The organism is Aquirufa sp. ROCK2-A2 (assembly GCF_054558485.1).
In genome coordinates this window covers 403,198-460,868 of sequence record NZ_JBPXKA010000001.1, presented here as the reverse complement: position 1 = coordinate 460,868, position 57,671 = coordinate 403,198, and the positions used below count along the sequence as shown (strand labels likewise).

General features: G+C 36.2%; 59 protein-coding genes (2 of these 59 only partly in view). 25 read left to right on the top strand and 34 right to left on the bottom strand.

Translation table 11 applies throughout. From position 1 onward, the window contains the following. Positions 1–1,412 carry the start of an excinuclease ABC subunit UvrA gene (uvrA, locus tag V7S76_RS02040; protein WP_459508335.1) on the bottom strand. 1,444 nt of this gene lie to the left of the window's left edge, so only the first 1,412 of its 2,856 coding nucleotides appear in the window; the start codon lies at positions 1,410–1,412; its stop codon lies beyond the left edge, outside the window. Between the two features lie 89 nt (positions 1,413–1,501). Between uvrA and V7S76_RS02035 the strand changes: the two genes are divergently transcribed. Together V7S76_RS02035 and V7S76_RS02030 are read left to right on the top strand one after the other, a co-directional pair. Then, positions 1,502–2,101: a hypothetical protein gene (locus V7S76_RS02035; protein WP_459508334.1), complete on the top strand. Its 600-nt coding sequence runs from the start codon at positions 1,502–1,504 to the stop codon at positions 2,099–2,101. A 112-nt stretch (positions 2,102–2,213) separates the two neighbouring features. Then, positions 2,214–3,194 (top strand): ribonucleoside-diphosphate reductase small subunit, encoded by a 981-nt coding sequence (locus V7S76_RS02030; protein WP_459508333.1) that lies wholly within the window; start codon positions 2,214–2,216, stop codon positions 3,192–3,194. Between the two features lie 79 nt (positions 3,195–3,273). On the opposite strand, the gene V7S76_RS02025 is transcribed toward V7S76_RS02030, so the two are convergent. Further along, a complete protein-coding gene (locus tag V7S76_RS02025; protein WP_459508332.1) occupies positions 3,274–3,867 on the bottom strand; it encodes a HupE/UreJ family protein in 594 nt (197 codons plus the stop codon). Positions 3,868–3,939: 72 nt separating this feature from the next. Here V7S76_RS02025 and V7S76_RS02020 point away from each other — a divergent pair, with 72 nt between their 5' ends. Continuing rightward, positions 3,940–5,535 carry a GMC family oxidoreductase gene (locus V7S76_RS02020; RefSeq protein ID WP_459508331.1) on the top strand — a complete coding sequence of 532 codons (1,596 nt, stop codon included), beginning with the start codon at positions 3,940–3,942 and terminating at the stop codon, positions 5,533–5,535. 162 nt (positions 5,536–5,697) lie between these two features. Next, positions 5,698–6,135 carry a nuclear transport factor 2 family protein gene (locus tag V7S76_RS02015; RefSeq protein WP_459508330.1) on the top strand — a complete coding sequence of 146 codons (438 nt, stop codon included), beginning with the start codon at positions 5,698–5,700 and terminating at the stop codon, positions 6,133–6,135. A 216-nt stretch (positions 6,136–6,351) separates the two neighbouring features. Here the strand turns inward: V7S76_RS02015 and V7S76_RS02010 are convergent, their stop codons facing one another. From V7S76_RS02010 to V7S76_RS01925, 18 genes are all read right to left on the bottom strand, one after another. Further along, positions 6,352–7,347 carry a hypothetical protein gene (locus V7S76_RS02010; RefSeq protein WP_459508329.1) on the bottom strand — a complete coding sequence of 332 codons (996 nt, stop codon included), beginning with the start codon at positions 7,345–7,347 and terminating at the stop codon, positions 6,352–6,354. Between the two features lie 6 nt (positions 7,348–7,353). Continuing rightward, positions 7,354–8,358 (bottom strand): fibrobacter succinogenes major paralogous domain-containing protein, encoded by a 1,005-nt coding sequence (locus tag V7S76_RS02005; protein WP_459508328.1) that lies wholly within the window; start codon positions 8,356–8,358, stop codon positions 7,354–7,356. Between the two features lie 68 nt (positions 8,359–8,426). Next, positions 8,427–9,719 carry a hypothetical protein gene (locus V7S76_RS02000; protein WP_459508327.1) on the bottom strand — a complete coding sequence of 431 codons (1,293 nt, stop codon included), beginning with the start codon at positions 9,717–9,719 and terminating at the stop codon, positions 8,427–8,429. A gap of 7 nt (positions 9,720–9,726) precedes the next feature. Further along, positions 9,727–11,154: an OmpA family protein gene (locus V7S76_RS01995; RefSeq protein ID WP_459508326.1), complete on the bottom strand. Its 1,428-nt coding sequence runs from the start codon at positions 11,152–11,154 to the stop codon at positions 9,727–9,729. A 265-nt stretch (positions 11,155–11,419) separates the two neighbouring features. After that, on the bottom strand, positions 11,420–11,935 hold the full coding sequence (locus tag V7S76_RS01990) for an NADH-quinone oxidoreductase subunit J family protein (RefSeq protein WP_459508325.1): 516 nt from the start codon (positions 11,933–11,935) through the stop codon (positions 11,420–11,422). A 7-nt stretch (positions 11,936–11,942) separates the two neighbouring features. Next, positions 11,943–12,461 (bottom strand): NuoI/complex I 23 kDa subunit family protein, encoded by a 519-nt coding sequence (locus V7S76_RS01985; protein ID WP_459508324.1) that lies wholly within the window; start codon positions 12,459–12,461, stop codon positions 11,943–11,945. A 2-nt stretch (positions 12,462–12,463) separates the two neighbouring features. Then, a complete protein-coding gene (gene nuoH, locus V7S76_RS01980) occupies positions 12,464–13,588 on the bottom strand; it encodes an NADH-quinone oxidoreductase subunit NuoH (protein ID WP_459508322.1) in 1,125 nt (374 codons plus the stop codon). Then, positions 13,588–14,616, bottom strand: coding sequence for an NADH-quinone oxidoreductase subunit G (locus tag V7S76_RS01975; RefSeq protein WP_459508321.1), 1,029 nt, complete (start codon positions 14,614–14,616; stop codon positions 13,588–13,590). Before V7S76_RS01975 ends, nuoH begins: the two co-directional genes overlap by 1 nt. A gap of 3 nt (positions 14,617–14,619) precedes the next feature. Continuing rightward, on the bottom strand, positions 14,620–15,816 hold the full coding sequence (locus tag V7S76_RS01970; RefSeq protein ID WP_459508320.1) for a glycosyltransferase family 4 protein: 1,197 nt from the start codon (positions 15,814–15,816) through the stop codon (positions 14,620–14,622). A gap of 18 nt (positions 15,817–15,834) precedes the next feature. Beyond that, complete coding sequence (gene nuoF / locus V7S76_RS01965; protein WP_459508319.1) at positions 15,835–17,175, bottom strand: NADH-quinone oxidoreductase subunit NuoF; 1,341 nt, start codon at positions 17,173–17,175, stop codon at positions 15,835–15,837. A gap of 6 nt (positions 17,176–17,181) precedes the next feature. Further along, entirely contained in the window at positions 17,182–17,676 is a 495-nt protein-coding gene (locus tag V7S76_RS01960; RefSeq protein ID WP_459508318.1) for an NADH-quinone oxidoreductase subunit NuoE family protein, read from the bottom strand. A 14-nt stretch (positions 17,677–17,690) separates the two neighbouring features. Next, the gene (locus V7S76_RS01955; RefSeq protein WP_459508317.1) at positions 17,691–18,926 is read right to left on the bottom strand and encodes an NADH-quinone oxidoreductase subunit D; all 1,236 of its coding nucleotides are present in this window, start codon (positions 18,924–18,926) and stop codon (positions 17,691–17,693) included. 20 nt (positions 18,927–18,946) lie between these two features. Next, positions 18,947–19,456 (bottom strand): NADH-quinone oxidoreductase subunit C, encoded by a 510-nt coding sequence (locus tag V7S76_RS01950; protein WP_459508316.1) that lies wholly within the window; start codon positions 19,454–19,456, stop codon positions 18,947–18,949. A gap of 10 nt (positions 19,457–19,466) precedes the next feature. Continuing rightward, the gene (locus tag V7S76_RS01945) at positions 19,467–20,015 is read right to left on the bottom strand and encodes an NADH-quinone oxidoreductase subunit B (RefSeq protein ID WP_459508315.1); all 549 of its coding nucleotides are present in this window, start codon (positions 20,013–20,015) and stop codon (positions 19,467–19,469) included. A gap of 46 nt (positions 20,016–20,061) precedes the next feature. Next, complete coding sequence (locus V7S76_RS01940) at positions 20,062–20,430, bottom strand: NADH-quinone oxidoreductase subunit A (RefSeq protein ID WP_459508314.1); 369 nt, start codon at positions 20,428–20,430, stop codon at positions 20,062–20,064. Between the two features lie 64 nt (positions 20,431–20,494). After that, positions 20,495–21,832 (bottom strand): Gfo/Idh/MocA family protein, encoded by a 1,338-nt coding sequence (locus tag V7S76_RS01935; protein WP_459508313.1) that lies wholly within the window; start codon positions 21,830–21,832, stop codon positions 20,495–20,497. 21 nt (positions 21,833–21,853) lie between these two features. Beyond that, positions 21,854–22,744 (bottom strand): formylglycine-generating enzyme family protein, encoded by an 891-nt coding sequence (locus tag V7S76_RS01930; RefSeq protein ID WP_459508312.1) that lies wholly within the window; start codon positions 22,742–22,744, stop codon positions 21,854–21,856. After that, positions 22,744–23,736, bottom strand: coding sequence for an FAD:protein FMN transferase (locus V7S76_RS01925; protein ID WP_459508311.1), 993 nt, complete (start codon positions 23,734–23,736; stop codon positions 22,744–22,746). Before V7S76_RS01925 ends, V7S76_RS01930 begins: the two co-directional genes overlap by 1 nt. 102 nt (positions 23,737–23,838) lie before the next feature. Here V7S76_RS01925 and guaB point away from each other — a divergent pair, with 102 nt between their 5' ends. Continuing rightward, positions 23,839–25,308 (top strand): IMP dehydrogenase, encoded by a 1,470-nt coding sequence (gene guaB / locus V7S76_RS01920; RefSeq protein ID WP_459508310.1) that lies wholly within the window; start codon positions 23,839–23,841, stop codon positions 25,306–25,308. Positions 25,309–25,947: 639 nt separating this feature from the next. On the opposite strand, the gene hemE is transcribed toward guaB, so the two are convergent. Beyond that, positions 25,948–26,973 carry a uroporphyrinogen decarboxylase gene (hemE, locus tag V7S76_RS01915; protein WP_459508309.1) on the bottom strand — a complete coding sequence of 342 codons (1,026 nt, stop codon included), beginning with the start codon at positions 26,971–26,973 and terminating at the stop codon, positions 25,948–25,950. Between the two features lie 110 nt (positions 26,974–27,083). Between hemE and yihA the strand changes: the two genes are divergently transcribed. Further along, positions 27,084–27,698 (top strand): ribosome biogenesis GTP-binding protein YihA/YsxC, encoded by a 615-nt coding sequence (yihA, locus tag V7S76_RS01910; RefSeq protein WP_459508308.1) that lies wholly within the window; start codon positions 27,084–27,086, stop codon positions 27,696–27,698. 32 nt (positions 27,699–27,730) lie between these two features. Next, entirely contained in the window at positions 27,731–28,237 is a 507-nt protein-coding gene (locus tag V7S76_RS01905) for a DUF5606 family protein (RefSeq protein WP_459508307.1), read from the top strand. Positions 28,238–28,309: 72 nt separating this feature from the next. Here the strand turns inward: V7S76_RS01905 and V7S76_RS01900 are convergent, their stop codons facing one another. From V7S76_RS01900 to V7S76_RS01855, 10 genes are all read right to left on the bottom strand, one after another. Next, complete coding sequence (locus V7S76_RS01900) at positions 28,310–28,633, bottom strand: c-type cytochrome (protein ID WP_459508306.1); 324 nt, start codon at positions 28,631–28,633, stop codon at positions 28,310–28,312. An 89-nt stretch (positions 28,634–28,722) separates the two neighbouring features. Beyond that, positions 28,723–29,550, bottom strand: coding sequence for an N-acetylmuramic acid 6-phosphate etherase (murQ, locus tag V7S76_RS01895; RefSeq protein WP_459508305.1), 828 nt, complete (start codon positions 29,548–29,550; stop codon positions 28,723–28,725). Beyond that, on the bottom strand, positions 29,547–30,923 hold the full coding sequence (locus V7S76_RS01890; RefSeq protein WP_459508304.1) for a dipeptidase: 1,377 nt from the start codon (positions 30,921–30,923) through the stop codon (positions 29,547–29,549). The genes murQ and V7S76_RS01890 overlap by 4 nt, the downstream gene beginning before the upstream one ends. 45 nt (positions 30,924–30,968) lie before the next feature. Continuing rightward, the gene (plsY, locus tag V7S76_RS01885) at positions 30,969–31,619 is read right to left on the bottom strand and encodes a glycerol-3-phosphate 1-O-acyltransferase PlsY (RefSeq protein ID WP_459508303.1); all 651 of its coding nucleotides are present in this window, start codon (positions 31,617–31,619) and stop codon (positions 30,969–30,971) included. Positions 31,620–31,752: 133 nt separating this feature from the next. Next, the gene (locus V7S76_RS01880) at positions 31,753–34,275 is read right to left on the bottom strand and encodes a DUF5686 and carboxypeptidase-like regulatory domain-containing protein (RefSeq protein WP_459508302.1); all 2,523 of its coding nucleotides are present in this window, start codon (positions 34,273–34,275) and stop codon (positions 31,753–31,755) included. Between the two features lie 60 nt (positions 34,276–34,335). Beyond that, entirely contained in the window at positions 34,336–34,929 is a 594-nt protein-coding gene (gene rdgB / locus V7S76_RS01875; RefSeq protein ID WP_459508301.1) for an RdgB/HAM1 family non-canonical purine NTP pyrophosphatase, read from the bottom strand. A 5-nt stretch (positions 34,930–34,934) separates the two neighbouring features. Further along, a complete protein-coding gene (locus V7S76_RS01870; protein WP_459508300.1) occupies positions 34,935–35,831 on the bottom strand; it encodes an FKBP-type peptidyl-prolyl cis-trans isomerase in 897 nt (298 codons plus the stop codon). A gap of 6 nt (positions 35,832–35,837) precedes the next feature. Continuing rightward, a complete protein-coding gene (locus V7S76_RS01865) occupies positions 35,838–36,701 on the bottom strand; it encodes an FKBP-type peptidyl-prolyl cis-trans isomerase (RefSeq protein WP_459508299.1) in 864 nt (287 codons plus the stop codon). 82 nt (positions 36,702–36,783) lie between these two features. Then, a complete protein-coding gene (locus V7S76_RS01860) occupies positions 36,784–37,647 on the bottom strand; it encodes an FKBP-type peptidyl-prolyl cis-trans isomerase (RefSeq protein ID WP_459508298.1) in 864 nt (287 codons plus the stop codon). A gap of 51 nt (positions 37,648–37,698) precedes the next feature. Further along, complete coding sequence (locus V7S76_RS01855; protein WP_459508297.1) at positions 37,699–38,727, bottom strand: DHH family phosphoesterase; 1,029 nt, start codon at positions 38,725–38,727, stop codon at positions 37,699–37,701. A 70-nt stretch (positions 38,728–38,797) separates the two neighbouring features. Between V7S76_RS01855 and V7S76_RS01850 the strand changes: the two genes are divergently transcribed. Then, on the top strand, positions 38,798–39,217 hold the full coding sequence (locus V7S76_RS01850) for a nucleoside-diphosphate kinase (protein WP_459508296.1): 420 nt from the start codon (positions 38,798–38,800) through the stop codon (positions 39,215–39,217). Between the two features lie 58 nt (positions 39,218–39,275). Here V7S76_RS01850 and V7S76_RS01845 read toward each other — a convergent pair whose 3' ends face one another. After that, entirely contained in the window at positions 39,276–40,937 is a 1,662-nt protein-coding gene (locus tag V7S76_RS01845; protein WP_459508295.1) for an ArnT family glycosyltransferase, read from the bottom strand. Then, the gene (locus tag V7S76_RS01840) at positions 40,934–41,551 is read right to left on the bottom strand and encodes a phosphatase PAP2 family protein (protein ID WP_459508294.1); all 618 of its coding nucleotides are present in this window, start codon (positions 41,549–41,551) and stop codon (positions 40,934–40,936) included. The genes V7S76_RS01845 and V7S76_RS01840 overlap by 4 nt, the downstream gene beginning before the upstream one ends. Positions 41,552–41,651: 100 nt before the next feature. On the opposite strand from V7S76_RS01840, the gene V7S76_RS01835 reads away from it, so the two are divergent. The 17 genes from V7S76_RS01835 to ftsA all read left to right on the top strand — a co-directional run bounded on the left by V7S76_RS01835 (position 41,652) and on the right by ftsA (position 57,209). Next, complete coding sequence (locus V7S76_RS01835; protein WP_459508293.1) at positions 41,652–42,188, top strand: YceD family protein; 537 nt, start codon at positions 41,652–41,654, stop codon at positions 42,186–42,188. Between the two features lie 23 nt (positions 42,189–42,211). Beyond that, the gene (gene rpmF, locus V7S76_RS01830) at positions 42,212–42,406 is read left to right on the top strand and encodes a 50S ribosomal protein L32 (RefSeq protein ID WP_459508292.1); all 195 of its coding nucleotides are present in this window, start codon (positions 42,212–42,214) and stop codon (positions 42,404–42,406) included. A gap of 125 nt (positions 42,407–42,531) precedes the next feature. Then, positions 42,532–43,476, top strand: a complete 945-nt coding sequence (plsX, locus tag V7S76_RS01825; RefSeq protein WP_459508291.1) for a phosphate acyltransferase PlsX — start codon at positions 42,532–42,534, stop codon at positions 43,474–43,476. Positions 43,477–43,495: 19 nt separating this feature from the next. Beyond that, positions 43,496–44,497 (top strand): beta-ketoacyl-ACP synthase III, encoded by a 1,002-nt coding sequence (locus tag V7S76_RS01820; RefSeq protein WP_459508290.1) that lies wholly within the window; start codon positions 43,496–43,498, stop codon positions 44,495–44,497. A 12-nt stretch (positions 44,498–44,509) separates the two neighbouring features. Then, a complete protein-coding gene (gene efp, locus V7S76_RS01815; RefSeq protein WP_459508289.1) occupies positions 44,510–45,073 on the top strand; it encodes an elongation factor P in 564 nt (187 codons plus the stop codon). A 68-nt stretch (positions 45,074–45,141) separates the two neighbouring features. Next, entirely contained in the window at positions 45,142–45,606 is a 465-nt protein-coding gene (gene accB, locus V7S76_RS01810; RefSeq protein WP_459508288.1) for an acetyl-CoA carboxylase biotin carboxyl carrier protein, read from the top strand. Between the two features lie 30 nt (positions 45,607–45,636). Beyond that, positions 45,637–46,980: an acetyl-CoA carboxylase biotin carboxylase subunit gene (accC, locus tag V7S76_RS01805; RefSeq protein ID WP_459508287.1), complete on the top strand. Its 1,344-nt coding sequence runs from the start codon at positions 45,637–45,639 to the stop codon at positions 46,978–46,980. A 226-nt stretch (positions 46,981–47,206) separates the two neighbouring features. Further along, complete coding sequence (gene rplM, locus V7S76_RS01800) at positions 47,207–47,650, top strand: 50S ribosomal protein L13 (RefSeq protein ID WP_459490026.1); 444 nt, start codon at positions 47,207–47,209, stop codon at positions 47,648–47,650. 38 nt (positions 47,651–47,688) lie between these two features. After that, entirely contained in the window at positions 47,689–48,078 is a 390-nt protein-coding gene (gene rpsI, locus V7S76_RS01795) for a 30S ribosomal protein S9 (RefSeq protein WP_459508286.1), read from the top strand. 86 nt (positions 48,079–48,164) lie between these two features. Further along, a complete protein-coding gene (gene rpsB / locus V7S76_RS01790) occupies positions 48,165–48,974 on the top strand; it encodes a 30S ribosomal protein S2 (protein WP_459508285.1) in 810 nt (269 codons plus the stop codon). Between the two features lie 13 nt (positions 48,975–48,987). Next, a complete protein-coding gene (tsf, locus tag V7S76_RS01785; protein WP_459508284.1) occupies positions 48,988–49,821 on the top strand; it encodes a translation elongation factor Ts in 834 nt (277 codons plus the stop codon). A gap of 172 nt (positions 49,822–49,993) precedes the next feature. Further along, entirely contained in the window at positions 49,994–51,328 is a 1,335-nt protein-coding gene (murD, locus tag V7S76_RS01780; protein ID WP_459508283.1) for a UDP-N-acetylmuramoyl-L-alanine--D-glutamate ligase, read from the top strand. Beyond that, positions 51,318–52,502, top strand: coding sequence for an FtsW/RodA/SpoVE family cell cycle protein (locus V7S76_RS01775; RefSeq protein WP_459508282.1), 1,185 nt, complete (start codon positions 51,318–51,320; stop codon positions 52,500–52,502). The genes murD and V7S76_RS01775 overlap by 11 nt, the downstream gene beginning before the upstream one ends. Continuing rightward, positions 52,502–53,605, top strand: coding sequence for an undecaprenyldiphospho-muramoylpentapeptide beta-N-acetylglucosaminyltransferase (murG, locus tag V7S76_RS01770; protein ID WP_459508281.1), 1,104 nt, complete (start codon positions 52,502–52,504; stop codon positions 53,603–53,605). Before V7S76_RS01775 ends, murG begins: the two co-directional genes overlap by 1 nt. Further along, positions 53,602–54,981 (top strand): UDP-N-acetylmuramate--L-alanine ligase, encoded by a 1,380-nt coding sequence (gene murC / locus V7S76_RS01765; RefSeq protein WP_459508280.1) that lies wholly within the window; start codon positions 53,602–53,604, stop codon positions 54,979–54,981. Before murG ends, murC begins: the two co-directional genes overlap by 4 nt. 9 nt (positions 54,982–54,990) lie before the next feature. Then, complete coding sequence (locus tag V7S76_RS01760; protein ID WP_459508279.1) at positions 54,991–55,776, top strand: cell division protein FtsQ/DivIB; 786 nt, start codon at positions 54,991–54,993, stop codon at positions 55,774–55,776. Positions 55,777–55,856: 80 nt separating this feature from the next. Next, positions 55,857–57,209 carry a cell division protein FtsA gene (ftsA, locus tag V7S76_RS01755; protein ID WP_459508278.1) on the top strand — a complete coding sequence of 451 codons (1,353 nt, stop codon included), beginning with the start codon at positions 55,857–55,859 and terminating at the stop codon, positions 57,207–57,209. Between the two features lie 34 nt (positions 57,210–57,243). Here ftsA and lpcA read toward each other — a convergent pair whose 3' ends face one another. Next, positions 57,244–57,671 carry the 3' portion of a D-sedoheptulose 7-phosphate isomerase gene (gene lpcA, locus V7S76_RS01750; RefSeq protein ID WP_459508277.1) on the bottom strand. Its footprint extends 151 nt past the window's final position, so the window shows 428 of its 579 coding nt (coding positions 152–579); its start codon lies beyond the right edge, outside the window — the gene reads right to left on this strand; it ends in the stop codon at positions 57,244–57,246.

Below are 57,671 nucleotides of genomic sequence, written 5' to 3'. Positions count from 1 at the left end.
TCCAATCGATTATTGATTTCAATTAAAATCCTTTTGGCCAAAGCCTGATCATGTGCATCCAATGGTAATTGTTCAAAAAATGATTTCACTTTCGACAAAGGCCAAAGAACCAAATCAATGATGGATGTTCCATTGATTTTCACATAGGCTGCATCTTTTCTCAAACGAGAACCTTTGCATTCGGGGCAATCTGTTTTACCTCTATATCTGGATAATAAAACTCGATACTGTATTTTATAGGTTTCTTTTTCCAAATGATCAAAAAACTGATTCAATCCAGCAAAATACTTATTTCCTTTCCATAATAAATCTTTTTCCGACTGCGTTAAGTCTTTGTATGGTCGATGAATCGGGAAATCAAAATGGACTCCATTTCTTAACAAAGGATGCATCCATTCACTCATGCGCTCACTTCTCCATGGGGCAATTGCTCCTTCATAAACCGACAAATCATGATCTGGGAAAACCAAATTGGGATCTAAACCCAAAACTTTCCCATAACCTTCACAATTTTTACAAGCTCCAAAAGGATTATTGAAAGAAAATAAATTTAAACTAGGCTCCTCAAAAACCATTTCATCCAATTCAAATTTATCAGAAAAAACCTTTCTTTTTTGGCCTTCTATTTCAACCCAACAAACTCCTTCTCCTTCAAAATAAGCCGTTTGAACAGAATCTCCTAATCGGAATAAAGTTTCTTCATCATCTGCCTTCACCACCAAACGATCAATCAAAATAGAAACACTTTCGGATTGATGTTGAAATTTATTTAATTGTTCTTTATTCTCTAATAATTCTTCTAAATCCAATGTTTCTCCTTCAGATATCAATCGGGAATAACCCTTTTGAATCAACAATTGACATTCGTACTCAAAAGTTCGATCATGATGACGTAAAAATGGCGCTAAAATCAAAACTTTTTTTAGATCAAAAGTGACAATCCAATCGACAATACTGGAGACTGAATCTTTTTTCACTTCTACTCCAGAAATCGGAGAATATGTTTTACCAATGCGAGCAAAAAGCAATTTGAGGTAATCGTAAATTTCGGTAGTTGTACCAACCGTTGATCTTGGATTTTTGGTATTAACTTTTTGTTCGATCGCAATCGCTGGTGAAACCCCGCGAATATAATCAACAGCAGGCTTTTCCATTCGACCTAAAAACTGTCGTGCATAGGAATTTAAACTTTCCACATACATCCTTTGACCTTCCGCAAAAAGGGTATCAAATGCCAAAGATGATTTACCTGAACCCGATAAACCAGTGATCACGACCAATTGATTACGAGGAATGGCGACGTCTACATTTTTTAAATTATGCACACGAGCCCCTTTGATAATTATGTGAGTTTTAGGATCTAAATTTTCAAATCCTAAATTTGTGACAGAACTAGAAGCAACATCATTCATAAAACAAAATTATCCTTTAATTTTGTTAATCTTATGAAAGATTTCATAAACCTATTAAAAAAAACAATTATTTTAAAATTAACCCAAAAATGAAAAAACTACTCTTAATTATTGGACTACTAAGTTTTGGAATGCTGCAAGTATCAATGGCACAAGAAGCCGTTGTGATCAAAGAAGAGGGAGCACAAGGAGATTTGGATGTGGAGCGCGATGTAAGTGAATTAAGTTTTAAAGAAAGAGTCCATTTCGGTGGGGGTATTTCTGGACTGAGTTTCGGAAATCCTACAAGTATCGGACTTTCTCCCATGGCTGGATATCAATTAACCAATAATACAGTTGTTGGACTTGGATTGACTTATCAATATTACTCCATCAATTATGGAGGATCAATTGGAAAGTTAACTTCTAATTTATTGGGTGAAAGAATTTTCGCAAGACATTATATTCCAGCACTTTCTGAATTGGTTGGGCAAAGCTATTTAACCGCGCAGGTGGAAAATTATTCGAATCTATCCAACAATAACGGCATCAACTATTCCAATCCAGTTTTAGTTGGTGTAGGAATTGGATCAAAAATTGGCATTAATTTAACATTGATGTATGATTTGAATTACACCTCCGGATACGGCGCTTCGCAATCTCCATATGGCTCAGCATTTGTGGTACAAGTAGGTGGATTTTTCTTTTAAAATCTTGAAACAAAATTCACCAACCTCAGTTTAAACTATTAAATTATTTATTCTATTTTTCAACTTAAATTAGTTTTAAAATTCTTAAATTCGAATCCAATTTTCTAAATACATGTCAAAAGAACTATTATCAGAACCTCTATTAGTTGAAGATCCTAACAGATTCGTTTTATTCCCTATCAAACACGATGATATTTGGCAGTTTTATAAAAAAGCAGAAGCTTCTTTTTGGACTGCAGAAGAAATCGATTTATCACAAGATATCAGCGATTGGAAAAAAATGAATGACGGAGAACGTCATTTTATTTCCCATGTCCTTGCTTTCTTTGCCGCCTCTGATGGAATTGTGAACGAAAATTTGGCTAATAACTTTTTGAGAGAAGTTCAGTATGCAGAAGCAAAATGTTTTTATGGCTTCCAAGTCATGATGGAGAACATCCACTCCGAAACATATTCTTTGTTAATTGATTCATACATTCAAGAACCCAAAGAAAAAGACCGTTTACTTCGTGCCATTGAAACCATCGATTGTGTGAAGAAAAAGGCAGATTGGGCATTGAAATGGATTGACAGTGACAATTTTGTCGAGCGCTTAATCTCTTTTGCGGCGGTTGAAGGGATTTTCTTTTCTGGTTCATTTTGCTCCATCTTTTGGTTGAAGAAAAGAGGATTGATGCCAGGACTTTCTTTCTCCAACGAATTAATTTCTCGTGATGAAGGTTTACACTGCGACTTTGCTTGTTTATTGTATTCCGATCATATCAAAAATAAATTATCACAAGATCGAGTTTATGAGATCATTTTGAACGCGGTTGAAATTGAAAAAGAATTTGTAACCGTTGCGTTACCTGTTTCATTAATAGGAATGAATGCTGAATTGATGTGTCAATACATTGAATTCGTTGCAGACCGTTTATTGGTTTCCTTGAATTGCCAAAAATATTATAATGCAAGCAATCCATTCGATTTCATGGAAATGATTTCCTTGCAAGGAAAAACTAATTTCTTTGAAAAACGTGTAGCTGAATACCAAAAATCAGGTGTTATGTCAGATAAGGAATCCATGGGATTCTCATTGGATGAAGACTTTTAGATAGTTATTAGGTATTAGTTATTAGGTATTAGTTTTTAAATATAAAATACCTAATAACTAATAACTAATACCTAATACGTTATCTCAGCAAAATAAACCGTTCCCAAATCATTGGAATACAAAAACCGATGATGATGCCCGAAATGACCAATACGAGGCTTTTATGACGCATTTTTAATCCATTAACCAAAATGGATGAGCCCAATAAGATCAAAGTTAATACGACTATTTGACCAGCCTCCAATCCAAGATTGAACGACAATAATGGTCCAATCAGCGACTGTTCTCTCCCCAATAAACTTTGCAAGTAATTAGAAAACCCTAATCCATGAATTAGACCAAAAAAGGCAATTCCCGCATATTTTAATATCGATATTTTTTCTTTGGACGGCGCGACCTTTTCGAAATTTAGGTTCGATAAAGCGGAAAATAAAATGGTACATGGAATAAAAAATTCAATCCAATCTTGAGAAAAATCCAATAATTTCAAAGTTGCCAAGGCTAGTGTAATGGAATGCCCTAATGTAAAGGCCGTAACCAATAAAAACGTTTGTTTTAAGTTGGCAAAAGTATAAATACAAACAAAAGAGAGAATAAATAATAAATGATCTACAGCTAAAATATTCAAGATATGCTGAAGGCCTAATGAAAAATAGGTGATAAAATCTTGCATTATAGTGATAAAGTTTAGGTAAAAATATAGAATTTTCTTATCATTATGTGAATATTCATTCCTTATTTACTTATGAAATTTGATTATATCATTGTTGGTGCTGGAACAGCAGGTTGTGTATTAGCGAATCGACTTAGTGAAAACCCAGACCACCAAGTTTTACTCATTGAGGCAGGTATGGATAATCGAGATCCAAGAATTGAGATGCCATCCGCTTATTCAACCATTAATCATTCCTATTTTAATTGGAATTTTTACACGGAACCTCAACGTTTTGCCAATAATAGAAAAATATATCAACCGAGAGGTAAAGCTATTGGAGGAAGCGGAATGATAAATTGCATGGCTTATATTCGAGGAAATAAAGAGGATTACAATCAATGGGCCCGAATAGGATGTGAAGGTTGGGATTATGAAAGTATGCTCCCCTATTTTATTCAATCAGAAAATAATCAAACTTTCAAAAATAAATTCCACGGACAAGGTGGACCCATGACCATTTCACATTCAAAAAATGAAAGTATTTTCGGGAATGCTTTTTTAGCTGCCTGTGTGGAAAGTGGTATTCCTTTGAATGAAGATTTTAATGGTGAAAAACAAAATGGAGCAGGTTTTTTCCAATTCAATATTGACAATGGTGTAAGATGTTCTACCGCAAAATCGTTTATTCACCCAATTCTAAAACGAAAAAATTTACGAATTCTTACTCAATTTAGGGTTTCCAAAATTCAATTGAAAAATGAAAAAGCGATTGGCGTAGAAGGATTTAAAGATGGAAGTAAATCGTTGCAAACGTTTGAAGCCAACAAAGAAATTATCTTATCAGCAGGCGCATTTCAAAGTCCTCAAATATTAATGTTGTCGGGTATAGGAGATAAAAATTACCTCAATGAATTTGGTATTGATTCAGTTCTCGACCTACAGGGGGTAGGCCAAAACCTTTCAGATCACATTTTCGTGAATATGAATACTGAGGCCACTACAAAAGGAATTTCCTATAATACTGCTATCAATAGCCCCAATTTCATGAACTATCTATTCCACAAAAAAGGGCCATTGACTTCTAGTCCCTTGGAAGGATGTGCCTTTGTGGACACATTGAATAATTCTGAAGAACCGGATATTCAATTCCATTTTACTTCCGCTTGGGCACAAGATATTCACAACTTCAATGATCGACCATTAAGTGATGGCTATACGATTTTACCCACATTATTGAAATCGAAAAGCAGAGGTTACGTTGGGCTCCGTAGTGCGAATTTCCAAGATGCACCCATAATTGACCCTAATTATTTATCTGATGAAAAAGGAGAAGATTTAACTACCTTGATTAGAGGAGTCAGAAAAGCTCAGGATGTATTGAATGCCAATGCATTCAACGAATATCGAAAAAGAAAAAATTATCCCGATAAAGATTTACAAACAGATGATGAAATTGCAGCGCACATCAGGGAATCCTTAGAATGCGTATATCATCCAGTAGGTACATGTCAAATGGGGATTGGTAAAGATGCGGTCACCGATCCGAAAAATTTAAAAATATACGGAATAGAGGGATTACGAATAGCCGATGCCTCCATCATGCCTGACTTAACCTCTGGAAACATCAATGCAACGGTTGTGGCAATAGCGGAGAAACTAGCAGATGAGGTAATAGGTAATAGGTAAAAGGTAATAGGTAAAAGGTAATAGGTAAAAGGTAATAGGTAAAATGTAATAGGTAAAAGGTAATAGGTAATAGGTAAAATGGGTAAGCGTTCTTTTCTTTTCTCTTTTCAAAACCGAGTATAAACAAACAAAAATTGTATTTATTAATAAAAATCAAATAACATGAAAAAGATCATTACATCCATCATTATTTGTTTAACTTCTTTTATAGCTATGGCTCAAGAAAAATCAGCTGCTTCCTTGAAAGAGGCAGATTTAAATCGTTTTAAAATCATGATAGCTCAAGACGGGGCGGGATTGGATAAAGTTTTACACAATGATTTGGTGTATGTCCATTCTTCAGGAACCAAGGATAACAAAGCAAGTTATATTAATTCCATCGTTTCTAAGAAAACCATTTACCACAAAATTGATGTGATTGAAATTACACAAAGAATTTATGGAAATGTTGGTATCAACAACGGAATTGTACACGTGGTTAATTTAAAAGATGGCGTAGAGCAACCCGCCAACAAATTAACGTTTACTGATGTTTATGTTTTCGAAAACGGCCGCTGGCAAATGGTTTCTTGGCAATCGACGAAATTGCCGGTGCAATAGGTTAGAAAAGAGAAAAGAGAAATAAAAATTAATAAACCGTGAACTACGTGTTAAACACAAAGATCACGGTTTATTATTTCTAATTTTTGTTGAGCTATTCGGGCCTAAAATCATTTTAATTACAAGCTTAAATAAACTTCTATCCAGAAATCAAACCGCTCACGATAAGCAGACCATTTACATATTAATTTAGGAAGAATTTTAAACGTAATGAATTTAATCTGCAATACATCTACAAGGAAAACCAAGAGCCTTTACATCATTCCTATCAAAATAAAAACCACCCCCGCCTAAGTAATATGCATAGGAGGTTGTCATTTGTGTATTTGTCCAATAGTTACCTGAAATTCCCCATTGCTGATTTAAACCACCAATCTGAGAAGATAAAAAACCTGAATTGACAAGTTTTAAAGGAGAAAAAAATGCTCCATCTTTCCAAACAACAATTTCCTGCATCCATTCATTCATAGTCGGCAAACGCCATTTTCCTCCTAGCTCAATTCGACATGGATCATTAGCAATTAACCAATTAGAGTCTTCTTCTATTTTGGTAATCCATGTTGTGTTGGGAATTCTCGAATAAAAATCTACTTGATAACCTTGCTTTCTGTTAAATTGAAAATACCAACCTGATGAAATAATATTTGCCTCATCAACTGAAACCCCAGGTCTTTCTGCACCTAAATTTTGTGTAATCCACATTTTGGGTTTTCCTGATATGTTAGAAGTATAAATGCCATAGGTTATCTTTTTATTTACAGGAGCAATACCATTTAATGTGTTGTGATTAATAGTTATTGATGTGACTTCTCCATAATTCCCATAATTTAAGCTAGTATTCAATAATGCAACCTGAGCCACCAGTTCAGCACATTTAGCTTGTAAAGCATCTATTTTCGCCTTCAAAGTAGCCAAATCTGAATTCGCAGATGCCATTTGGGTAGTTAGGGATACTATTTGAGTTAATAATGCCTTTAGGTCTGTTTGTATAAGATCTATTTTCTTGTCACTAGTAGCCTGCAAATTGTTCACCTTTAGCACTGCCACTAAAGCTGAATCAGTTGTTTTCTTTAAAGCTGTAATTTGAGCTTTTAAATCATCGTTTTGTTTCTTAACCGAATTGATTAAATCTATTATCTCTCCATCTCTGTTGGTACACGATTGCAAAATTAAAAATATAAAGTAAAAATAAGGGATCAACTTTTTCATCATTGTAATTTAATTTTTAATACATCTTACCGAAAATCCATATTTTTTGGACCAGGCTTTATCATTACCAATAGTAACTTTTTCGCTTGCATAATCCAAGATTTTTGCATGTGCTTTATCCAGTTCATATTCTGTAGTACTCCAAAAAAACACAGAATTACCTAGTCCAGCCGTACGATTATAAATGTATCCATGTGGAAGTGCATTAAAACCACTGCTATTTGTTGCTCCAAAATTTGGTGAATCCCATTGCCCAGTACCTTCTTCTTTAGTTCCAGTTGATTTCAGTTTACCTCCAGCTATATTAGAACCGCCCAAGAATGTTATAAGTTCGTTCCACTCCTCTTCAGTTGGAATATGCCAACCCTTGGGAGCAAGTCCTCTAGAATCCATTACTGCATTCCAATTATAGAGTTTACCATAAGTTGAATCATATGTAGCATCATTATTATAATAGCACCAAGAACCATTTGTTAATTTATCCCATTGGTTAACATTATCGTTTATATTAACATAATTTATTAGGTCTCCATTCTGATATCTAGATACTCTTAAATTTTCAGCCATCCAAACCTGATTACCAATTTTTACAGCATTATACTTATTCCCATCTATGTCCGATAAATACCCATTATTCGAAGAATTTAGGTTGGATATTTGAGCCACCAGCTCAGCACATTTAACTTGTAAAGCATCGATTTTAGCTAATAAGGACCCAATGTCTGCATTCAAGGATGACATTTGGATATTTAATGAAGCTATTTGAGCCAATAGAGCTTTTAAATCTGTTTGAATAAGATCAATTTTTTTGTCTGTCGCTATTTGACTCGAATTTACTTTTAGGATTGCCACCAAAGCTGAATCCGTCGTTTTTTTCAATGCAGTTATTTGTGCCTTCAAATCATCATTTTGCTTTTTTACTGAATTGATTAAATCTATGATTTCACCGTCGCGATTGGTACAGCTTAAAATGCCAATAAATACAAAAAAAGTCAATAATAGGCATTTTTTCATTGGATATTTAATTAAAAATCAGAATAAAAAGTTTTTCAAATCGAAGAGGTAACGTATTGGTAAAAACATTACAACGTTGCAACAAATAACCCAACTGTTGTAGCAACAAAAATTTTATTTCTAATTATCGTTACTTTATTGTATTGATCTACTCCCGATATCGTATACCTCGTCCAGGTCATACCTCTATTATTACTTAAAAATATACCTGATGAACCTGAAACAGCTATGAAAATCTTCTGTGAATCAGAGTAAACACAATCCATTGATTCTGTAGATGGAAATTTATATCTAACGTTATTGGCTTTAATTGCAGAAGATTTACTCACATAAAAATTACCGTTTGAACTAATGAAATATAGACTATCATCGACACATTCTACATCCAAAAATGACGGTTTTGAGGAATCTGTTGAAAGCTCAATTGTCCATGATTCCCCTAGATTACTTGATTTTAATATACCAGCTGTAGTTGAAGAATATATTACGTTGTTACTCTGAGAAAAATTTGAGGGGTCCAATTGAATGCCATCCCATTTGTTTGTCCAAGTTTGATTATCCGACCCTCCACTCTTATAAATCCCACGCAGATATCCGCCCATGGATGCAATAAATCGACCATCACTTAATGGCAAAATAGACCCACTGACACAACCAAAGCCCATTGGTCCAGTTGAAGCAAACGAATCTACATTTTTATTTGACATATAAATCCCTTTATCCATACCTGCAATTACTAACTGACCACCGTTAAAATTCGAAAATGCTCCGCCAGCATGAGTACCTAAACCTAATCTTACAACAGGAAATAAAGTATTCGTTGTAGTAAAACTTGAACCGAGATTGGTAGATTTCAAGACATCTGTTGCCCTTGAAAGATATAAAATTGAACTATCAAGGTTGGGTATAACTCTCCAACAATTTCCATTACTAACTTGTTTCCAAACTAAATTGTCAATTTTAGGCGCAATTCCTGAAATGATAGCAGAGTTTAATAAGGCTATCTGCGCCACCAACTCAGCACATTTGACTTGCAAGGTATCTATTTTTGCTTTTATGCTAGCTATATCGACATTGGCAGCCGTCATCTGAGTACTTAAACTTGAGATTTGCGCTAAAACTGATTTTAAATCTGCCTGAATAGCCTCTAGCTTTTTATCCGTTACCGCTTGTGATATTGTTACTTTCGTGATGGCTACCATGGCAGAATCTGTCGTCTTTTTCAAACTTGTGATTTGAGCTTTCAAGTCATCATTTTGCTTTTTTACGGAATTGATTAAATCAATGATTTCACCATCTCGGTTGGTGCACCCTAATAAGATGACAAATAATAAAAATATACCTACTACTATTTTTTTCATAATTCGTTTATTTTAAAATCTTAATTTCCACTCTTCGGTTTTTGGCTCTGGCATCTTCGCTAATATCGTTTTGTTTTAATTGTTGTTCTCCAAAAGCTAAGGCTGTTATACGTGTTTTAGCTATGCCTTTATCAGCTAAATAATTCGCAACACTTTGAGCCCGTTTTTCTGATAAAATAAAATTGGATTCTTCATTACCCACATCATCTGTATGCCCAGAAATAATAATGCGCATGTCTGGATTTTCCAATAAAATGATCAACAATTCATTCAATTTTGCCATGGAAGAAACCAATAAATCTGCTTTGTTGGTAACAAAATTGATTTCATTGGCTATTTCATTGATTTGCTTTTCAATTTTTTGACTCACCATTGGACATCCATTGTTCATTCGATCCCCTTTTTCATCTGGGCATTTATCTAATTGATTGTTGACCCCATCCGAATCATTATCCAATTGACTTTCTGAACAACCTTGCGAATTGACTTTTTCTCCTTTGGGAGTTTTAGAACATTGATCCATTGAGTTATTAACACCGTCTCCATCTTCATCTAATTGACTTTCTGAGCAACCTTGTAAATTGGCTTTTTCTCCATTAGGGGTTTTAGGACATTTGTCATTCGCATTAAACACACCATCCAAATCTTCATCTAATTGACTTTCCGAACAGCCATCTAAATTAACTTTTTCTCCTTTAGGTGTTTTAGGGCATTTATCCTTCACATTTACAACACCATCCGAATCCTCATCCAGTTGACTTTCCGAACAGCCTTCTAAATTAACAGTCTCCCCTTTGGGTGTATCAGGACATTTATCTGTATCATCTGAAACACCGTCATAGTCAGAATCTTTCGTCCGTTTCCTTTCTATGTAATAGGTTATACCCACTGCATTTTTAAACATCAAATCTTTGGAATTATCCGTGATTTTATTCGACATGTAAAAATCAGGATCATTTAATGTGGTAGAAAATGGTTTGTTAACTGAACTACTCAGAAAAAACGACCATTTTTTATTGATTCGGTAGTCAATTTGTACACCAGCAAAACCACTGAATTCTCTACGGTACCTTTCACCTACCACACAGGCACAAGAATTTTCTAAGGTTTGGTAATTTGAACCTAAATTGAAAAATAGGCTTGTTTTCTTAAGGGTAAAAAACCGAGTTTGAATCCCCAATGTAGCCGAGGAAAGAGCGGAGGATAAACTGCCGACTGAGGGAGAGAGTACAATTTTATTATAAGAAAGTGCGCCAGCTTCTGCATTGGCAAATAAGGTCATTCGATTGCTTAATCCATAACCGTATCCAAAACCCAATTGATTAAATACATAATTGGTCTGAGCGGTTTGCCTTTCAATAATAAAATCTGTCCGACCAGCAAAAATGGAAAAATGATGATCTCCTTTTTGTGCAAAACAAGGTATGGAAATCATAATTAACAAAAGACGTTTGAGCATAATAATCTTCGAACTTTGATTTTGAGGAAGACAAACTTAAAGCCAAAGAATAATCAATACTAAGAATAATATGTTATTCATGTTATTCACACATTTTCAAAATTAAAAAATAGTGCTAAGTGATTTCAGTTATTGATCATATTGAAGTGAAGTGAATAGAACTTGAATCAAAAAACCGTAAACCTCGTGTTTTAAACACAAAGTTTACGGTTTAATTTTAACCAATCAAAAAAGGATTTGCCTAGAAATTCCTTTCGCCTGCTTCTCTTTTACCCAACATTACAGCACCTACCATGGCAACAAAGAACAAAATTGAAACCAATTCAAAAGGTAATAAATATTCAGAATAGAGTACTTTTCCTAAATTTTCAACCATACCATTTTGAGAAGAATACGTTTGAATATTCGGGGTTGGAATACTAGTATTACGATATACGGCAATTAGAATGACCAATAAACTTCCTGCTACAACAGAACCTGCTAACTTAGTCAAAGGCGTTTTCGATTCAGGCTTATTTTTACGCAAATCAAACATCATAATAACGAACAAAAACAATACCATGATGGCTCCAGCATAAACAATGATATTCACCGCCATTAAAAATTGTGCATTTAATAAGACATAATGCCCTGAAATACAGAAAAATGTAAATACCAAATACAAAACACTGTGAATGGGATTTTTAGCCAACACCACCATCAATGCACTTAATAAAGTTAATCCCGAAAGAAAATACCAAATATTAGAAATCTCCATAATTTTATTATTTCCAACCCTCGCGTAAATAGCGCTGATCCATTTTTTCAACTAATTTATCTTTTCCATAAATAACCTCATCTCTGCTGTTAAATACGGGTACCATTTTATCATGACGTAAATAAATGGCTTGCTTCGGACAAGCTTCCTCACATAGACCACAAAAAATACAACGAAGCATATTGATTTCATATACTTTGGCATATTTCTCTTCTCGGTATAACTTTTCCTCCCCAGCTTTTCTTTCTTCCGCAACCATGGAGATGGCCTCCGCCGGACAAGCTACTGCACATAATCCACAGGCTGTACAACGTTCCGCCCCTTCTTCATCTTTTTTCAAAATATGATGACCTCGATAAATCGGGCCTAAATATCTTTGCTGCTCTGGATAACGAATAGTAACCGGCTTTGAAAAAAAGTGCTTTAAGGTTGTCGCCATTCCTCCTACAATCGCAGGAAGATACATACGCTCAGCCAAAGTCATTTCACCTTGTTCTAATACTTTTGTTTTATCGCTTAACTTCATAATTAGGCTAATTTTTTCTTAACTAATAGTTGATCGTAAATAACCAATCCAATAAACAAGATCAAAACTCCTGCAATACCTGTCAAGATAGGTTGATCAATTAAAATACCAAAACCCGTCACAACCACATTAAAGATCGAAATTGGTATCAAACCTGTCCAACCCAATCCCATTAATTGATCATAACGAAAACGTGGAAGCGTCCAACGAACCCACATGAATACAAATACAAAGGCTAATGCTTTTCCAATCAATGCTCCCGCACCTAACAATGTCGCTACGGTGGCACCAAAGTGTTCTGTGATAAAGTCTACTCCCGGATAATCATATCCTCCAAAATATAAGGTTGCCATAACAGCACCTGAAATAAACATATTGATATACTCAGCAAATAAATAAAAACCCAATTTCATGGATGAATATTCCGTATGGTATCCACCAATTAGTTCCGTTTCACATTCCGGCAAATCAAATGGAGTACGATTACATTCAGCAAAAGCACAAATTAAAAAGACAATAAATCCAATAGGTTGATACAAAATATTCCAATGTCCTGCTTGTTGTGCCTCCACAATGGCTTTGGTAGAGAGGGAACCTGTAAACATTAAAATGGCAATAATCGACAAGCCCATAGCTAATTCATACGAAATATTTTGTGAGGCAGCACGAATGGCACCCAACAAAGCAAACTTATTATTAGAAGCCCAGCCTCCAATCAAAATTCCATAAACACCTAAAGAAACAATTCCGAAAACCCATAAAATACCAATGTTCACATCAATACCTTGTAAGTCGAATGTTACACCACCGATGGTCAGCGTATCTCCAAATGGAACTACAGCAGAAGTCATCAAGGCCGTGAACATAGAAATACAAGGCCCAAGAATGAATAACCATTTGTTGGATTTGGAAGGAATAAAATCTTCTTTCATGAACATTTTAACCGCATCGGCCAAAGGCTGTAAAATACCAAAAGGACCTGCGCGATCTGGACCGATACGATCCTGCATAAATGCAGCAATTTTTCTTTCAAAATACGTTGAATAAGCAGCTACACCCAAAGTTATCGCAAATATAATTCCGACAAAAATGGCTTTAGCTACAAATAGAGAATTGAATATTTCCATTATTTTTTCTCGTTTAATAAATTAGCTGAATTCGATAAAAAACTACGATCACGATCATCATCGATCAATTTGTAATCACGAGCAGCCTGTTTAATTGGGAAGGCTGGAGTAATTAAATTAGCTCCATATTTATTGGCTGAAATCACTGAATGGCGCGACACTTGGGTAGGTCCCTCAATGGTCCAATCAGAAGTTTTCTTTTTATCAAAACGACAAGTATTGCAAATGAAATCCGTTACCTCTCCCCAAACATTTTTTCTACCTGTCACACGAATTACCTCTTCACCTTTGTACCAAAGTGTTACTTTGCCTGAGCATTTCTCACACTCGCAATGTGCATCAAATGGTTTCGAGAACCAAACTCTACTTTTGAAACGATACGTTTTATCAGTCAATGCACCTACCGGACAAACATCAATTACATTTCCCGAAAAGTCATTATCAATGGCCTTTTCAATATAGGTACTAATTTCTGCATGGTCACCTCTGTGCATTACACCATGAACACGTCCATCTGTGATTTGATCCGCTGTATAAACGCAACGGTAGCAAAGCACGCAACGATTCATGTTCAATTGAATATTAGGACCTAAATCAGTAGGCTCAAACGTATTTCTTTCTTCATGTGTTCTTGTCGTAGAAACACCATGTTCGAATGAGAAATCTTGTAAATGACACTCGCCAGCTTGATCACAAACTGGACAATCCAATGGATGATTTAATAATAAAAACTCAACGATACCTTTCCGAGTTTCAAGTACTTGCTCACTCACGGTATTTTCAACCACCATTCCATCTTGCACCGATGTAATACATGCGGGCACTAATTTAGGCATTGGTCGAGGATCTTTTTCAGAACCTTGGGTCACTTTCACTAAGCAGGCGCGGCATTTGCCACCTGAACCCTTCAATGGTTCATAATAACACATCGCTGGAGGTGCTATTTCAGGACCAATTTGGCGAGCTGCTTGCATGATGGTGGTACCAGGTTCCACCTCAATTGTGATATTGTCTATGGTAACTTTCATTCTTTATAGATCGAAATTATTATTCAAAAACTCTTCAATTTTTTTATTAATCACAGGACCTAAAATTGTCAAATCATGTTTCAATGATTCATTCTTAATTTTACCTCCTAATTCAATTCTTTTTTCTTTGTTTCCAACCAAATCCAAAATAACTTCTTTGGCCTTTTCTAAATCCAAGTATGGAACAATCAATTCTTTATACTGTTCCATAAAATGAACCACTCCACCTGTTTTATCAAAACAAACAATAGGATTCTTATTCATTCCAGCTTCTAGCATCACCAAAGGATAAGGATCCTCTCGAGAAGACAAAAAGAAAATATCAAAACAAGCAGTTATTTGTTGAGGATGAACCAAGGTATCTAAAATTTTCACTTGTTGCTCAATGCCCATTTTTTCTAAATCATGTTGAAATTGATAAAAAGCATCATTTCTTTCATGTCCAACCCAAACAAAATAAACAGATGGATTTACTTTTAAAACCATCGAAGCTACTTGAATAAAAAGATCAACTCCTTTTCTCCATTCAGCTAATCCACAACCTCCAACAATAACGGCTTCTTGAGGAATATTCAATTCTTCTCTAACTGCTTTTCGGTCAATCGACTCAAACATTAAATTCAGCTTTTCGCAATCTATTAGCGATGGAATAACCGAAATTTTGTTTGCATCTACCTGATGAGCCTCCACCAAATTCTGTTTTACAGATTCTGAGCCAGCCAATAAATGGACAGAATTAGTTAATTGAAAACTTGTTTCGTTCTGATTACTATATTTCAAAATGGAATTTTGCATCTCATGGATGTAAACCAAAAATGGTTTCTTCAAAAATTGAACAAATTCCAGCAACTTACCATTCGCAATCGTATTGGAAAAAACGACATCTGGCTTAAATAATTCTAAAGCAGATTTAACGTCATTTAAGCCCTTTCTAAAGTCTTTTTGATTAGGAGCTAAGACTTTTTTCAACGGTGTTTTCTTTGCTATCTTTTTTAATATAGATTCTCGATTCACCTCTTTCGGCCAATCAATTACTTTTACTACTTTCTCGAATTCAGATCTGAGTTCTCCACCCTCCCCTAACAATAATAAAGACTCACATCCTTGCTTTGCTCGATATTGTAAAATATGCAAAAGTATTCTTTGTGCACCTGCAATATTTGCATCATGACTAACAAAAAGCACTTTCGGTGTTGACATATTTATAATCTCAATCTATTACAAAGTCCAACTCGCACCTGGTCGCATAAATACAGCTCCTTCTTTCTTCGCTTCTTCCGGATGCTCAATATGCCATTCAAATTCATCTCTAAAATGACGAATAGCTGCGGCAACAGGCCAAGAAGCAGCATCACCTAAAGGACAAATGGTATTCCCTTCGATTTTTTTAGCTACATCCACTAGCAAATCAATATCTTCTCTTCTTCCTTGTCCATGCTCAATACGCTTCAATACTTTGTCCATCCATCCAGTACCTTCTCTACAAGGAGAACATTGACCACAAGATTCATGGTGATAAAAACGAGCAAATGTTAAGGTATTATGTACAATACAAGCTGTTTCGTCCATCACCACAAAACCTCCAGAACCTAACATCGTACCAGTGGCAAATCCACCGTCCGACAAAGATTCATAAGTCATCAATCTTTTTTCTCCAGCTGCGGTAGTTAAAATCAATTCCGCTGGCAAAATGGGTACAGATGAACCACCAGCTACAACTGCCTTTAATTTATGACCATCACGAATTCCACCACACCACTCATCTGAATAAATAAAATCTTCTACCGTAATTCCCAATGGTATTTCATAAACTCCTGGCTTACGAATATGTCCAGAAGCTGAAATCAATTTGGTTCCTGTACTTCTACCCACACCAATTGCTGCATAAGCATCACCACCATGGTTGACAATCCAAGATGTAGCGGCAATTGACTCAACGTTATTCACTACAGTTGGACATTGCCACAAACCTTTAACAGCAGGGAATGGAGGTTTATTACGAGGATTACCTCTTTTACCTTCCAAAGATTCCAACAAGGCTGTTTCTTCTCCACAGATATATGCGCCACCACCTGGTTGAACGAAAAGGTCCAAATCATAACCTGAACCTAAAATATTTTTACCCAAATAACCTTTGTCATAGGCTTCTTGGATTGCTTTTTCCAAAATTTGAATCACATACATCAACTCCCCTCTCACATAGATATAGGATGTTTTCGCGCCTAAAGCAAAGCTTGAGACAATCATACCTTCGATCAAGGTATGTGGCGATTTCCACATCAAATAATGATCCTTGAAAGTACCTGGTTCAGATTCATCTGCATTACATACTAGGTAACGAGGTACACCTTCAGGTTTAGCTAAAAATGACCATTTCATACCTACTGGAAAACCAGCGCCACCTCTACCTCTTAATCCTGACTTTTTCACCTCTTCGGTTACTTCATCTGGAGTCATTTTTTTCAAGGCTTTTTCTACCGCTTTGTAACCACCGTTTTTGATAAAAACATCAATGGTTTCAATTCCTGGTACGTCAATATGTTCGGTTAATATTTTCATCCTCGCTTATTTTCCAAGTTCATCAATAATTTGATCGACTTTTTCCTTCGTTAAATTCATGTAATATTTTTCACGGATTTGGAAGACAGGGCCCCATCCGCAGGCGGCTAAACATTCCACTTCTTTGATCGTAAATTTTCCGTCAGAGGTAGTTTCACCAGTTTGAATGCCCAAACGTTTTTTCAAATGATCATACACTTCCACACCACCCATTAAGCAGCAAGGTCCTGTACGACAATATTCAATGACGTGCTCACCTACTGGCTCCAAATGAAACATGGTATAAAAGGTGGCTACCTCATAAACCTCAATAGAAGAAATGGACAACAATGACCCTACATAATCCATTACTTCTGGACTACACCATTTAAACTCAGCTTGAGCTAAATGAAGAATAGGCAATAAGGCCGATTTTTGTTTTCCTTCCGGATAACGAGCAATAATTCGCTTGACCAATTCCAAGGTCTCTGCTGGGAATACTATGTTATTCTTAACTTCCATGTAAGTCTGTAATATTATGTATCTAACTCGCCTGCTATCACATTCATTGATGACATTGTCACAATAGCATCCGATAGATTGGAACCTTTAATCATTTCTGGGAAAGCCTGATAATAAATAAAACCAGGACGTCTAAATTTCAAACGATAAGGTGTTCTACCTCCATCTGAAACCAAATAAAAACCTAACTCACCATTTCCTCCTTCAACTGAATGGTAGACCTCACCTACAGGTGCGTCAATCTCTCCCATCACAATTTTGAAATGGTAAATCAATGCCTCCATGTTTTTGTACACATCTTGCTTGTCTGGCAAATAATAATGAGGTGCATCTGCATGATAAGCACCTTCAGGTAAATTATCCAAAGCTTGCTGGATAATTCGTAAACTTTGCCACATCTCCTCTTCACGTACCAAAAAGCGATCGTATGTATCGCCTTTTGTTCCAACTGGCACATCAAATTCAAAATCTTCATAAGAAGAATAAGGATTCAAGGCACGAACATCATAATCAACTCCAGCAGCTCTCAAATTTGGACCCGTAAATCCATAATTTAATGCACGTTCTGCGGATATTGCGCCTACATTCTGCGTACGATCCATAAAGATTCTGTTACGCATCACAAGGCCTTCAAATTCTTTCAAAGCTTTTGGCAAGCCTTCTAATAAAATTTTGATTTTTTCAATGGCAACTGGTGTAAAATCTCTTTCCATTCCACCAAAACGACCCATATTGGTTGTTAAACGAGCGCCACACAATTCTTCATAAATCTCGTAAATATGCTCTCTCCATTGATAAACATATAAAAAGCCCGTTAATGCACCTGTATCTACTGCAAGAACTGAATTACAAACAATATGATCTGCCAAACGAGCCAATTCCATCATGATAACCCTCATGTATTGAGCGCGTTTAGGAACTTCTATTCCCAAAAGTTTCTCGACTGTCATGTGCCATCCCATATTATTGATAGGGGATGAACAATAATTCATACGATCCGTTAAGGTCGTGATTTGATAAAAAGGTCTTCGCTCCGCAATTTTTTCAAATGCACGGTGGATGTATCCAACTGTTTGTTCAGCATCTACAATGGTTTCCCCATCCATGGTCAGAATATTCTGAAAAATCCCATGGGTAGCTGGGTGAGTGGGACCTAAATTTAACGTGGATAAATCATTCACATAAGGTCCACCTTTTTGCGATTTATCTAATCCTACGTTAGGGTTTGTTACTAAGGCTACTTCAGACATATTAGCTATTTTCAAGTAGTTTATCTACCAAATAATTCATCAATTTTATCATGACGCGTAGCGTCTTCCAACGGATATTCCTTGCGCATTGGGTGATAATCCATATCATCCACGTTCAAAATACGTACTAAATTTGGATGGCCTTCAAATATGATTCCGTAAAAATCAAAAGCCTCTCTTTCCATCCAATTGGCTGTGGCATATAAACCTGTTACCGTTGGAAAATTAGGATTTTCAATGGGTGCATAAGCCTTGATCCATAATCGAACATTGTTTTCCAAACTATGCAAATGATAGATCACTCCTAATTCCTGACCTTTAGCCTCTGGAAAATGTATTCCCGCCAAATCCGTCAAAAATTGAAATTTCAATACCGGATGTTGATATAAAAAATGAAACATCGGAACAATTAAATCTACTGAAGTAGTTAATTGTAAAGTTCCATGCGATTCACCTAATCCATAAATCGAATCTTCTCCAAATTGAGTTTGAAGTGCTTCGATGATTTGTTGATTACTCACTTTTTCCATAATCTATAACTTATTCAATCCCGTAAGAAGCCAATAAAGCTTTATACTCAGGTTCATTTCTACGACGGGTTGATTCTTTCCTTGCTAATTCTTGAATTTGCATAAATCCATCCAAAATTTGTTCTGGACGTGGTGGGCATCCTGGCACATATACATCCACAGGAATGATACGATCAATGCCTTGTAAAACAGAATAGGTATCAAAAATTCCACCAGAACAAGCACAAGCGCCAACTGATATTACCCATCTTGGTTCAGCCATTTGCAAGTAAACTTGTTTCACAACCGGTGCCATTTTTTTAGCGATGGTTCCCATGACCATTAATACGTCCGCTTGACGAGCAGAAAAACTTAATCGTTCTGCACCAAATCGTCCAATGTCATAATGCGAAGCCATTGTCGACATAAACTCAATACCACAACAAGAGGTAGCAAAAGGAAGTGGCCAAAGTGAATTTGCCCTTGCCATTCCTACCAATGAATCTAAGCTGGTAGCAAAAAATCCTTGACCTTCTATTCCTGCTGGCGCTTCCACCATATTGACAGTTGAATTGCTCATATTTATTATTTTCTGAAATCTTTTATATAAAAAAAAGTGGAAGAGTTTATTTCTCCCACTTTAATATTCCTTTTTTAATGACATAGATAAATCCGACCAATAACAAGCCCATAAACACTACCATATCCCAAAACCCTGTCCAAGATAAAGCCTTGAAATTAACTGCCCAAGGATACATAAACACAATTTCTATATCAAAAAGTACAAAAAGTATCGCTACTAAAAAGTACTTGATCGAAATCGGAGTTCTAGCATCTCCTACCGACTCAATTCCACACTCAAAAGAGTCATCTTTCTTTTCAGAATGACGTTTTGGGCCTAATGCATGGGTAACAACCATTGTCAAAACAATGAATGCTAGCGCGGCAGCTAATTGTACAAATATGGGTAAGAAATCTTGAGGCTGGTAATTCATCTTATAAGGCATGAAAAATTAAGCCGCAATTTACTCACTAAAATCTAAATTTGAAGAGTTTTTCTTAAAAATACTTTGTTTTTCCTGGTACCGCTACCGCATATAATCCATTATCGTCTGGTTTCAATGGCATATCAGCATCCCAAGCAAAAGTAGATGGTGCAATACTCAATCCTGAATTGATAGCTTTATCCCATTCAATTACCTGTCCCGAATAAGTAGCCATCCTACCTAAAATAGACGTCATCGTAGAATAAGCGCCATTTTCAGCATCCGCAAATTTGTAATTTCCTGCCGCAACTTCCGCCCATAATTCGTCATGTTCTGTCTGATAGGGGTTATTTTCTAATTTAGCTTTATCATATCCAAATTTTAGATTTCCTTTTTGATCAGACAATTTCGCTGCATCAAATTCCACCTTACCTTTGGTTCCAATAATCAATTCATCAACTTTGGTCCAAGTACCTGGAATGTGACGGCATTGACTATTCAAAATCGTGCCATCTGCATATTCAAATTCAACGATGTGGTGATCAAAAATTTCGCCGTAATTTTTACCTTTTCTTACCTCTCTACCTCCGGTTCCTCTCGCCCGCACTGGATAGCCGTTTTTAGCCCAGTTGATGACATCAATATTATGAATGTGTTGTTCAGTAATATGATCGCCACATATCCAATTGAAATAATACCAGTTTCTTAATTGATATTCCATTTCAGTTTGGCCCGCTGTGCGTGGTTTTACCCATACACCATCATTATTCCACCAACATGAAGCCGAAACGATATCACCAATTTGACCATCTTGAACACGCTTCATTAATTCTCTATAAGAATTTTGATAATGACGTTGTAAACCTACTACGACATTTAATTTTTTCTGTTTAGCAATTTTCGCCGCCGCCAAAACACGTTGTACTCCGGCAGGATCAGTTGCAACAGGCTTTTCCATAAAAATTTGTTTTCCCTGCTTCACTGCCTCCTCAAAATGATAAGGTCTAAATCCGGGAGGAGTAGACAAAATCACTACATCAGCCAATTCCATCGCTTTTTTATAGGCATCAAATCCCACAAATTTATGATCTTCTGGAACATTGACCTTTTGATTAACGGGTGTAGCTTTCAGCGATTTATCTTTTTCTCTTGAATTCATAATGCTTTTATAACATCCATCCAATCGATCCCTGAAAACATCCGCCATCGCGACAAGCTGAATATTTTCTTTGGTAGAAAGTGCTTGTACAATCGCACCTGTACCTCTACCACCGCAACCAATTAAGGCTACCTTGATGGTATCATTCACATTACTTTGAGAAAAACTCACATTAGACAACCACGGCGCAAGAGTGATACCTCCCGTAATAAGCCCTGTTTTTTTAACAAAATCTCTTCTTGTATTTTTCATAATTTATTAAAAGGTTTACATTTATTCATCTAAATATTTGGCAAAAAATGCCCGTACTTCTGCTTCATTTGGCTGCCTCAATGGCCTTACTACGCGAAAACCAACAAACGGAGCATCCGCATTCCACCATTTACTTTTAGGAATTTGTGGATCTCGTCTATTCCAAATCGGATCCGCCGGAATCCGGTATTGAGCAGATAAATCAGTAGCCAAGGTGCTGTAATTACCACCCTTCACGACCGCATCGGCATATTTATCTACAAAAACAGCCTGATTAGGAGGCAAATCAGATTTTTTTTCCTGATAATGATCCAAGACCCATTCGGATACATTTCCTAACATATCATAAATCCCTAAATCATTGGGTTTTTTTTGAGCTACTTTATAATATCGATTGGCTGAATTTTCGGCAAACCAAGCGATTTGATCTAACTTTTGTGGACTTTTACCTGTGCCTTTGACAAAAGCATATTCCCATTCCGCTTCTGTAGGCAAGCGATAAAAAATCTTTGTTTTGGCATATAACCACTTACAATACATCAAAGCAGCAAATTGTTGCATGGAATTGGCAGGAAACCCTCCTACCTTACCCATTCCTAAGGTAAAATCGATATAAGGCGGACTAGGTCTCGTCACGGCATCAGGCCCATCCACCGGAGGTTTGGGTGCGGGATCTCGATCTTCCTCAAAAAATAATTGATATTCATCGTAGGTCACCTCGGTCTTACCAATCCAAAATCCTTCTATAATCTTTTGATTAATCTCGCCTGGGGGAATGGCAATCATATCAAAAGCTACATCTGTTTGTGGTATTTTTTGCTGATAGGAAGCCATTTGTTGGCCTTTACTTTCCAGGAATAATAGCAAGAAACCCAATAAGCAAACAAACCTAACCTGTAGTAATTTTATCATTATAACACGCCTTTATTAAAAACGATATTCAATTTACCTGATTTATTTTCCCAAACCAAAATTTTGACATCTTTAAAATAACTAATTAATTCTTTTAATTTTTCTATTTCCAAAATAGTCGCTGCCGTTGCTATCCAATCTGAAACAGCTCCATTTTCAAGAATGGCTGTGGCTGATTTTCCATGAGTCAAGGCCCAACCGTTATTTGGATTCAATACATGAGAATACTCCACCCCATTTATTTCAACAAATTGATAGGTTTTCCCAGATGTTGCCAAGGATGTATTTTTTATTTTTAAAAAATTGGACGTAATATCCTTACTTTGAGGAATTTCCAAACCAACTTTCCAATCAGTACCATCAGCATCTACTTGTGTACAAACAATTTTCCCTCCTGCATCAACCAATACATAAGGGTATCCCATTTCGATCATTAAATTCAACACACGCTGTGCCACAAAACCTTTTCCAATAGAACCAAAATCAAGCTGACATGCTGAATTCAATAAACGGATCGAACTACTATCAGAAGAAAATTCCACACAATTGCCAGAAATCTTTTGAGCCATTTCTGCCATTTTCAATGAATCAGGCAATATTTTAGACGCCCTCGCTTTCCGCCATTCTTTGACAAGTCGTCCCGAAAAAACATTCAAAGCTCCTCCGCTCATTTGTTTGGCATGTATTGATTCAACTAAAATCGATTTAAAGGCTTCTTTGATAGGGTAAAATTTTCCCGTACCAGCTAATCGATTAATATGACTTACTTCCGAGTACTCCCGATAATCACTTAATTGATTTTCTAAATTTTCTGCCAAATCAAATGCCAATTTTATATGAGCCGATAAACCTGAACTATCTTGGGTAGAAACAATCATGCGAAAGGGGGAACCCATCTTGCCCGTTTCAAAAATATATTTACGATACTGGGCAGATAATGTTCCGCTCAAGAAAATACACAAAATGCACGTCAGAGTATTTTTTTTCAACATAATCGAAAAATTACGATTTTTTTTCCGTAATTTTGTCCGGCAAATAAGGGTATGATTCCCTAACATCAACATTGATACCATTACCCATTCAAATTATTTGCCATGCTAGATTCCACCAAATTCCTTTTTGAAGCTCTAACGTACGATGATGTATTGTTACTTCCAGCTTATTCTGAAGTTTTACCGAGAGAGGTTAGTACGCAATCTCGTTTAACTAAAAACATTACATTAAACATCCCAATCGTTTCAGCAGCCATGGATACGGTTACCGAAGCAGATTTGGCGATCGCTTTAGCACAAGAAGGTGCCATCGGAATTATTCACAAAAACATGAGCATTGAACAACAAGCAGCTCAAGTAAGAAAGGTAAAGCGCTCTGAATCAGGTATGATTATTGATCCTGTAACATTGTTGGTTCATCAGACATTGGGTGATGCACAGAGAATCATGCGTGAATTTAAAATTGGTGGTATTCCGGTGATTGATGCAGATGGTAAATTGGTTGGAATTTTAACTAATAGAGATCTTCGATTTCAAAAACAAACGACTCGGCCTGTCGCTGAAATAATGACCAAGTCGAATCTAATTACTGCGAAAGAAGGAATTAGCATGGAAGAAGCTGAAAGTATTTTACAAGAGCATAAAATCGAAAAACTTCCAATCATTGATAAGAATGGTAAATTAATTGGATTAATTACCTATAAAGATATTCTGAAAAGAAAAAGTCACCCAATGGCATCAAAAGATCCACTTGGTAGATTGAGAGTCGGAGCTGCTGTAGGTGTTACGCCTGATTTATTAGATCGAGTAGCGGCTTTGGTCAAAGTTGGAGTGGATGTAGTTAGTATAGATACAGCACATGGACATTCAAAAGGTGTTATTGATGCATTGAAATCAGTTAAAAAATCCTTTCCTAATCTAGATGTGATTGTTGGAAACATTGCCACCCGTGAAGCAGCAAAGGCCTTGGCCGAGGCAGGTGCTGATGCAGTTAAAGTAGGTGTAGGACCAGGTAGTATTTGTACCACACGTATTATTGCTGGAGTAGGGATGCCACAATTGACAGCAGTCTATGAAGCAGCTAAAGCATTGGAGGGATATGATGTTCCGGTAATTGCAGATGGCGGTATACGTTTCTCTGGAGATATTGCCAAAGCGATTGCAGGTGGTGCGAGCACAGTGATGATTGGTTCCTTATTGGCAGGAACAGATGAGGCTCCTGGAGAAATGATCATTTTAGAAGGCAGAAAATTCAAATCTTATCGTGGAATGGGATCATTGGAAGCGATGGAAGATGGTTCAAAAGATCGTTATTTCCAAGATGCAGAAGATGATATCAAGAAATTAGTTCCGGAGGGAATTGTTGGTCGAGTTCCGTTCAAAGGATCGGTGACCGAAATTATTTACCAAATGGTCGGTGGACTTAAGGCAGGAATGGGCTATTGTGGAGCTGCCAATATAGAGGCTATGCAAGATGCTAAATTTGTGAAAATCACCTCTGCAGGTGTTAAAGAAAGTCACCCACATGATGTGAGTATTTCCAAAGAAGCACCGAATTATAGCGTGAAATAAGTTATTAGTTATCAGTGTTTAGTTATTAGGGATTAGTTTTAATAATGCTATACCCAATAACTAAACACTAATAATGCGAATTAAGGGTTAAAATATTCATTGATACCTCAAAATTCCATATAGCATTGCCATTTATTGGCTAATTCCTTTTCCATGGTATTTCTTTTTTTTAGAAAAAAAGAAACAAAAAAACTTAAATTCTCCCAGTTAATCCAAGACGAATCCGCAAGCGGCACGATTTTCACTGCGCTATCGGCTATTTTCTTTGACCCTGACGCACATCGCTCATGCGCATTGTCAAAGCTCCGCCTACCGCTTCGTTCAAATCTTTCGTCGGATTAACCGTACATCTCGAGATTATTTAATTTCTGAAAAATGTTTTCGTTATTACTAACGAAGGCTGTGCGCGCTTAAAATGAAACATCCTTAATAGTCGGGTTGAATAATCTTTGTGTCTCTTGTATAAAAAACAAATCCCTTCTTTAACTCAAAGGTGCCAATTACCTCCTTCCTTAAAATCTCAACTTCCGATATCGCATTGCCAAAGTATCGAAGTCAAAAGCGGTAAAGGAAGAGATTAATCATTGGAAATTTCAACCCTTAATTCGCATTAATAACTAAACACTAATCAACTATTAACTAAAAAGATTGTACCGTATCAACAAAGCATTGAACCTTATCAGGGTCAATATCAGGATAAACACCATGGCCTAAATTGGCAATGTATCTTTGTTTACCAAATTGCTCCAACATTTTTATTGTTTCCTTTTTTACCGTGGCAAAATCACCATAAAGCGTGCATGGGTCTAAATTCCCTTGCAAAGTTTTATGGGGTCCAACTAATTGTCTAGATTCCTGAATGTCCATGTTCCAATCCAAACCGATAGTAGCACAATTCAATTGAGCCATTTCTGCGCGAGCAAAAAATGCCCCTTTGGCAAATAAGGTTACCGGAACCTCACTAATCGCATCACAAATTTGTTTCAAATAAGGTGTAGAAAATTCACTGTATTGATGCGGCGACAAAATTCCAGCCCATGAATCAAAGATTTGAACCAAATTCGCGCCAGCCAATATTTGCGCTTTTAAATAGGAGATAGTCGAATCCGTAATTTTTTGCAACAATTGATGTGCCAGTTGCGGATCAGCATATAACATTTTCTTTGCTTGTGAAAAGGTTTTTGAGCCCTTTCCTTCGACCATATAACAATAAATAGTAAACGGAGCACCAGCAAAACCAATCAATGGTACTCTACCTGCCAATTCCTTTTTTACAATTTTAATGGCATCAAGTACATATTTTAAATCCTCCTCCGGATTGGCATCTTTCAAAGCATCCAAATCTTTCACAGAACGAATCACGTTTGGAAAAACGGGACCTTTTTGCTCTTCCATTAAATAAGGTAATCCCATGGCTTCAGGTACGACCAATATATCAGAAAAAATGATGGCGGCATCTACACCAAAACGATCAACGGGTTGCAAAGTAACTTCAGCGGCTAATTCCGGATTAGTCGCTAATCCAATAAATGAACCTGCTTTTGCTCTTACTTCCCGATATTCAGGTAAAATACGTCCAGCTTGACGCATCACCCAAACAGGAACCCGATCTACTTCTAAACCTTTCGCTGCACGAAGCAATCGATCATTTTTTAATACTTCCATATTTATTTTAAAGTACAAAAATACCAAAGAAAGCTGAAGCAAACAAAATTTCTATTTCGCCATCTTGCCTAAATATTCCTTATCTTTGCATTTCAAATTACGCCCAAGCTATGCAGGTTAAAAGTGCCAAATTCGTTACAAGCAATACTGATTATATGAAATGTCCTCCTGCTCACATGCCGGAGTTTGCTTTTATCGGAAGATCGAATGTGGGAAAATCATCATTGATCAACTCCATTACCTTCCAAAAAGGATTGGCGAAAACCTCTCAAACACCTGGAAAAACTCAATTAATCAATCACTTTTTGATCAATGATAATTGGTACTTGGTTGATTTACCCGGTTATGGATATGCAAAAGTGTCCAAAGAAAAAAGAAGAGAATTTGAGAAAATGATTTTTGATTATCTTTTCAAAAGAGAAAATTTAACTTGTTTGTTTCTTTTGGTAGATATCCGATTGAAACCCCAAGATGTTGACATTGCATTCATGAATCGAATGGTAGAAGAGCAAGTTCCTTTTTACATTGTATTCACCAAATCCGACAAATTATCTCAAAAACAAATCGATGAAAATGTAGGCTTTTACCAATCCTATCTGTTGGAATCCTGGGAAAGTTTACCCGAAATTTTCATTACATCAGCTGAAAAACACAAAGGTAGAGAAGAAATTTTAGCAAGTATTTCTGAATTAATTCAAACTTCCCCCTTTAAATCAGGTAAATAATAATATTTTTGCATCCGAAACATTAAAATAATATGGAATTATTAAACGAAATCGCCCATATTTCTGGGAAAAGTGGATTATACAGAGTGTTAAAGCCAACAAGAACGGGTGTAATTGTGGAAACCTTGGACGCATTGAAACAACGTTCGGTGGTTAGTGGACAAACAAGAATATCTGTATTAAAAGATATCTCTCTTTATTTAGATGATCACCAAGATAGCACTTTACCATTAGCCGATTTATTCAATTCGATTCATGAAAAATTCAATGGACAATTTTCCATTGAACCTAAAAAAGCTTCAGACGCTGAATTATTTGCCACCATAGCTTTGGTTGTACCCAATTATGATGCAGATAGAGTTTATGCCTCTGACATTAAAAAAATATTAAGTTGGTATTTGATTTTGGTAACGAATACACCTGAAATCTTTCAAACCATTGAACCCGCACCAGTAGAAAAAGCAGAAAAGCCAGCCAAAGAAAAGGCACCGAAAGCGGAAAAAGTTGCGAAAGAAAAAGCACCAAGTAAGAAAAAATAAGAATTGTTTCTATTCAACAAAAAAGCCCTTGATTTCTCAAGGGCTTTTTTTATATCATTAATGCTCAAATGATTACTTCAACGAATTGATAAATTTAGCAATTTTAACAGCATCTGCTTTCGGAACTGTCATAGGTGCCATTGGTGGATAACCTGGCCAGTTAGAAGGCTGAGGTTTTGCCATTAAAGCAACAATTTTATCAACACTGTATTTCTTTTTTGCTACATCTTTATAAGCTGGCCCAACTAAACGAGCATCTACTTTATGACAAGCAAAACAAGTATATTTTTGCATCAAAGGTTTGATATCCTCAGGAAAATCTTCCGCTTTTGCTTGAAATCCAAATGCAAAAACTCCTAATGAAACAGCAGCAATAAGTTTAGATAATTTTTTCATGAATAATTGAATGTTAAAATTTGATACAATTTAAAGCATTTACATCTATTTATCGTCCTTTTCTATCCCTAAATTTAAATTTTTCTTTATTATAATGTCAATTGGTAAGCATCTATTGCCCCTCGAACACTTCCATGCTTCTCTAATAAATCAGCTGCCTGCTCATCTGATACACCAATTTCCTCCTTCACCATACGAATGGCACGCAATACTAATTTATGATTACTAAGTTGCATATCCACCATTTTATTTCCTCGAACACGACCTAATTGAATCATAACGCTCGTGGATATCATATTTAAAACCAACTTTTGAGCAGTACCAGATTTCATCCGAGTACTACCTGTAACAAATTCAGGTCCAACGACCACTTCTATGGGATATTGAGCTTCTTGGGCAACTAAACTCCCCTCATTACAAACAATACAACCCGTTAAAATTCCATGTTCATTGGCAATATTTAAACCACCAATCACATATGGAGTTCGACCTGAAGCTGCTATTCCCACCACCGAATCTAATTCATTAATGTCAAATGCTTTCAAATCCAACCAAGCCTGTTCAATATCATCTTCTGCATTTTCAACTGCTTTACGAATGGCGCCGTCACCTCCTGCAATAATACCAATGACCCAATCAAATGGAACACCATACGTTGGTGGACATTCAGAGGCATCCAAAATACCCAATCGACCACTGGTGCCAGCTCCGATGTAAAAAAGTCTTCCTCCCTTTTTCATTCGTTCAACAATTTGTTCCACCAATTTGGCAATGGAAGGAATAACCTTTTCAACAGCCAAGGCAACCGTCTTGTCTTCATTATTGATATTTGTCAATAATTCTTGAACAGATTGATTCTCAAGTCCTTCATATTTGGAACTAGATTCTGTCGCTAATAAAGTTAAATTTTCGCTCATTCGGCTTGTGACAATTTTTTAAAATTGTGAAAGAAAAAGGGAATTGTATCAATTCCTTTATAAAAATTAAATAGACCAAAATGCTCATTGGGCGAATGAATGGCATCAGAATCCAATCCAAATCCCATTAAAATCGATTTTATACCTAACTCCTTTTCAAACAATGCCACAATTGGAATACTTCCTCCACCCCTGGTTGGAATAGGTTCTTTTCCAAACGTTTCAGCCATGGCTTCGCTGGCAGCTTGAAACGCAATACTATCCGTTGGCATTAGATAGGCTTCTCCACCATGATGTGGGGTAACAGAAACCTTTACACCTTTCGGCGCAATGGATAAAAAATGATCAGTAAATAGTTGGGTTATTTTTTCGGAAGATTGATTGGGCACCAATCTCATGGAAATTTTCGCATGAGCAAGCGAAGGCAATACGGTTTTTGCGCCTTCCCCGATATAACCTCCCCAAATCCCATTGACGTCTAAGGTAGGACGAATGGAAGCTCGCTCGATGGTGGAAAAGCCTTTTTCTCCATAAACGGATTGAATACCTAAATCATTTTGATAGGCTTCCAAATCAAAGGGTGTTTGAGCCATGGCAGCACGATCAGCAGGACTAACATCAAGAACATCATCATAAAAACCGGGAATGTTAATCTGATTGAATTCATCATGCAAAGACGAAATCATATCACAAAGGATATTGATGGGATTTGCAACAGCTCCACCATACACTCCTGAATGTAAATCTCGATTTGGTCCTTGAACGGTAACTTCCAAATAACTTAAACCACGCAATCCAACATCAATGGAAGGAACATCATTGGCCACAATCGCGGTATCTGAAATCAAGATAACGTCAGCTTGTAATAAATCTTTGTGATTGGCTACAAATGTAGATAAGTTATTTGACCCGATTTCTTCTTCTCCTTCAATCATGAATTTAACATTGCAAGTCAGGTTATTGGTGGCCAACATGGCTTCAAAAGCCTTGATATGCATAAACATTTGTCCCTTGTCATCACAAGCACCTCGTGCATAAATAATGTCATCCTTAATGACGGGTTCAAAAGGAGGACTATGCCACAAATCCAAAGGATCGGCAGGTTGAACATCATAGTGTCCGTAGACCAAGATCGTCGGGGCATTTGGGTCAATTAATTTTTCACCATACACTATGGGAAAACCTGCTGTTTCTTCTAATCGAACATGGTCAGCACCAGCTTTGGATAAATTAGCAGCTACCCATTCAGCTGTTTGACGAACAGAATGTGCGTAGGTAGGATCTGCAGAAATGGAAGGAATTCTTAGTAAATCTAACAGTTCAGATAAAAATCTTTCCTTGTTGGATTGGATATAAGATTTAGTTTGATTCATGATTGCGTAATGTTGAAATTTTACGCACAAATATAAGATTTTTAACTAGGATTTTGACCCTTTTGGAATAAGGTACATCCGATTTTCTGTTCCATCTATGATCCGAGAAATATTTTTTCTGTGGGTAAAAAACACCAAAAAAGAAACAAAAAAACCAAAGTAGATCAATAGTGGAATCTCATCTCCAAATGCGCTAAAAACCATTAAAAATGGAAAAGAGAGGGAAGCAATCATTGAACCCAAAGAAACATAATGGGAAAAATGAAAAACGACCAAGAAAATTATAATGCTAACAAAAGCCGCTTGTGGGTGCAGAGCTAGGACCATACCCAATAAAGTGGCAACACCTTTACCTCCTTTGAAATCACAGAAAACAGGAAGTAAATGACCAATGATAGCTAAAAATCCAAAAAGAATTTTCAACGTAACACACATTTGCCAATCTACATAATGGAAATGATATAAAACTGCTGCAAGGGCAGTGGCAATGAATCCTTTTAAGGCATCAAAAAACAAAACAATGGAACCTGCTTTTTTTCCTAAAACTCGAAAGGTATTGGTTGCTCCGGCATTTCCACTGCCTTGGGTACGAATATCTATGCCATGATAGGTTTCTCCGTACCAAATAGCTGTTGGAATGGAACCTAATAAATATGAGATGAGGGAGAGAATAACGACAAGTACAGTAAAAAGCATAATTCTTAATTAGCATCATCCCTTTTGTGAGGAATGCAATTCAAATATAGGACAGCTAAATACGAAAATCAAGAACATCAAAAACATTCTTGAAATGTTTAAATTTCCGTCTTTGTATTATGCTAATTTGATCTTAAAATGAGAAATTAATGGAAGCCATGATCCGAAATGCTTTGGCTTTTTCATGATCCAAATAGGTCAAGCGGTGAAAAGCTTGAACACGTAATATTTTAAAAATATTATCAATTCCATACCCTACCTCAACAAACGGTTTTGAAGGATCTAAGGAATCAAATGAATATCTATCTAAAAACTTTGATCTCAATGGATTATTTACATCTTTCATTAAATCATGATTTTCTTTTCTTTCACTTCCAAACAACACATTTGAACTTGCTATAAAACGCCAATTTAATTTGTTAATCAATGGAATTCGATTGAAAAGTAATCCCTCGAAATTGTGATTATATTGAAGGCTTGCATATTGATCACTAACAAATTCAAAATAATTCATGGTCGAGTAAGCACTTCTGACAAAGAAAAACGTTTCATTCCCCAAATGTGGAAACAATAATGGTGCTGGCAAATTGGAAGGAGTATACCCAGCAGTAAGTGTATAATCTGACCTACCCAAAGTACCTAAACGAAATGTTTGATAGGCTTTAAGAGTAATTTTTTCATAATTAAAATTGCCTCCGAATAATCCTTTAATTCCTCTTTGATATTTCAGGGTAATCACTGGAATCCGTTTGGTTGCGATGGTAATACGTTCATTTCCATTTAAAATAAAAGTCTCGTTTTTAGCAAATCGAGCCTCCAACGTAATGAAGGATTCTTGAAAATAATCTTGTACGGGAGAATCTACTCCAAGCTCTGGATTTAATCGATATTGAAACCTAAACAATGGATCGAAGGACCGCGTGTTCATGGAAGTAGATAAGGTCAAACCTTTGGTAACTTCCGAAGAAAAGAACACTTCACTTTCTCTCCTGAAAAATGCTCCTGAAAAAGCACCAAATCGAGTAAATGCATAAAATAATCGGTTGTCACCAATTAATTCAGGCGTTAAACCTACCCGCTCAATATCATAACTGTGCCGAAGTCCGGCCATGGTCCATTTCTTTTTGGAAAACAAATAGTTTACCTCTAATGCATACTTAGCCGTTAAATCTTTGGTTCCAAAACCAACATTACCTCTCAAAATCCAATGTTTATCAAAATTCGCATTGGTTCTAAATCCTAAACGAAAACGAGCACCTTCAATTGAATTAAGAGCAAAAGAACTAATGTAAGGTCCCACTTCTATATCGTTGAATTTTTTATATCCGCTGAGTACCAGCTCGGCAATTTCGACATAGGTTTTTACTGTGGGTAAACTCTTAACAGAATCAATCAAAGAAGAAGCTAACAAATCTTGTCTACTTAACGATTCATGCCTCGCATATTTCCAGTATTCGGGATTAGGTTCCTTGGCATCTTCCGCGACTTCAGATGTCAAATCATAGAATTCTGTTGGATGGGGTTGATTGATTTTGAAATCCTTGTTGGAGATATACATTTTCAAAAGCATACCAGCCGAGCCTTTGGTTAGTTCTTCAATATCAATTAAAAAACGGGTTTTAGCAGGCAACCAAGCTCCATTTTCAGTACGCTCCAATTCTTGAGAAATTTTAATTTTATCAATAAAATTCAAATTGGCAGATTTGTCTACAGTCGCATCAATTTGCACCAATGCAAAACTAGTGGTATCAATCCACATTTGGCCATTGAAAACCAAATCTTTGGGATTTCTAGGTTCAAAATCTAACTGGTAACAAATCTTACCATCTAAGTTGGTGGTATCATTTAAATAAAACTTGTAATTACCCTTCCAATTTTCTCCTACAGGACTGGCAAAATCTTTTCCGAAAAATGGGACATAATTTTGATAAAAATTATAATTGGCAAATAAATTGCCGCCGACCAATTGAGAAATAAAACTCCCATCGGTTACACCTACGCCCTTGATATTAGTCTTGAGTATTTTTTCTTTTCTTCTTTGAGGCGACTCTTTAAAATAAAATTTACTAATCGTCTCAGATATATAAGTTGGAATTACTGGCTTTCCGTCTTCCCCTGCAATTTTCTCAAACTTCTTAATCGCTGATTCTATTTCCTTCATGAATTTCTTTTCACGCATTTTTTCAGAAATATTATCGACATCCAATTCCATTTTGGTGTAGGAATCATATTCATAAGCGGTCAATTTACTACGGTCGTTGATTTCTTTATTCTTAATGACATTTCTAAGAATTTTAAAGGCAGGGTTTTCTCCGGAATATACAACCACTTCTTGCAAGGATCGATTGGTAGGGTCAAGTTGAAAATCAACCTCTTGATTGGCTAATTTAGGATCAATTTTCTTCGTTCTTTTTTTATAACCCACAAAAGAAACATACAGGGAATCCGCGACATATTTTGTATTCAAGATATATTCTCCTTGAAAATTAGTGGTAGTTCCTGCATTAACACCTTTTAATCCAACGGATGCAAAGGGTATTGGGTCCCCATTGGACGCATCGGTTACTCTCCCTTTGATGATATGTTGTGCGAAAACACTTTGCACTAAACCAAGTGAGAAGAAAGCAAGTAAAAGGAATATGCGAATTAAATTCAATGAATTAGTATTTTTAAACTTCAGGGCTTTTGTAAGATTAGTAGTTTATTTATTTTAGTCTCAACATTTTAATGTTTCGTCGATAAATTTACTAAATTTTTTAAAAGCTCTCGCACGGTGGGCAAATAAATTCTTCTCGTTTAACTTCATTTCTCCAAACGTTTTAGTTTGGCCTTGGGGCACAAAGATAGGATCATACCCAAAGCCTTCTTGACCTCTTGGAGCATGAATAATTTCACCATCCACGATTCCTTCAAATTGATGATAATAGCCATTCGAATGATAAGTTAAAACAGTCACAAATCGAGCTTTCCGATTAACTTCTCCTTCCAACTTCAACAATAATTTTTGCATGTTGGCATCATCATTTTTAGGAATTCCCGCATACCTTGCTGAATATACACCTGGTTCACCATTTAAGGCCTCCACCTCCAAACCTGAATCATCCGATACACAATCAACGCCAAAATGCTCTGCGATGTATTGTGCTTTTTGCATGGAATTTTCAGAAAGCGTTGAACCAGTCTCTGGTATCTCCTCCAAAATAGCTAGATCAGTAATGCTTCTAACTAAGAATTGCTCTCCGATAAGGGAGAGCAATTCTTCTACTTTATGCTGATTTTGAGTCGCTAAATAAATAATGGGTTTATCCATAAGAGTTATTGTGCGGCTGTTAAAGTTACTTCAAAATACAAGGGCGCATAGCCAGGAATTACACCACTACTGCTACCACTTGCTCCATAACCGATGGCAGATGGTATAATAAATTGAGCTTTTTCTCCCACACGCATTCTTTGCAATGCTTCATCAAATCCTTTAATGTAATTACCTGTACCTACGGCTCCACTTAATATGCCTGAATCGAATTTAGAGTCATAAATAACATTTGTACTAGAAGTAGATTCACGTTGTAAATATGCATAAGCGAGTCTTCCCAAATAGTTGGCGCTAAATGTCATACCTGATTTCAATTCTGTGCCTGTTGGATTTTCAACAGTTTTTTTGAAAATCAATCCACTTGATGTTTTAATGGCATCCGACATTTTATTTTTCACCATCATGGAATCTATTTGTTGTTGCTCCGACATTGTTGATTCAACCTCAATATCTAAACGAATAACAGAATAGGCAGGAAGTCCGTCGAAAGAAGTTCCTTGGAATGCTAAATTAGCAGGTAATATAAAATATCCTTTTTCACCTGCTTTTATCATTCCTAAAGGCAAGTTAAAAATACTATTTCCAACATTGTACACAAATCCTTTGGTTTGTTTTTGCACTTTATTGGTAGAATCAAGAATGGAACCGCTTAATAAAGACATTTTATAATACATCCTAATTAAATCGCCTGGCTGTGCAACTTTACCATTAGGCTTAGAAGTTGTAATGCCGTAATACATTCCCTCTGGGGATTTCTGAGGAGTTAAATTCTTGAATTTTAAATAATTCTGAATTTCGGCTTCATTGTTGGCTGATATTTTTTCTGCTTCATTCGATAAACAACTACTTAGAGAAAGGATAATACAAAATCCGAAAAAGGCGAAAAGTTTAAATTTCATAATTTATTATTTTATTTTGGCTAAATATAATTCAAAAACTAAAGGAGTAAAACCAGGTATACTACTAGACCCTTTTTCTCCATAACCCAATGTGGAAGGGAAAACAACAACCGCTTTTTCGCCTGTACGCATTTTTTCAATACCACGTTGGAAACCTTGAACAGTTTGGGTCCCCCCAAAAGTCACACTAAACGTATCTGTTTTGGCCATATTTCCATCAAATGCGGAACCCGTCAAAAAACGACCTGTATATTTCAACATCATTACTTTACCACTTACGCCTAGTTCGCCAGTACCGTCTGCTAAACGAATGTAGCGTAAGCCATCTGTCGTCTTCTCTGTTACTTTCCAGCCTTTCGAAGCGATAAATTCATCAATTTTGTCATTTTGACTACGAATTTTCAATTGTCTGATCACACATTTCAAAGGAGTATAAGCCGGCAAACCATCAAAGGATTGAGCAGTACCCGGTAGAACCAAAGTAGCTTCTTCACCTTCTTTTAAAAATGTCATTATTTTGGCAAAAACAGGATTGCTTAAACCATAACGATAAATCAAAGGCGCATCTATTTTACGATTGGTACTATCCAAAACTTTCCCTGTGTTTAAATTCGTCAATTCATAATGAACCAAAATGGAGTCGCCCTTAATGGGTAATTCACCTGACGAATTAGTTTTGGTAATCGTATAAAAAGAACCATCTCCCAAAGCCACTGGAATAACTCCTAATTTGGTAAAATAGGCTAAAATTTGAGTTTGGTTTTCCTTTGCTTTCACGTCGTCTTGTAATTCAACATTACTCAAACATGAAGCTAAAAAAATCAAGCTTCCTACCACTAAAACACCTTTAAAAATACTACTTTTAATCATGTTGTTTAGACAATTTTCATTCACAAACGATAAATATCGCTGTTTATTATGAGTAAGGGAGCGATAATCGCCCCCTCAAAAATTATTTTTTAGAAATCAATTCTATCTCAAAAACCAACACAGAATTAGCTTCAATCGGTCCTCTTGCCTGATCTCCATAAGCAATGGATGAAGGAATAACGAAGGTTCCTTTTCCACCTGCTTTCAACAAAGATAATGCTTCGTTAAATCCTGGAATCATTTGTCCTAGAGGCATTTCGGCTGCTTGACCTTGATCAAAAACTTTACCCGACATAAAGGTTCCCTTGTAGTTAACTACCCAAGTTTCGCCCATTTTGGCATTTGCACCTGTACCTGGTTTTTCAATGAAATATCGTAATCCAGAAGCCGATTTTTGAAATGCTTTACCTGTTTTAGCTGTAAATGCATCAATCGTTGCTGGCTCACCTGCCAATCTTTTAGCTGCCTCTACTTTTGCAGCGCCTGCTTCTTTAGCCATTTCCTTTTCGAATTCCGCACGTGATTGTACTTTTGTGATTTTCACCGTATACTTCAAATCAGTTCCAGGCTTCAAGAATGGAGGCAAAGGAGCTTGAACAGATTTGATTAAACTATCAATCGGCACCAAAATAGTTGCACTATCACCTATCGATAATAAACGTAAGCCGTTTTCAAATGTTCCTTTGAAAGAACCTGGCGCACCATTGGGAGCTTGAATCATCCCTTTTCCTGGTTTACCATCTTTTTTCGTGTCTTGTAAAACAGAGTCAGCACCATTTTTAATGACTAAATCAAAAGTGATAATATCTCCATCTTTTAATTTTTTCGCTTTGTCATCGTGGCTATGAATCTGAATCTTAACCCCTTCTATGATCTCTACTTTGTTTTGATTGCATGCAGCCAAAAGTAAAGCTGATGAAAAAATTAATGCTAGTTGTTTACGCATGATTGTTTTGTTTTGACCTACGTCTGTTTATTAATTTGTTTAGTTTAATTTTTATAAATTTTTAACTCGATTTATCTCTTCAATTTGCAAAGGTAACACTTCATTTAGTTTTTCCCTCGCTTGAATCAAACTACCTTTAGAAAGTCGACCACCCGAAGCATTTTTATGACCACCTCCTTCAAAATATGTAGCCGCAAATTTATTCACAGCAAAGGGTTCAATCGAACGAAAGGAGAATTTAATCCCATCCGGTCTTTCAATCATTAAAATAGACCATATGGAGCCAGAAAGCTGTAAACCGTAGTTGACAATTCCTTCTGTATCACCTGCTTGAGAATTAAATGTTTGTTGATCTTCCGCCGTTATCCACATCAACGCGAGATGATATTGAGGTAAATATTCCAAACGATTTGCTAAAATATGACCTAAAAATTTTAATTTATCTAATGTGGCTGAATCAAATACTTTTCGATGAACTTGATTGGTATTGACACCCAAATGGATCAATTCAGAAACCACTTCATGGACGTGCGCTGTTGTATTTGGATGACGAAATGAACCTGTATCTGTCATGATACCCGAATATAAACATTCCCCCATGGATTGATCAATGAATGCTTTATCATCCCATTCGATAATTAAATCATAAATCAATTCACAAGTTGAAGCGGCTATGGTTCGATGATAATAAAAATCGGCAAAGTCCTCTGGATCCAAGTGATGATCAATGACCACTTTTTTGCATTTTGCTTTAGCTACCCAATTACTTAAGCCGTGTAAACGCTGAATTCCAGAAAAATCTAAACAAAATATCCAATCAGCCGTTTCTAGCAATGCATCTATCACAATCTTGTCAGAAGAATCCTCAAAATTCAATATCTCTGAAGCCCCTTTCATCCATATCAAATTTGTCGATACAGCCGAAGGAACTACTACTCTGACGTTTATGCCTTTTTTTAACAAATATTGTTGCCAAGCTAAGCTCGAACCAATGGCATCGGAATCCGGATTAAAATGGGTGGTAATCACTACTTTTTGACCAGGATGTAATTGAGCCTTTAAGGCGGAAATGGAATTCATAAAATAAATTGTCGCCTATTAAAATTTGGGCATTCACAAAGTTAAAGATAAATTGCAGAAAAAATGAACTATGCCTACAAATAGAACTTTTACCATGATTAAGCCGGATGCAGTGATTGATGGATTCACCGGCCCTATTATTCAACAAATTGAGGATGCTGGCTTTCGCATTGTCGCAATAAAGAAAGTGAAATTGAGTCCGGAAGAGGCAGGTCAGTTTTATGCTGTTCACCAAGAAAGACCATTTTACCAAAGTTTATGTGATTATATGTCGTCCAATTACATCATTCCAATGGTTTTGGAAAAAGACAACGCGGTGGAAGATTTTAGAACTTTGATTGGATCAACTAATCCAACACAAGCTGCAGAGGGTACCATTCGCAAACGTTTTGCTAGATCTTTGGAATCCAATGCAATCCATGGATCTGATTCAGATGAAAATGCTGCCATCGAAGGTGCATTTTTCTTTACCGAAAAAGAAATAGCCTAATAAATGATGAGTTCTAAATGATGAAAATCCAACTCATCATTCAGAACTCATCAATATTTTATTTTCTTTTGAAGAACAAAAATCCATTTTCTTCTTTGATGAAGATTAAATTGGGATGATACCTAAATTTATTTTCGGCATCAGTTTTCAATACAAAAAATACCGGCGTATTTCCAGCCCCATTCTCTAAAAGCTCCGTTCCTGTTGGGCTTTTTCTTGGTTTTTGAAAATATAATAATTGCGCAAAAGATTTAAATCCAAGCGTTTCAATATACACCTTTTGACCCACTTTTGATTCATAAAAGTCAATTGGTGCTCTTTGAGTATAAGCTTCTACATTGGGTAAAATAATGGCAGACATGGCCATAACCACACCAATGGAAGAACACATTAACCAATAAATCCGATTTAATTCAACGATACCTTTCCGAGTAAATACATATAAAATAGCCCCTAAAAATATCACTCCAACGCTAAACTCGATTCCTGTCCAATAAACCGGAGCTTCCAAATTCCCTCGTACAAAAACATCTGCTATCTTAGGTGCAATCCAAGAAGTATTTAACCCGATAAATGGTATTGCAATCAAGATGAAAGCAAATAATGTCCCTACAATTACGCTTGTAATCGTATAGGATTTTTTCCAAATCCAGAATTCTTTTTTCCATTCATAAAGCACCTCTGCTGAAAAAAAGGTAAGGGGAATCCAACACATGGATGAATAATGAATGATTTTGGTTTTGACAATACTAAATAAAATCAAAACCACCCAAAAGAGTATTTTCATCCATTGAGAAAAATCTTGTTGATCTTCATGATATAAAAATGAACTGCTTAATTTCCTTCGAAATACGCGGGCACCAGCCCAAATGGAGATAGGAAAACAGCCCAATAACAACACCAAAAAATGGTAATAGAATGGTTGACCATGTCCTGCGTCTCCAGTTGTTAATAATCGAATTTGGTAAGTAAAAAAATCTTCTATGATTCCGAAACCAAATTTCAAGGCAATTAATCCATACCAAGACACAAATAGCAGTATGGAAATAAAAGCACTGAAAAAAGCCCCTAAAAACAATTTTACCCAATTTTTTATGATTTTACGTTGGAAAAAAGCATAACCTAATAAGGTTAATCCCCAAAGTAATAATGCCACTGGACCCTTGGTCAACATCCCCAATCCAATCAGTAAACCCGAAAGAATTGCCCAATAAAACTGTTCTGTCGATTGTTTGAAACGGATAAAAAAATAGATTCCAAGAAAGATGAATAAATTAAATAATGGATCAATGATTCCTGAGCTGGCATACAAATGGGGTGTCAAAGCCGCCAAATAAGAAAATGCCCATAGATGCCCAAATTGGTCAGAAAAATGTTTTCTTCCAATCGAAAATAAAGAAATCAAGGTTAATAATCCCACGACAGCGTTGGGAAAACGTGCCGCAAATTCCATACTGACCAGCGCATGATCCGTAAATATTCCAAAAAGTTGAAAACTCAAAGCCTGTAACCACATAAAAACCGGTGGTTTCTCCCAAAATGGTTCAAAATTAATTTGAACACTTAAAAAATCACCTGAAACAATCATTTCCCTGGCAGATTCCGCAAAATTCACTTCATCCCAATCAAATAAATGAGTCGATCCTAAAAAAGGAACATATAGGACAAGGGCAATCAAAGACCAGGACAAAATGGGTCTTTTTTGAACAAATTGAATCATTGAATCTTTTTAGAAAAAAGTAAAAAATAATAGACCAGAAAAGCACTCATAAATCCAATAAAAGCACCTAAAGCCGTATCGACCGGAAAATGTTGGAATAAATAAACCCTTGAATATGCGACTCCAATTGCCAAAAAGCAACAAAAAAATGCCCAAGTCTTATTATTTATCAAGTTGGCAATCCAAAAAAACAAAAAGAAAGCAGCAGCCGTGTGTCCTGAAGGAAAACTATTGTATTCATTCATAAATACTCCATCCACGAAATGCCAAGGATAATCAATGCCTTTAAAATAAGCAAAGGGCCTTAGTCGATCGGAAAAGATAAGATGCTTTAAACCCTGCGTTAGAGCTGTAGATATACCGTATGTAAGCACAAAAGGGAAAACCCAAGATTTTTTCTTCCAAATGAGGTACAATAACAATAGGACAGTTAAATAAATTTCCGCCAAAAAGGTAAAACCTTGAAAAGAAATATCAGCAAATGGCGAGTGATAAGAATTAATTAAACGTACTTGATCGAACCTTGAAAAACTGAAAACATAGCTTAGGCATAGAATTTCGAAGAATAAAAAACCCCAGGCATAGACTTTTAAAGAAACATTTAGCGCTTTCATTGCTCAAAGGTCGTAAGATTTTATGAAAATCTTGAATATCTTACTTGCTGTTTCAAAAAAAATACCTAATTTTGCAATCCTTTTTAACCCAAGCTGGTACATGAAAGTTTTAGAAAATTATCAAATACCTATCATATCCTTAGAGGACAAAGTATATAAGTTTACATTTGAGGGTGCTGATGATTTTTTTGCGGCAATTGACCAGGATTGGATAGAAAAAGGAAAGTTTACAGCGGAGGTTGATTTAGATAAATCTGCTGTAATGATACAAGTTCAACTAAGAATACATGGTCATTTATCTTTGATATGTGATCGTTCCATGGAAGAATTTGATTTTCCGTTACAGATTAACGAAAAGCTTATTTATAAGTTTTCGGATCATTCGGAAGATTTAGGTGACAACTTATTTTTATTGGATAGGAAGGAACCAAAATTAGATTTATCGCAGGATATCTACGATTTCATTGCCTTACAAGTACCAATGAAAAAATTACATCCTAGATACATCAACCCTGAAGATGACTCTTTAGATAATGAGTTTTTATATTCAACAGAAACGGTTGAAGAAAAAATAAAAGACGAAGCCGAAATTGACCCAAGATGGGCGGCTTTGAAAAAATTAACAGATAATAATTAGAACTAATACAATTCAAATAAAAAATGGCACATCCTAAAAGAAGACATTCTACAACTCGCCGTGATAAAAGACGTTCACATGATTTTGGAACTCCAAGACAAATAGCTGTAGATAGCCAAACTGGCGAAACTCACTTATTTCACCGAGCACACGTACACGAGGGAAATTTATTTTACAAAGGAAAAATGATCGTTGAAGGTTATTCTTCTCAATCATAATAAGTTCCAATCAAGATTTATACATCTTTTTTGACTTTTGTCGAAAATATCCCGTTAAAATGCTATTTTTTGACTAAATTTAATACTATTTTTGCCAAAAGCTTTAGTAATTAAAAAGAAAATAGATGAATATAGCAATCGACGTGATGGGTGGGGATTATGCCCCAATAGCCGTGATTGAGGGAATACTTTTAGCAATAGAAGGACTTCCAAAAGATGTAACAATACTTGCCATTGGACCTGAAAATACCATTACTCAATTATTGAGCGAAAGAAATTATACGGGTAGTCAAATACAAATAGTTTCCGCTGAACAAGTAATTGAAATGGGGGAACATCCCACAAGAGCATTATCTCAAAAACCCAATTCCAGCATCGGAGTTGGGTTTACTCTTTTAAAAGAAGGTAAGGCAGATGTATTTGCTTCCGCAGGAAATACGGGTGCTATGATGGTAGGTTCTTTATTTTCGGTAAAAACCATTGAAGGAATTCAAAGACCCGCCATTGCAGGATTCGTTCCTCAAATCAATGGAAAATATTCCGTCATGTTGGACATCGGTGCCAACGCAGATTGTAAACCTGAGATGCTTGACCAATTTGCCTTATTGGGTTCCGTATATTTCGAGGCAACAACCGGAGTATCCAATCCACGAGTAGGCTTAATGAATATCGGAGAAGAAGAACAAAAAGGTTCCATCTTATCCCAAGCAACACACGCGCTTTTAAAAGCAAATCCGAATATCAATTTTATCGGTAACATCGAGGGAAAAGATTTCTTCCAAAATAAAGCAGACGTAATCGTTACGGATGGATTCACTGGTAATATTATGTTAAAAATGGGCGAATCCATTTATAATATAATGAAAAGCCAAGGAATATCTACTGAATTTATTGAAAACACCAATTACGAAAATTACGGAGGAAGCCCTATCATTGGTATTAATGGCAATGTGATCATCGCACATGGTGCGTCTAGTCCAAAAGCCATATTAAATATGATAAAACTTTCCGTTTCCGTCGTTGAATCAAAGGTTTATCAAAAAATAAAAGCGTCAATTGAAAATAAATAATTGAAATTAATCGAGAGACATGACTCAAAAAATAAGTGCAGCCATAACAGGTGTTCACGGATACGTTCCTGATTATGTGTTGACCAACCAAGAACTAGAAAAATTAGTTGATACCAATGACGAATGGATCACTAGTAGAACCGGAATCAAAGAAAGAAGAATCTTAAAAGGAGAAGGTTTAGGAACCTCTTTTTTGGGGGCTAAAGCCGTAGAAGGATTGTTAGTCAAAACAAATACCCAACCCAATGAAATTGATTTATTAATTTGTGCGACCGTTACACCGGATTATTTTTTCCCTAATGCAGCTAATTTAATCTGTAAATCAGTCGGAATTAGAGAAACCGCCTCCTTCGATTTATCGGCAGCTTGTTCTGGATTTTTAAACGCTTTAGCTACTGCCACGGCATTCATTGAATCCGGACGATTTAAAAAGATTATTGTGGTAGGAGCAGATAAAATGTCTGCGATTGTCGATTATTCAGATCGCACAACATGTATTCTGTTTGGTGATGGCGCAGGGGCTGTTTTATTAGAAGCAAGCACAGAAGGATTAGGTGTCCAGGATTTTATATTGAAATCTGATGGAGATGGTTGCGAGAGTTTGATGCAAAAAGGTGGTGGTAGTGCTTACCCTCCTACGCATGAAACGATCGACCAACAATTACATTATATCCGTCAAGAAGGTCAATCCGTATTTAAGTTTGCCGTTACCCGAATGGCAGATGTCTCAGCAGAGATTATGGAAAGAAATGGTTTAACGGGAGATGATATCGCATTTTTAGTACCTCATCAAGCCAATAAAAGAATTATCGATGCAACGGCGAATCGGATGAATATTGGCGAGGATAAGGTCATGTTGAACATCCAAAAATATGGCAATACAACAGCTGCCACGATACCCTTGTGTTTATGGGATTACGAAAAACAGTTGAAAAAAGGAGATAATTTAATTTTAGCAGCCTTCGGAGGTGGATTCACATGGGGATCAACTTACTTAAAATGGGCATATGATTCGAAATAATATTAATTAAATATGGCAACTACAGCAGATATTAAAAATGGAATGGTTATTAACTACAATAATGACTTATTCTCCATCGTAGAATTTTTACATGTTAAACCAGGTAAAGGACCGGCCTTTGTTCGTACCAAATTACGTTCATTGACTTCAGGTAAAGTAATTGACAACACCTTTAATTCAGGGGTTGCCATTTATCCGGTTCGCGTAGAAAGAAGAAAATTTCAATATTTATTTGGAGACGAGTACGGATTCAATTTCATGGACAATGAATCATTTGAGCAAATTCTTTTAGACCGGAATATGGTTGAAATGGCTGATTTGATGAAAGAAGGACAAGAAGTTGAAATTTTAATCAATACGGAAACGGATTCTGCTATTTCTTGTGAATTACCTCCATTTGTGGAATTAAAAGTAATTTATACTGAACCAGGTGTTCGTGGAGATACAGCTAACTCGCCTAAAAAACCGGCTACGGTCGAAACGGGCGCTACAATTACCGTTCCTATTTTTATTGAACAAGACGAAATTATCAAAGTAGATACAAGGACTTATTCTTACGCAGAACGTGTTAAATAGTTGACTTTTTTAATACATTTGCATTGCAAATTAGACCAATGACTACGCTCATTTAAATATTACATAGAATGGATACTAAAGAAATACAGCGATTACTTGATTATATCGCAAAATCACCGCTTGCGGAGGTTAGTATTGAAACAGAAGATTTAAAAGTTTCAGTAAAAAAGCATAGTGCGGTTGGCCAAACTGTACAAGTTCAAACAGTCGCACCAGCTCCTGTTCAACAAGTTGCCGCTGCGCCTGCAGCACCTGTAGCTGCACCAGCTGCTCCTGCTCCAGTTGCTGACAACCTTTATACGGTTAAATCACCGATGATCGGTACTTTTTATAGAGCTCCAGGTCCAGATAAAGAAAACTTCGTTGAAGTAGGAACCATGATCGAACCTGGTAAAACGGTTTGCATGATTGAAGCAATGAAATTATTCAATGACATCGATTCAGAAGTATCAGGTAAAATTGTTAAGATTTTAGTTGAAAATGCTAGTCCAGTCGAATTTGACCAACCATTATTTCTAGTTGAAAAAGCATAGTTGGGCCAATTGAATTTTAATTAAAAACGTATGTTTAAAAAAATACTCATTGCAAATCGTGGAGAAATTGCTCTACGAATCATTCGTACTTGCAGAGAAATGGGCATCAAAACAGTTGCTGTATTCTCTACTGCGGATCGTGAAAGTTTGCATGTTCGCTTTGCTGATGAAGCAGTTTGCATAGGCCCCCCTCCTAGTAGACAGTCCTACCTAAGTATCCAAGCCTTAATTTCAGCTGCCGAAGTAACAGGAGCAGACGCTATCCATCCTGGATATGGTTTTCTTTCTGAAAATGCTGAATTCTCCAGAATTTGTGCAGAACATGGTATTAAATTCATTGGCGCTTCTGCGGACATGATCAATGCCATGGGAGATAAAGCAACGGCGAAAGATACCATGAAGAAAGCAGGAGTACCTGTTATCCCAGGATCAGATGGTTTGTTAGATACGGTTGAAGAAGCAATAGAATTAGCTAAAGAAATAAAGTACCCAGTGATCATCAAAGCTACCGCAGGTGGTGGTGGTCGTGGGATGCGTATCATTCGCGAAGAATCTGAATTTAGAAAACTGTGGGATGATGCTAAAATGGAGGCCTCCGCTTCCTTTGGAAATGACGGTTTATACATGGAGAAATTCGTGGAAGAACCGCGCCACATTGAAATTCAAGTTGTGGGAGATAAATTCGGAACTGTTTGCCATTTATCGGAACGCGATTGTTCGATTCAACGTCGTCATCAAAAATTATGTGAAGAAACACCTTCTCCAGCCTTGACGGATGAACTTCGTAAGAAAATGGGAGATGCAGCTATCGCAGGTGCAAGTGCAATTCGATATGAAGGTGCAGGAACCATTGAATTTTTAGTAGATAAAAATGGTGATTTTTATTTCATGGAAATGAATACGCGAATTCAAGTTGAACATCCTATAACTGAAGAAGTGACAGATTTTGATTTGATCAAAGAACAAATCAAAGTAGCCGCAGGAATCGCCATCAGTGGTCAAAATTACTTCCCTAAATTATTCGCTTTGGAATGCAGAATTAATGCAGAAGATCCATCGAATGGTTTTAGACCTTCTCCAGGTAAAATCACAAATTTGCATTTACCGGGTGGTCATGGTGTGCGTGTTGATTCTCATGTGTATTCAGGTTATACGATACCACCCAATTATGATTCGATGATTGCTAAATTAATCGTAAGTGGACAAAGCAGAGAAGAGGTTTTATTGCGAATGAAGAGAGCTTTACAGGAATTTGTGATTGAAGGAATTAAAACAACTATTCCATTCCATATCAAATTAATGGATGATCCTGGATTTCAATCAGGCAAGTTTACAACTGCCTTTATGGATACATTTGATTTAAGTGATTTATAATCAAAAAGATAGTAAAAATGTAAAAAGGGGCCTTTGCCCCTTTTTTATTTCGATTATTGAAAAATATTCTATTAAGACACTTGCAAGTTTCGTCTTGATTTTCTAAATTTGCACTCCCATTTTTCGATTGAATGCCCGTTTAGTTGCAAAATAGGTCATAATTAATGTTTTATAGATCAATTCCGTAATCCATAGAAGATTAATTCAACAGTTAAACAATACTATAGTGGATACTTTAAGTTACAAAACCGTCTCTGCCAACAAGGCTACAGTTCAGAAAGACTGGGTGGTGGTAGATGCTGAAAATCAAGTTTTAGGACGTTTATGTTCAGAAATCGCGAAAATTATTCGTGGAAAACATAAGCCTTCGTTTACACCGCACGTTGATTGTGGAGATCAAGTGATTGTTATCAATGCTGATAAAGTTCGCTTAACAGGAAAGAAAATGACTGATAAAGTTTATATCCGTCACACTGGTTATCCTGGTGGACAGCGTTTTGCTACTCCAAGAGAGGTTTTGATCAAAAACCCAAGAGGAGTTGTAGAAGCAGCTGTTAAAGGTATGTTACCGAAAAATCGTTTAGGAAGACAATTGTTCAACAATTTATTCGTTTACGCTGGTTCTGAGCATCCGCACGCGGCACAACAACCTAAAGAAATTAAGTTTTAACGGACATAATGATCTAAAACAGGTCAATTCAATATCAAATGGCAGAATTAACAAGTAAAATCGGTAGAAGAAAAACAGCAATTGCTCGTATTTCAATGACCCCAGGTAAAGGCCAGATTAAAATCAATGGCCGTACAATGACTGAATACTTCCCATCTGAAATTCTTCAGATTGTCGTAAATCAGCCTTTCGCTTTGACAAACACTCTTGGATCTTTCGACGTAACTGCTAATGTAGACGGAGGAGGAATCAAAGGACAAGCTGAAGCTCTTCGTTTAGCTATTTCTAGAGCTCTTCAAACACAAGACTCTGAATTGCGTTCACCTTTGAAAAAAGAAGGATTTTTAACTCGTGACCCTAGAATGGTAGAGCGTAAAAAACCAGGACGTAGAAAAGCACGTAAGAGATTCCAATTCTCTAAGCGTTAATACTACATCGCATTTACGTGGAAAAAGCTTGTGTGTTGCCGATGCTTTTTCCACATTTTTATTTTTCACAATTTTAAACACCGAAAATGGCACAATTAAGCTACAACGAACTGCTTGACGCAGGCGTTCACTTTGGTCACTTAACTCGTAAGTGGGATCCAAAAATGGCTCCATACATCTTTATGGAGAAAAATGGTATTCATATCATTGACTTAAACAAAACTATTTCTTGTCTTGATGAGGCATCGGCAGCTATTCGTGCAATTGTACGTTCTGGCCGTAAAATCATGTTTGTTGCGACAAAAAAACAAGCTCAAGAAGTTGTTACAGCAGAAGCTGAAAAATTAAAAATGCCATACGTAACTGACCGTTGGTTGGGTGGTATGTTGACAAACTTTGCGACCGTACGTAAGTCGATCAAAAAGATGTCAAGCATTGATAAAATGTTGAAAGACGAAGTAATCGTTAAAACTCTTGCTAAGCGTGAGCGTTTAATGATGACTCGTGAAGAAGAAAAATTAAATCGTGTGTTAGGTGGTATTACTGATTTAACTCGTCTTCCTGCTGCATTATTTGTTGTTGACGTTAAACGTGAGCACATTGCAGTAAAAGAAGCGAAAAAATTAGGTATTCCAGTTTTCGCTATGTGTGATACTAACTCTAACCCAGAATTAGTAGACTACCCAATTCCTGCAAATGATGATGCATACAAGTCAATTGCTGTTATCACAACTGCTATCAGTAAAGCAATCGAAGAAGGATTGAATGAAAGAAAGCAAGATAAAGATGATGCTCGTTTAGCAGAAGAGGAAGAAGCAAAAAGAATTGCTGACGAAGAAACACAAGAAGTAGCTAAGGTAGCTGCTAAATACGAAAAAGAAGCAGAACAAGAATAAACATATTCATACAATGTCAATTACAGCCGCAGACGTTAACAAATTACGCCAAATGACTGGTGCAGGAATGATGGATTGCAAAAAAGCTTTGACTGAAGCAGAAGGCGACTTCGAAGCAGCAATCGATATTCTTCGTAAAGCAGGTCAAAAAGTAGCCGCAAAACGTGCAGATAATGCAACCAACGAAGGTGTTGTTTTAATTACCCTTTCTGGTGATCATTCAAATGGAAAATTAGTCGCTTTAGCTTGTGAAACAGAACCTGTTTCTAAAGTTGCTGATTTCAACAAATTAGCGCAAGAAATTATGGAAGCTGCCGTTAAATCGCACGCTCCATCCACTTCAGCTTTATTGGCTGAGCCTCTTGCTGATGGTCGTTCAATCGAAGGACATATCATTGAATTGACGGGTAAAATTGGAGAAAAAATTTCCTTAGTAGCTTATGAAAATATAGACGCTGAGAAAGTTGTTTCTTACATTCACTCAAACAATAAAATTGGAGTTTTAGTCGCATTTGAAAATGTTCAAGGTGCCGAAGTAACTGAAGTAGGTAAAGATATTGCTATGCAAATCACAGCTATGAAACCAGTTGCTTTAGACAAAGACGGAGTAGATGCTGACACAATTCAACGTGAAATTGAAATTGGTAAAGACCAAGCTCGCCAAGAAGGTAAGCCTGAAGCTATGCTAGAGAAAATCGCAGTGGGTAAATTAGAGAAATTCTACAAAGAATCAACTTTATTAAATCAACAGTTTGTGAAAGACTCTTCTATCAATGTACGTCAATTGTTAGAACAAACTCAAAAAGGTTTATCTATCGCTTCTTTCAAAAGAATTTCGTTAGCTTAATCCGAAATATTCATTCTAAAGCCATCCGCCTCAAATCGGATGGCTTTTTTTTTGCCTTTAAGTTATCCACAAAAAAAAGATTGTCAGATAACTTTTCTTATTTTCATTAGTCAAAGACATTTTTTAAATTGTAGTTTAATTCAATTTCCATTAATCAAGTGTTCTTTTGCCAATGTCAAAAATTGTAGTTCTAGGTGGTGGTGAAAGTGGCGTAGGTGCCGCTCTTTTGGCTAAATCAAAAGGTTTTGATGTATTTTTGTCAGACCAAGGCCTTCTAAAAGAAACATACAAATCAACATTAATCGAGTCAAATATTCCTTTCGAGGATGGAGAACATTCCATAGATCAAATTTTAGTGGCGAATGAGATCATCATAAGTCCTGGTATTCCCGAAAAAAATCCGATTGTCCAAGAAATCAAAAAGAAAAATATCCCTTTAGTTTCAGAAATTGAATTTGCAGCTCGTTATACCAATGCCAAAATAATTGCCATTACAGGCTCCAATGGAAAAACAACCACCACACTTTTAACTTACCATTTCCTAAAAAATGCTGGGCTAAAGGTTGGTTTAGCAGGAAATATTGGACAAAGTTTCGCCAAACAAGTGATGGATAACGAGCATGATTATTATGTTTTAGAGATTTCTAGCTTTCAATTGGATCGATGCTTCAAGTTTACACCTGAAGTTGCCGTATTAATTAATATAACACCCGACCACCTCGACCGATACGAATACAAATTTGAAAATTACATACATTCCAAATTTAGAATATTCCAAAATTCGACAGAAAATACAACTTGTATTTATTGGTCAGATGATGAAGTTATCCAACAATACCGACAATTAATCCCTAAAAACACGAATCACAAAAGCATCAGTTTTCATCACAGCAATGCAAATGCTTTTATACAGGATACACAGATATCTCTAGATCATCAACTCGACATCGACCGTTTAAATGCTCCATTAAAAGGGCCACATAATGCCATCAATATGTCGGCAGCCATTTTAGCTGCACAATCCATTGGAATTAGTAATGAGATTATTTTAGCTTCACTACCCAGTTTTGTCAATGCCGAACATCGATTAGAACCTTGTGGAAATTGGAATGGAGTACAGTTCATTAATGATTCTAAAGCAACCAATGTCGATGCCGTTTATTTTGCTTTAAACAGTTTTAATCAACCCATTATTCTAATAATGGGTGGTGTAGACAAAGGAAATGATTATTCTGTTTTGGATACATTAGTCAAAAATAATGTTAAAGGAATGATTTTCTTAGGAATAGATAATCAAAAACTCATTGACCACTTTAAAGATATTTGCCCTAATTTATACTCCACTGATCAGTTAAACCTTGCCATTCAAAAAGGAATTGAATGGTCAATGCCCAATGATATCATCATGCTATCCCCAGCATGTGCAAGTTTTGATTTATTCAAAAACTATGAAGATCGAGGCCAAAAATTCAAAGAAGCTGTTAAAAGTTTGACCGATGGAAAATAGAATAAAAGAGATTGTTAGAAAACACATTGTAGGAGATTATCAAATATGGTTTATTGTCATATTGCTCAATCTTTTTGGCCTATTAATTCAATTTTCGGCGAAAAGTAGAATGGTGATGATGAGTCCCATGGAACCCATTACGAGTTTCATAAAAACATTGATTATTTTAGCTTTTTCATTCATACTTATGTCCTTTTTTGCGAAAATGAATTATAGTAAAATAGGACAAATTAGTAATTTCGCCCTTGTTGTTTCTTGGGTATTGATACTTGTTGCTTTGGTTTTTGGTGAAAATAAAGGAGGTGCAAGTCGTTGGATAGCTCTAGGACCCATCTCATTTATGCCTTCCGATATGGCCAAATTGTGTCTAACAGCCTGTTTAGCTAAAGAATTTAGCGCCCGGCAAGCAGACCCGGAATCTTATACATGGCAAGTCATGATCTCTATTTTATTAAAATTAGGGATTACCTGTTTCTTAATTATGCTCTCCAATTTTTCCACGAGCATCCTGATTTTTGCAACAAGTATTGTCTTAATGATTTTTGGAAGAGTTCCTTTTAGACAAATCGCCAAAACAGTTGGCTTATTTGCCATTTTAGCAGTAGCGGTGGTTACATTAGGTATTGGTCAAAGAGCACAAACAGTTCGAAAAAGGATCTATAATTATACCCAACGAATTGGTGAAAAAGAATCTGGTTCCAACAAAAATTTAGGGGAGGATTATCAAATCCATCGAAGTTTATTCGCAATAGCTACAGGAGCATTAAGTCCGAAGGGACCCGGAAAGAGCCAACAAAAATATTTTCTTTCTCAGGCAGAATCCGATTTTATTTATGCCATCATATTGGAAGAATACGGACTTCTTGCAGGGATTATCTTACCCCTCTTTTTTATCTATTTCATGTATCGAGGTGCCAGTGCCGTCAAGTTTAGTGAAAAACCCTTTGGTGGATTACTATCCGCCGGATTAACATTTGCCATCGTGCTTCAAGCATTTATCAATATGTTGGTGGCGGTCGACGCTGGACCTGTAACGGGTCAACCCATGCCTATGATCTCCGCTGGAGGGACCTCTTTGATATTTACAGCAATAAGTATTGGACTAATCTTATCGGTTAGCAGAGATAAAGAAAAATTCATGAATCCCAAATTGAATCAAAATCCCATCGAATAGTGTCAAAAAAAATCATCATTTCTGGAGGTGGAACCGGCGGTCATATTTACCCTGCTATTGCTATTGCAAATGCTTTAAAAGATATTGACGCTTCGATATCTTTTCTATTTGTAGGTGCAGAAGGTAAAATGGAAATGGAGAAGGTTCCAAAAGCAGGTTATGACATCGTCGGATTACCCATTGCAGGAATCAATCGACAAAGCTTGTTGAAAAATATTGGTTTACCTTTCAAATTGATCCAAAGTTTAAGAAAAGCATTTCAATTGATCCATCAATTCAAACCCGATATCGCCATTGGCGTAGGCGGTTATGCCTCTGGTCCTATGCTCTTAGCCGCCTGGATAAAAGGAATACCATTTGTCATACAAGAGCAAAATTCATATGCGGGAGTAACCAACAAATTTCTCTCCTCCAAAGCGGAAAAAATATTTGTGGCTTATCCCAATATGGATCAATTTTTTCCGAAAGAAAAATTACAACTTTTGGGAAATCCTGTTCGAAAAGATTTAATTGAAACTCAAAATAAGAAAAAAGAAGCGGCCCAATTTTTTGGATTAAATCCTGAAATGCCGTGTATATTAATCATAGGCGGTAGCCAGGGTGCCAGAACCATTAATCAGGCCATATTAGCTGGCTTAGATAAATTACTTTCAGTCCCTTGCCAAATCATTTGGCAAACAGGAATTCCATTTGAAAAAGAAGCCAAAGAAGCTGTCAAAAAATACCCTCAATTAGCGTCTTATGTATCTGCATTTATCTATGAAATGGATTTTGCATATGCCATGGCCGATTTAGTTGTTTCAAGAGCCGGCGCTTTATCCGTTTCTGAAATCTGTTTGGCAGGTAAAGCGAGTATTCTTGTACCTCTACCATCAGCAGCGGAAGACCATCAGACTCAAAATGCATTAAGTTTAGAAACACAAAATGCTACTATATTAGTGAAGGATCAAGAAGCAAAACAACAATTGGTCGATACAGCGATATCCACATTAAACAATAATTTCCTTCTGAATCAATTAGAAATTTCCAGTAAAAAACTAGCCAAACCAGAGGCGGCTAACGAAATAGCCCATCAAATACTTTCCATACTTGAAAAAAAATGAGTCAATCCATTAGTCTAGCAAATTTAAAACATGTTTATTTTTTAGGAATTGGTGGCATAGGCATGTCAGCCATTGCAAGATGGTTTTTACAGAATGGATTTATCGTAGCAGGATATGACAAAACAGAAAGTGCCTTAACGAGAAGTCTTAGTGAAGAAGGTATGACAATACACTTCACGGACTCTGTCGATTTAATACCTCAAGAAATTCTTCAAGACATAGATGCAAGTTTATTTGTTTATACCCCTGCGATTCCAAGTGATCATATCGAGAAAAATTTTCTTTTAGCTAAGGGAATAAAACTTTGGAAAAGGTCCGAAATATTAGGTTGGATTACAGAACAAATTCCAACATTGGCAGTAGCAGGTACCCATGGAAAAACGACTACTTCTAGTTTATTGACACACTTATTAATTCATGCCAATAAAAATGTTACTGCTTTTTTAGGAGGAATTACACAAAATTACGGCACAAATTTCATCCCAAATAAAGGAAAAGATAACATCATTTGTGTAGTGGAGGCAGATGAATATGATCGATCATTTTTAACCTTACATCCTCTTGCCGCAGCCGTCACCTCAACTGATGCGGACCATTTGGATATTTATGGAGCGGCAGAGCAAGTATTGGAATCTTTTCAATTATTTGTGAATCAAATAAAAAAAGAAGGATATTTTATTCAAAGAGATGGATTAGGTTTACAATCTGAGCACAAAAAACAAACCTTTGGATTAGAATCTGGTGATTTCAAGGCAGCCAATTTGAGAATTGAAAATCACAGAATGGTTTTTGATCTAGTGTATCCAGGTGGTATCATATCCAATATTCAAATGAGAATTCCTGGATTTCATAACATTGAAAATGCCTTGGCCGCCGCAGCTTTGGCTATGTTTGTTGGAGTCAACCCTGATGAAATCAAGGAAGGAATTAATTCTTTCAAAGGGGTCAAAAGACGATTTGAATACCATGTTGAAACAGAGAAACATGTCTTAATTGATGATTATGCCCACCATCCTACTGAAATAACTGCTGCATTATCTTCCATCAAGGCTTTATATCCCGATGAAAAGTTAGTAGCGATTTTTCAGCCACATCTTTTTTCTCGAACAAAAGATTTTTTAGAAGATTTCGCAAAAAGTTTGGAACTTGCAGATGAAATTTACTTACTAGATATATATCCAGCAAGAGAACTCCCAATTCCAGGAATAACTTCGGATTTACTTTTAAGTAAAATACAATCGAATCATAAACAAGTCATAAGCAAACAAGATTTTATTGAAAAAATGAAATCGGAAAAGCCTAGATTGTTGGTAACCTTGGGTGCTGGTGATATCGATTTAATATTGAACGACTTGAAAAATATATTTTTGTTCTAAATTTATCTAATGGCAATCGATAAACGGAAACTATTTTTTATCAAAAAAATGACAAGCTTGGTCTTATTGATCATGCTGTGGGTTTCGGCTATTGTCTACGCAGAATATTCCTATAAAGAATCCAAATGCACAGGAATTATTGTGAAACTAGATTCTGAAAATGAAAAACCATTATTGTCTAAAAAGCATATTAATCAAGTTATTACAGAAGAAGGAACTAGGTATTACGAAGACAAACCATTGGAATTAATTTCACTACATAAAATGGAGGAAAGAGTTCGCAAAATCCCCTTGGTTAAATCATGTGAAGCTCATTTCGATTTTAGTGGGAAAATTATAGTATCCGTAAAGGAATTTAGCCCGGTCGCAAGAATCTTGAGAGCCACCACGGAAATATCTGAATTTCCAGATCAATATGTTACCTCAGAAGGCGATTTTATAGGTACCAGTGCATTATTCACACCCAGAGTTTTGGTTGTTTCTGGCGATTTTTTCAAAAACAAACGAAACGATTTAAAAGATGAAAAAGGAAAAACTTTGATTCCGCTTTTTGAGTATATCAATAACAATGAATTTTGGAAGGCACAAATTTCCCAAGTTGTGGTAGCGGCAGATGGTGGAATCATATTAGTTCCAACCATGGGTAGCACAAATATTGATTTTGGACTAGCGACTAACATCCATAATAAATTCAAAAAATTAGCCATATTTTACAAACAAATCATTCCAAATAGAGGATGGAATACCTACAGATGGGTAAGAGTAAAATATAAAAATCAGCTAATTTGCGATTAAGCTGATTTATCATTATTTTTAATGTTTGCAGTCCAATGAGGACATTTGTGTACTAAAATTTAATACTATAATTAAGAAATATGCGTAATGATTTAATCATCGGTTTAGATATAGGTAGCTCATTTGTGCGAGCAGTCATTGGTAGACAAATGGCAGATAATAATTTAGAAATATTATCCGTTGGAAAATCAAAAACAGTTGGCCATATCATTAATGGAGATATCGTCAATATCAATAAAACTTCAGCTGCTATTTCTGAAGCTTTAAAAAATATTTCAAGTACAATTGAAGGTAAGAATAACGATTATTATTTCAGCTCGAACATCTCTGGCAGTCATATTAAAGTTAATTCATTTTCCATCAGCCAAGCTAGAGAGAATCAGATTACTCCAGTCAGTGAACAAGAATTAATTAATTTAATTAACAAGGCGAAAAAATCGAGTCTTGAAAATTATTCTTGTGTATTACATACCCTACCAATTGGCTTTCAAGTAGAAAATCTACCTGAAACATTAGAACCGATTGGACAAATTGGATCAAGAATAAAAGCTGACTTCATTGTTGTTTCTGCTGATCAAGATAAAAATGAAGTTTTAAAGCAATGTCTGATTTCAGCACAGTCTGAGCATCTGAAGACTGGCAATATTTATTATAGTCCATTGGCAACAGCCAGTGCCGTTTTAAGTAATGAAGAAAAACAATTGGGCGTTGTGTTGGTAGATATTGGAAGTGGGACGGTTGAAATTAGCATATATACTAAAAATAGATTAAGGCATTCCACTGTCATTAATTGGGGAGGAGATCAAATCACAGAAGATATTCAAATTGGATTAAATGTTTCGCTGGAGCACGCAGAAGCATTAAAAACAAAATTTGGTTCTGCTCTAAGTAAAGAAATTGAAATAAATGAAGTTGTTATGATTCCTGGAATTGCAGGAAGAAAACCCACCCCTATTTCAGTTAAAAATTTAGCTATTATCATTGAAGAAAGATTAAAGGAATTAGCTGCTATCGTGATGGTAGAAATTTCAAAAGTCACAGAACCTCTCTTGTTAAAAGGCGGAATCGTTCTAAGTGGGGGCGGTGCTCAATTACCTGATATAGCAGAATTGATTCAAAAGATTACCGGTTTAGAATCTCGTATTGGAGAACCTATGGCATCCGCAAGTACAGCACAACTGGAGGCGGAAATAAAAGATCCTTCTTATGCAACTGCTGTCGGTTTAGTGAAAGTCTATTTTGAACAATTAAACCAGCCTGATACGGAGGAAGAAATTTTGGAAGAAGCTACTCCGGTAGCCTTTGTACCTGGTCAAATCCCGACTGTCCCAAAGAAGCCAAAAGGTCCAAGTTTCAAAGATTTACTAAAGAAAACGGTTGAAGTATTGATGGGAAGTAACGAAGAACAAGACAGTTATCCTGATGAGAAATAAAAAAAAAGGGTGATCAAAATGATCACCCTTTTTTTTATTCAAATAACTTTTTTTCAATGAGTTGAATTAAAATATGTATAACCTTGATGTGGATTTCCTGAATTCTGTCAGCATATCCAAAATGAGCCACTCGTATTTCTATAACATTTTCGAAACTAGCTAATTTTCCACCGTCTTTCCCTGTTAATAAGATCACCTTCATGCCTTTCATTTGGGCAGCCTTAACAGCTTCAATGATATTCTCTGAATTACCGCTAGTTGAAATCCCTACCAGTACATCATTGGTGTTACCTAAGCCTTCAATAAACCTAGAATAGATGTAGTTAAAACCGAAATCATTCCCTACGCAGGTTATATGAGATGGGTCAGATATAGCCATAGCTGCTAAAGCTGGACGATTTTCTCGGTATCTGCCAGATAATTCTTCTGCAAAATGCATAGCATCGCAATGGCTACCACCAT

What these genes read in the sequence shown, in the direction of transcription:
- V7S76_RS02035 (WP_459508334.1), top strand. Translation starts at nt 1,502, where the DNA reads ATGAAAAAACTACTCTTAATTATTGGACTACTAAGTTTTGGAATGCTG.
- V7S76_RS02030 (WP_459508333.1), top strand. Translation starts at nt 2,214, where the DNA reads ATGTCAAAAGAACTATTATCAGAACCTCTATTAGTTGAAGATCCTAAC.
- V7S76_RS02025 (WP_459508332.1), bottom strand. Translation starts at nt 3,867, where the DNA reads ATGCAAGATTTTATCACCTATTTTTCATTAGGCCTTCAGCATATCTTG.
- V7S76_RS02020 (WP_459508331.1), top strand. Translation starts at nt 3,940, where the DNA reads ATGAAATTTGATTATATCATTGTTGGTGCTGGAACAGCAGGTTGTGTA.
- V7S76_RS02015 (WP_459508330.1), top strand. Translation starts at nt 5,698, where the DNA reads ATGAAAAAGATCATTACATCCATCATTATTTGTTTAACTTCTTTTATA.
- V7S76_RS02010 (WP_459508329.1), bottom strand. Translation starts at nt 7,347, where the DNA reads ATGATGAAAAAGTTGATCCCTTATTTTTACTTTATATTTTTAATTTTG.
- V7S76_RS02005 (WP_459508328.1), bottom strand. Translation starts at nt 8,358, where the DNA reads ATGAAAAAATGCCTATTATTGACTTTTTTTGTATTTATTGGCATTTTA.
- V7S76_RS02000 (WP_459508327.1), bottom strand. Translation starts at nt 9,719, where the DNA reads ATGAAAAAAATAGTAGTAGGTATATTTTTATTATTTGTCATCTTATTA.
- V7S76_RS01995 (WP_459508326.1), bottom strand. Translation starts at nt 11,154, where the DNA reads ATGATTTCCATACCTTGTTTTGCACAAAAAGGAGATCATCATTTTTCC.
- V7S76_RS01990 (WP_459508325.1), bottom strand. Translation starts at nt 11,935, where the DNA reads ATGGAGATTTCTAATATTTGGTATTTTCTTTCGGGATTAACTTTATTA.
- V7S76_RS01985 (WP_459508324.1), bottom strand. Translation starts at nt 12,461, where the DNA reads ATGAAGTTAAGCGATAAAACAAAAGTATTAGAACAAGGTGAAATGACT.
- nuoH (WP_459508322.1), bottom strand. Translation starts at nt 13,588, where the DNA reads ATGGAAATATTCAATTCTCTATTTGTAGCTAAAGCCATTTTTGTCGGA.
- V7S76_RS01975 (WP_459508321.1), bottom strand. Translation starts at nt 14,616, where the DNA reads ATGAAAGTTACCATAGACAATATCACAATTGAGGTGGAACCTGGTACC.
- V7S76_RS01970 (WP_459508320.1), bottom strand. Translation starts at nt 15,816, where the DNA reads ATGTCAACACCGAAAGTGCTTTTTGTTAGTCATGATGCAAATATTGCA.
- nuoF (WP_459508319.1), bottom strand. Translation starts at nt 17,175, where the DNA reads ATGAAAATATTAACCGAACATATTGACGTACCAGGAATTGAAACCATT.
- V7S76_RS01960 (WP_459508318.1), bottom strand. Translation starts at nt 17,676, where the DNA reads ATGGAAGTTAAGAATAACATAGTATTCCCAGCAGAGACCTTGGAATTG.
- V7S76_RS01955 (WP_459508317.1), bottom strand. Translation starts at nt 18,926, where the DNA reads ATGTCTGAAGTAGCCTTAGTAACAAACCCTAACGTAGGATTAGATAAA.
- V7S76_RS01950 (WP_459508316.1), bottom strand. Translation starts at nt 19,456, where the DNA reads ATGGAAAAAGTGAGTAATCAACAAATCATCGAAGCACTTCAAACTCAA.
- V7S76_RS01945 (WP_459508315.1), bottom strand. Translation starts at nt 20,015, where the DNA reads ATGAGCAATTCAACTGTCAATATGGTGGAAGCGCCAGCAGGAATAGAA.
- V7S76_RS01940 (WP_459508314.1), bottom strand. Translation starts at nt 20,430, where the DNA reads ATGAATTACCAGCCTCAAGATTTCTTACCCATATTTGTACAATTAGCT.
- V7S76_RS01935 (WP_459508313.1), bottom strand. Translation starts at nt 21,832, where the DNA reads ATGAAAAATACAAGAAGAGATTTTGTTAAAAAAACAGGGCTTATTACG.
- V7S76_RS01930 (WP_459508312.1), bottom strand. Translation starts at nt 22,744, where the DNA reads ATGATAAAATTACTACAGGTTAGGTTTGTTTGCTTATTGGGTTTCTTG.
- V7S76_RS01925 (WP_459508311.1), bottom strand. Translation starts at nt 23,736, where the DNA reads ATGTTGAAAAAAAATACTCTGACGTGCATTTTGTGTATTTTCTTGAGC.
- guaB (WP_459508310.1), top strand. Translation starts at nt 23,839, where the DNA reads ATGCTAGATTCCACCAAATTCCTTTTTGAAGCTCTAACGTACGATGAT.
- hemE (WP_459508309.1), bottom strand. Translation starts at nt 26,973, where the DNA reads ATGGAAGTATTAAAAAATGATCGATTGCTTCGTGCAGCGAAAGGTTTA.
- yihA (WP_459508308.1), top strand. Translation starts at nt 27,084, where the DNA reads ATGCAGGTTAAAAGTGCCAAATTCGTTACAAGCAATACTGATTATATG.
- V7S76_RS01905 (WP_459508307.1), top strand. Translation starts at nt 27,731, where the DNA reads ATGGAATTATTAAACGAAATCGCCCATATTTCTGGGAAAAGTGGATTA.
- V7S76_RS01900 (WP_459508306.1), bottom strand. Translation starts at nt 28,633, where the DNA reads ATGAAAAAATTATCTAAACTTATTGCTGCTGTTTCATTAGGAGTTTTT.
- murQ (WP_459508305.1), bottom strand. Translation starts at nt 29,550, where the DNA reads ATGAGCGAAAATTTAACTTTATTAGCGACAGAATCTAGTTCCAAATAT.
- V7S76_RS01890 (WP_459508304.1), bottom strand. Translation starts at nt 30,923, where the DNA reads ATGAATCAAACTAAATCTTATATCCAATCCAACAAGGAAAGATTTTTA.
- plsY (WP_459508303.1), bottom strand. Translation starts at nt 31,619, where the DNA reads ATGCTTTTTACTGTACTTGTCGTTATTCTCTCCCTCATCTCATATTTA.
- rdgB (WP_459508301.1), bottom strand. Translation starts at nt 34,929, where the DNA reads ATGGATAAACCCATTATTTATTTAGCGACTCAAAATCAGCATAAAGTA.
- V7S76_RS01870 (WP_459508300.1), bottom strand. Translation starts at nt 35,831, where the DNA reads ATGAAATTTAAACTTTTCGCCTTTTTCGGATTTTGTATTATCCTTTCT.
- V7S76_RS01865 (WP_459508299.1), bottom strand. Translation starts at nt 36,701, where the DNA reads ATGATTAAAAGTAGTATTTTTAAAGGTGTTTTAGTGGTAGGAAGCTTG.
- V7S76_RS01860 (WP_459508298.1), bottom strand. Translation starts at nt 37,647, where the DNA reads ATGCGTAAACAACTAGCATTAATTTTTTCATCAGCTTTACTTTTGGCT.
- V7S76_RS01855 (WP_459508297.1), bottom strand. Translation starts at nt 38,727, where the DNA reads ATGAATTCCATTTCCGCCTTAAAGGCTCAATTACATCCTGGTCAAAAA.
- V7S76_RS01850 (WP_459508296.1), top strand. Translation starts at nt 38,798, where the DNA reads ATGCCTACAAATAGAACTTTTACCATGATTAAGCCGGATGCAGTGATT.
- V7S76_RS01845 (WP_459508295.1), bottom strand. Translation starts at nt 40,937, where the DNA reads ATGATTCAATTTGTTCAAAAAAGACCCATTTTGTCCTGGTCTTTGATT.
- V7S76_RS01840 (WP_459508294.1), bottom strand. Translation starts at nt 41,551, where the DNA reads ATGAAAGCGCTAAATGTTTCTTTAAAAGTCTATGCCTGGGGTTTTTTA.
- V7S76_RS01835 (WP_459508293.1), top strand. Translation starts at nt 41,652, where the DNA reads ATGAAAGTTTTAGAAAATTATCAAATACCTATCATATCCTTAGAGGAC.
- rpmF (WP_459508292.1), top strand. Translation starts at nt 42,212, where the DNA reads ATGGCACATCCTAAAAGAAGACATTCTACAACTCGCCGTGATAAAAGA.
- plsX (WP_459508291.1), top strand. Translation starts at nt 42,532, where the DNA reads ATGAATATAGCAATCGACGTGATGGGTGGGGATTATGCCCCAATAGCC.
- V7S76_RS01820 (WP_459508290.1), top strand. Translation starts at nt 43,496, where the DNA reads ATGACTCAAAAAATAAGTGCAGCCATAACAGGTGTTCACGGATACGTT.
- efp (WP_459508289.1), top strand. Translation starts at nt 44,510, where the DNA reads ATGGCAACTACAGCAGATATTAAAAATGGAATGGTTATTAACTACAAT.
- accB (WP_459508288.1), top strand. Translation starts at nt 45,142, where the DNA reads ATGGATACTAAAGAAATACAGCGATTACTTGATTATATCGCAAAATCA.
- accC (WP_459508287.1), top strand. Translation starts at nt 45,637, where the DNA reads ATGTTTAAAAAAATACTCATTGCAAATCGTGGAGAAATTGCTCTACGA.
- rpsI (WP_459508286.1), top strand. Translation starts at nt 47,689, where the DNA reads ATGGCAGAATTAACAAGTAAAATCGGTAGAAGAAAAACAGCAATTGCT.
- rpsB (WP_459508285.1), top strand. Translation starts at nt 48,165, where the DNA reads ATGGCACAATTAAGCTACAACGAACTGCTTGACGCAGGCGTTCACTTT.
- tsf (WP_459508284.1), top strand. Translation starts at nt 48,988, where the DNA reads ATGTCAATTACAGCCGCAGACGTTAACAAATTACGCCAAATGACTGGT.
- murD (WP_459508283.1), top strand. Translation starts at nt 49,994, where the DNA reads ATGTCAAAAATTGTAGTTCTAGGTGGTGGTGAAAGTGGCGTAGGTGCC.
- V7S76_RS01775 (WP_459508282.1), top strand. Translation starts at nt 51,318, where the DNA reads ATGGAAAATAGAATAAAAGAGATTGTTAGAAAACACATTGTAGGAGAT.
- murC (WP_459508280.1), top strand. Translation starts at nt 53,602, where the DNA reads ATGAGTCAATCCATTAGTCTAGCAAATTTAAAACATGTTTATTTTTTA.
- V7S76_RS01760 (WP_459508279.1), top strand. Translation starts at nt 54,991, where the DNA reads ATGGCAATCGATAAACGGAAACTATTTTTTATCAAAAAAATGACAAGC.
- ftsA (WP_459508278.1), top strand. Translation starts at nt 55,857, where the DNA reads ATGCGTAATGATTTAATCATCGGTTTAGATATAGGTAGCTCATTTGTG.